Raw genomic sequence first — 57,113 nt, 5'->3', positions numbered from 1 at the left:
CATAGATGGCGTCGAGGTCGTCCGCGTCGGGTGGTTGCAGATGCATGATCGCTGCCAATTTTTTGATCGTCTGGTGCCGGGCAAGCGGGTCGGTCAGGTCTTCGAACCGAAAGTGGAATCGGCGCGCCGGGGCGAAACTTTCGCAAAACGACAGCGTATCCTCATACCGTTTCGCCAGGTCGCGCACTCTTCGACGGTATCTGATTGAGCGGACAATCGGCAGCCGGTCGGGCAGTCGCGGTTTGCCGCGCGCCGCGTGTGAGGCAATCGCCTCTCGCGGATCGCGGGTCAGGTAGATCAGGCCCCAGACGCCGGGCGCGATGGTTTCGTATTGAACCGCTTGAGGTGGGCGGTGCGACTTAAAACCAATGGGCGTCGGATTGCGGATTGTTATATTCCCGGTGCCCTGCGCCGCGACGGTCCGGTGTATCGGCAGGTCCTTATGATTGCCGGGGCTGCCGACGGTTGGTCTGGCGGACATCACCTCGATCAAGGTGCGCAGCAGATGGTTTCCGGACCGCGGGAATGACATCAGATGCCAGCGATCCGGTGTTGCGATCTCAGCCATAGGTCGCCACTGGCGTCCCTGCCAGTGCGGCGATGTTCAGCAATCCGCGTGCCGTGATTGACGGGGTGACGATATGCGCCCGGTTGCCCATGCCCATCAGGATCGGCCCGACCTCCAACCCGCCCGCGCGGATCTTGAGGATGTTGCGCACGCCCGAGGCAGCATCGGTGTTGGCAAAGACCAACGTGTTTGCCGGACCCTCAAATCGGGCATTTGGGAAGATGCGGGCGCGCAGGTCCGCGTCTAGTGCTGCATCGGCATGCATCTCGCCCTCATAGGCAAAATCGCGCGGTTCGGCGTCAAGGATCGCCAGTGCGCCGCGCATCCGCCGCCCGGTGTCGCAGTCAAGATTGCCGAACTGGCTGTGTGAGCACATGGCGATCTTGGGTTCCACACCAAAACGGCGCACATGGCGCGCGGCCCCGATGACGGTCTCGGCGATCTGTTCGGGTGTCGGTTCGGGATGGACCTGCGTGTCAGCCACGAACAACGGCCCTTGTTCCTGGATCATCAGGGACAGCGCGCCGACCGGGTGCAGACCGCCGGTGCCGAGCATCTGGGTGATGTAGTTCAGGTGCCACAGGTACTGCCCAAATGTGCCACAGATCAGCGAATCCGCGTCGCCGCGGTGCACCATGACGGCCCCGATTGCGGTGGTGTTGGTGCGCAGGATTGCGCGGGCCAGATCCGGGGTAACACCCTGACGTTGCAGCATTTCGTGGTATGTCGTCCAATAATCGCGGTAGCGGGGGTCATCTTCCGGGTTCACGATTTCGAATTCGGCATTGGCGTCGATGGTCAGGCCAATCCGGTCGACCCGCGCGGCGATCACCTCGGGGCGGCCAATCAGGATCGGCGCATCGACGGTTTCCTGCAACATCGCATGGGCGGCGCGCAGAACCCGCTCATCCTCGCCCTCGGCAAAGACGATGCGGCGCTGTGCACCGGCGGCGGCCACGAACACCGGGCGCATGATCAGCGCCGAGCGGAAGACGCTTTCGTCCAATTTTTCCTTGTAGGCGTCGATGTCATCCAGCGGCCGGGTGGCAACGCCGGTGTCCATCGCCGCCTTTGCAACGGCTGTCGCGACGACACCCATTAGCCGCGGATCGAAGGGTTTGGGAATCAGATAATCGGGGCCGAAATTCAAAGCCTCGCCCTGATAGGCGGCGGCGGCTTCTGCGCTGGTGGTTTGACGCGCAAGGGCGGCGATGCCGGCAATGCAGGCCAGCTTCATCTCGTCATTGATGTCGGTCGCGCCGACATCCAGCGCGCCGCGAAAGATGAACGGAAAACACAACACGTTGTTGACCTGATTGGGGTAATCAGACCGGCCGGTGGCAATCAACGCCTTGGGGGCAACCTGTCGGGCATCTTCTGGATCGATCTCGGGTTCGGGATTGGCAAGCGCGAAGATGATCGGGCTGTCCGCCATGCGCGCCACCATCTCGGGCTTGAGGATGCCACCACCGCTGAGGCCCAGGAACAGGTCCGCCCCATCGACGACATCGTCCAGCGTGCGCAGATCTGACTTCTGCGCGTATTCCGCCTTTTGGGGCGTCATCTCTTCGGTGCGCCCGTCCCAGACCAGCCCGGCAATGTCGACCAGCCAGACGTTTTCGCGCTTGACGCCAAGTTTCAGCAGCATGTTGAGGCAGGCAATCCCCGCCGCCCCGCCCCCGGTCGAGACGACTTTGATATCCGCAAAATCCTTTCCCGCGACATGCAGCGCATTCGTCGCTGCGGCCCCGACGACGATTGCCGTGCCATGCTGGTCGTCGTGGAAAACCGGAATGTTCATCCGTTCACGGCAAATGCGTTCAACGATAAAGCAATCGGGCGCTTTGATATCTTCCAGATTGATCGCGCCAAAGGTCGGTTCCAGCGCGCAGACGATCTCGGCCAGCTTTTCAGGATCGGACTGATCCACTTCGATATCGAAGCAGTCGATGTTGGCGAATTTCTTGAACAGAACCGCCTTACCCTCCATCACCGGTTTGGAGGCCAGCGCGCCAATATTGCCCAGGCCCAGAACGGCGGTGCCATTGCTGACCACAGCCACCTGATTGGCGCGCCCGGTATACAGACTTGCCGTCGCCGGATCGTTCTTGATCTCGATGCAGGCGGCGGCAACGCCGGGGGAATAGGCAAGACTGAGGTCGCGGCCATTGGCCAGCGGCTTGGTGGCGTTGATCTCAAGCTTTCCGGGGCGCGGAAACTGGTGATAGCCAAGCGCCGCCCGTCGCAGATCTTCTTTTTTCTGGTCGCTCATCTCAGTCCCTTCTGTCGATAGTTCAATGGTAAACTATCCAATTTGCCGCACTATCCTGGCTTGCTTGCACTTGTCATTGCGGTGCCGTCCCGCCACTCTGCCCGAAATTGAACCTTGAGGGCAACAATGACTGAGACGCGCGCCGAAATTCGCATTCCGACACGTGACCTGCGCAAGGACATTCCGTTCTTTACCAAGCTGCTTGGGATGCGGATGGATTCGATCTATCCCGCCGACGATCCGGCGGTGGCGGTGTTTTCCGGGCACGGATTGCGGGTACGGGCCGATGCGGATGCCGGGGGTGAACCTGCAACGCTTCGTATTCTGTGCGTGGCGCCGGATGATTTCGCCAAAGGCCAGCGCAGCCTGACCAGCCCCGGCGGCACGAAGGTCGAGATTGACGACCTGAACCCGCCCGTCATCATGCCCGACACGTAGCACGCTTTCGTGGTACGCCGCCTGGCAGATCAAGCCCCTTGGGTCATCGGGCGCGCAGGAATGCACTACCGCGATCTGATCCCGGATCGTCTGGGCGGGTCGATCATCGCCAGCCACATCCGCATTCCCGACGGCGGCTCGGTGCCGGATGTCGTGCACTATCACACCGTCGGTTTCCAGTTGATCTTCTGTTATCGCGGCTGGGTCGACCTTGTGTACGAAGATCAGGGAGAGCCGTTTCGCCTGATGGCCGGCAACTGCGTCATCCAGCCGCCGAAAATCCGCCACCGGGTGCTGTTCGCATCCGACAATATCGAAGTGATCGAGATTGGCGTCCCGGCCGAGCACATAACCACAATCGACCACGACATGACCCTGCCCAACGGCACCGTGAACCCGGAACGGGAATTTCAGGGCCAGCGGTTTGTCCACCACAAGGCCGACGCGGCCACCTGGTCACCCTTCCGGCTGCCGGGGTATCAGTCGCGCGATACGACTATCGCGGAACACACCGCCGACGTCGCCGGTGTCCACGTCATTCGCCGGGGCGAGGGCGCGCCGGGCTGGACCAACCATGACTGCGACATCCTGTTCACCTTCGTGATGGACGGAACCATGACGCTGGAAGGGGAGGGCAAGGATCCCCACGCACTGGAACCCGGCGACGCCTTCGTCATACCGCCTGGCATGAACACACGCTACGCCGATCCCAGCGACGACCTTGAACTCCTCGAAGTGTCGCTTCCCGGTGTGTTTCAGACCCGGACTTGAGCCGCCCTTCCTTGTCCAGAGTCTGCTGCCAAAGGTTGCGAACCACACCAATTCCCCAGCCGCTTGCAATCAGCGCGCGCCCGCGCCACGCTTGCGGCATGCTTTAATGAAAGGCCAGCAGATGACGCTTTTGGATGCAGCGCGCTTGGTGCGTGACAACGCCCATGCCCCCTATTCGAACTTCAGGGTCGGCGCGGCGATCCGGGCTGCTGACGGCGTTGTTTACACCGGTTGCAACGTGGAAAACGCGGCCTATCCCGAAGGAACCTGCGCCGAGGCGGGTGCGATTGCGGCGATGGTTGCCGCCGGTCAGACGCGCATTCAGGAGGTTGCGGTGATCGCTGATGCACCGCGCCCGGTTCCGCCCTGCGGCGGCTGCCGCCAGAAGCTGGCTGAATTCGCAACCGCCGACGTGACGGTCACGATGGCCACGGCCGGGGGCGCGACACGTCAAACCACCGTCGGCGAACTGCTGCCCGGAGCCTTCGGCGCGGACGATCTGGCATGATCGCGCGCGATGTCATCGCGACGCTGCGCAACGGCGACCGACCAAAGGATGATGACATTGCGGCGTTCGCGGCGGGTCTTGCCGATGGCTCGGTCACTGACGCGCAGGCCGGGGCGTTTGCGATGGCCGTCTGCCTGAACGGGTTGGGCGACGCCGGGCGCGTTGCCCTGACGCGCGCCATGCGCGACAGCGGAGAGGTCTTGCACTGGGACATGCCCGGTCCGGTACTCGACAAGCATTCCACGGGCGGGGTGGGTGATTGTGTTTCGCTGCTGCTGGCCCCGGCACTGGCCGCTTTGGGCGCCTATGTGCCTATGATCTCGGGCCGGGGGCTGGGGCATACCGGCGGCACGTTGGACAAGCTGGAGGCGATACCGGGGCTGACCACTGAACAGCCCGAGGATGCGTTCCGTAGGATCGTCGCCAGCGCCGGGGCCGCAATCGTCGCGGCAAGCGGTGATATCGCTCCGGCTGATCGGCGCCTTTACGCGGTGCGCGATGTGACGTCGACGGTGGATAGTGTTGATCTGATAACCGCCTCGATCCTGTCCAAGAAGCTGGCTGCGGGGCTTGAGGCTTTGGTGCTGGACGTAAAAGTCGGCAGCGGCGCTTTCATGGCCACGACCCAGGACGCAACGGAGCTGGCCGACGCGCTGGTCGGAACAGCGAATGGCGCGGGCTGCGCAACCGCCGCCCTGATCACCGATATGAACCAACCGCTTGCCCCGGCGGTCGGCAATGCGCTTGAGGTGATCGAGGTGATGGAGGCACTGGTGGACGGCGACACGGATTCCGGCCTGTCGCAGATCACCTGTGAACTGGGCGGCACGGTTCTGAAGCTGGCCGGATTGGCAAGCGACAGCGCTGAAGGCGCGGGAATGGTAGCAGGTGCAATCGCATCGGGCGCTGCGCTGGAACGGTTCGGCGCAATGATCACCGCCATGGGTGGCCCGGCGGATTTCACCGACCGCTGGCGCGACCGCCTGCCTGCGGCCCCTGTGGTCATTGACTTACCCGCGCCCGCAACCGGCTATGTCGCGGCGATGGACGCGCGGATGATGGGCGAGGTTGTCGTGCGCCTTGGCGGTGGACGGTTGGTACAGGGGCAGACCATCGACGCCTCGGTCGGGCTGACCGGAATTCGCGCGCTGGGTGATGAGGTTGACGCCCGCGAACCGCTGCTGCAAATCCACGCATCCAGTCGTGAAGCGGGCGAGGCTGCGGCAACCGCGCTGGCCAATGCGATCCGGATCAGCGACACTTTGCCCGACCTCCCACCCCTTGTTCATCTGAGGCTGCCCTGATGCCCCGCGCCATTCTTGTTGTCCTTGATTCCGTTGGGATTGGCGGTGCGCCGGATGCCGAAGCCTTTGGCGACGCCGGATCCAACACGCTGGCCCATATCGCAGAAGACTGCGCCGCCGGGCGGGCCGATGACGGGCGCGCAGGACCATTGCAAATGCCGAACCTGGACGCGCTGGGCCTTGGCGCGGCGGTCCGGCTGGCCTCGGGCATCGAAGCGCCTGGGTTGGAGGCGACGCCGACCGGCCTCTGGGGGGCGGCGACCGAGGTTTCGCCGGGCAAGGACACACCGTCCGGCCATTGGGAACTGGCCGGGGTGCCGGTGCCCTGGGACTGGACCTATTTCCCGGACATGGAACCAGCCTTTCCCGATGACCTGGTGGCCGAGGTGTGCCGGATCGCAGGCACCGAAGGCATCCTTGGCAACCGACACGCTTCGGGCACTGTCGTGATCGCGGATGAGGGCGCGCGACATATCGAAACTGGCTGGCCGATCTGCTATACCTCGGCGGATTCCGTGTTCCAGATTGCCGCGCATGAGGAACACTTCGGCCTCGACCGCCTGCTGGACCTTTGCAAGCAGCTGGCACCAACCCTGCATGCCATGAAGGTCGGTCGGGTTATCGCGCGACCCTATATTGGCGACGCTGAGGGCGGATTCTCCCGAACCAAAAACCGCAAGGATTTCGCCATCGACCCGCCGTCGCCCACGCTGTGCGACTGGGTGCAGGGGGCGGGCCGTCAGGTGATCGCGGTCGGCAAGATCGGCGACATTTTCTCGATGCGGGGCATTGATGAGAACCGCAAAGGCACCGACGCCGAACTGATGGAACACTTGTTGGAGGTCATGGACGCGGCCCCCGACGGATCGTTCACCTTCGCCAATTTCGTCGAATTCGACAGCCTTTATGGCCACCGCCGCGACCCCGCCGGATATGCCCGGCATCTGGAATGGTTTGACTCGCAATTGCCGCGAATGCTGGACCGCCTGTTGCCCGACGACCTGATCCTGTTCACCGCCGACCACGGCAATGACCCGACATGGACTGGCACCGATCACACGCGCGAGCGTGCGCCTGTCATCGCCAAGTTCGGCGGCCCGGACGCGCCCGCCCGCGCGCTTGGCCAGATCGCCTTCGTCGATGTCGCGGCAAGCGTTGCCGCCCACCTCAACATTCCCTCTCAAGGCCCCGGAAAGTCATTTCTATGAGTGTTTCTGACCATCCCAAGATTGAGCTTCATTTGCATCTGGAAGGCGCCGCGCCGCCTGCCTTCATCCGCGGGCTGGCGGCCGAAAAATCGGTGAACCTGGCGGGCGTGTTCGACGATCAGGGCAACTATGCCTTCAAGGATTTCTGGGAATTCCTGAAGGTTTACGAGGCGGCGACCGCCGTGCTGCAAACGCCCGATGACTTCTATCGCCTGACCCGTGCGGTGCTGGAAGAAAGTGCCGCCAGCGGCGTGATCTACACCGAGATGTTCCTGTCGCCCGATTTCTGCGGCGGGCGCGATCTGTCAGCCTGGCGTGACTACCTCGCCGCGATCAAGACCGCGGCCGATGATGCCGAAGCGGCAGACGGTATCGTCACCCGTGGCATTGTCACAGCCGTGCGCCACGAAGGCCCCGATGCGGCGCGCGAAACAGCTCGCTGCGCGGTGGAAACGGCGGGCGGTTTTGTTACGGGCTGGGGCATGGGCGGGGACGAGGCGAAATTCTCCCAAGCTGATTTCGTCTGGTCCTTCGATTGCGCGCGCGAGGCTGGCCTGCGCCTGACCACCCATGCGGGCGAATGGGGCGGGCCGCAGTCGGTACGGGACGCCCTCGACCACCTGCGGGTCGAACGTATCGGCCACGGTGTGCGCTCCATCGAAGACCCGGCACTGGTTGACCAGCTTGCCGAAGACGGCGTCGTGCTCGAGGTTTGCCCCGGCTCCAACGTCGCGCTGGGCCTCTACCCGGATGTCCGGTCCCATCCGATCGACCAGCTTCGCCGCGCTGGTGTGAGATGCACCGTCTCGACCGACGACCCGCCGTTCTTCCACACCACCATGCGCCACGAATTCGACCGCCTGAACGATGCGTTTGACTGGGACGACGGCGAATTCCTGACGCTGAACCGGATTGCACTCGACGCCGCCTTCTGCGACGACGACACCCGCGCGAAACTGGCGAAACGACTGGAGCCGACCACATGAGCGATTACCTGACCATCGTCGATCACCCGCTGGTGCAGCACAAACTTTCGCTGATGCGCGAGGTTGAGACGCCGACCGCCGTGTTCCGCCAGTTGTTGCGCGAAATCAGCATGTTGCTGGCCTATGAGGTGACGCGCGAACTGCCGATGACGACGCATGAAATCGAAACCCCGCTGGAAAAAATGCACGCGCCAACGCTGGACGGGCGCAAGCTGGCGCTGATCTCTATCCTGCGGGCGGGCAACGGGTTGCTGGACGGCGTGTTGGAGTTGATCCCAAGTGCGCGCGTCGGATTTGTCGGCCTCTACCGGGACGAAGAAACGCTGCAGCCGGTGCAATATTATTTCAAGGTGCCGGGCCAGTTGGATGAACGTCTGGTCATCGCGGTCGATCCGATGCTGGCCACAGGCAACAGCTCGGCCGCGGCCATCGACCTGCTGAAAGGGGCGGGGGCCACGAACATCCGGTTCCTCTGCCTGCTGGCCGCCCCCGAAGGCGTCGCCCGCATGAAAGAAGCGCATCCAGATGTGCCGATTGTGACCGCCTCACTCGACAGCCACCTGAATGAACTGGGCTATATCGTGCCGGGTCTTGGCGATGCAGGCGACCGGATGTTCGGCACCAAATAACCAGCACGCGTCCCCCGTCTTTTCGCCAAAAATACTCCGGGGGGTCTGGGCGGGGGGTCTGGGGGGTTGACCCCCCAGCCATCGCCCGCGGCCACGAACCGGCGGATTTTCGATCCGACGGCCCACCCCCCGGATCAGCCACCGCAGATTTCCTGCAACGCGATCCAGTCACTGTCCGAGATCAGGCGCTCGTCCGGGGCCGGGACAATTGCGTCCGCCTCGATCAGTGCCAATGTGGTTTCGCCGGAAATGTCGCGCGCCAGCGCATAGGGGCGTGCGGGAACGCGTGCGGCCTCAAAACGTGCAAGCAGTGTTTCGTCGTCCAGTGACGCGGGCGGGCGGGTCAACATCGCCTCTCCATAGGCCGCCAGCCGTTCAGGGGGTACATTACCGCTGGTCAGCAGGCTGAACGCCACGCTGGGCCCGGCCCAGTCAAGCAGGGCGCGCATCGGGTCTGTTGCCCGGGCGCGGGCATCTTCGGCCAGGATGTATCCGGCGGTTGCTTCGACTTCTTCGACATCCTCGACAGCGGCACGCCCCAGCAAAATCGTCCCGCCGGGCAGGTGCACCGGATCAGCCAGGCCCTGCGGCATCACCCGCACAACACCGGCACCGATGCCGCGCAATCGCTGGTCAAGCGCTGCCAGCGCGTCGTTGCCGCGCGCCCCGGTGCAGGGGGCACCGGCGGATCTGCGGATGTGGGCGAACAGGGCCGACCCGATTTCGGCGCGTTTCGCATCCGGCACGACGCGCGCCGCATGGCGCACCACAGCACCGGGAAGCCAGGCCGCCAGCCCGATGATAGCGGCAATGAACGCGGCAATGACGATGATCCGGCGCAGCCGCCCGGGGTGGGGTTCTTCACGTTCGACTGTGCGGCGCACCTGTTCGATTGCATTGGTCAGGTCATCGCTTTCGATTTCAAGCTCTTCTTCGGCGCCGGCACCGGGGACAAAGCGCGCCGGACGTTCGCCCTTGTTGATCCGTTCAACCGCCGCCAGCGACCAATGCGCCAGCGTCTGGCCCGCGTTCGAGCGGATCACCAATGAACTGTCGCCAACCGAAACGCTGACATTCTGGCGCTGGGACTCTGCGTCCGCACGCCACAGGCCCGGCGCTTCTGACCGGTGGGAGTCGCTGAGATCTGTCATGGCCTGCCCGACGACCCTTTCGCCGCCCTCGTTTGCGCGCACTTTAGCCGAGGGCGCAGGGCGGCTGCAACAATGGCTTGCGCCGGGGTGCGGTCCGGCACCCGGCGATCAAAGTTTTTTGGCGGCCTCTCGCAATTCGAATTTCTGGATCTTTCCGGTCGAGGTTTTGGGCAGTTCGCGAAACACCACCGTTTTCGGCGTCTTGAACCCGGCCAGCCGTTCGCGGGCAAAGGCGGTCAGTTCGGCCGCTTCCAGCACTGCGCCATCTTTCAATTCGACAAAGGCGCAAGGCACCTCGCCCCATGTATCATCCGGTTTGGCCACCACAGCGCACAGCGACACTGCCGGGTGGTTCATCAGCACGCCCTCAACCTCGACCGAGCTGACATTTTCGCCGCCCGAAATGATGATGTCCTTGGCACGATCCGCGATCTGGATATAGCCGTCGGCGTGCTGCACCGCGATGTCGCCGGAATGGAACCAGCCGCCTTCAAAATCTTTCGCGGTGGCTTCGGGGTTCTTGAGGTATCCTTTCATCACCGCGTTGCCCCGGATCATGATTTCGCCCTGCGTCGCACCATCCATCGGAACCTGTGCCATGGTGTCCGGGTCCAGCACGGTGATCGCTTCCATCATCGGCATGGCGACGCCTTGGCGCGCTTTCAGCCCCGCAACCTCGGCCGGTTCTTTCGCGGCCCAGGCGTCATTCCAAGTGCATTCGGTGACGTGGCCATAGGTCTCGGTCAGGCCATAAACATGGGTGACGTTGAAGCCCAGATCCTCAATCTTGGCCAATGTGGCCGGGGCCGGGGGCGCGCCAGCGGTGAAAACCTCGACCGTGTGGTCAAAGCTGCGGCGCTGATCTGCCGGGGCATTGACGATCAGATTCAACACGATGGGTGCGCCGCCGAAATGGGTGACACCTTCGTCGGCAATCGCGTCATAGATCGCGCCTGCCGAGATATCGCGGCAACACACCACCGTACCGCCCAGAACCGGCATCATCCAGCTGTGGTTCCAGCCATTGCAGTGAAACAGCGGCACGATCGCCAGAAAGCGCGGATGCAGCACCATCCGCCACGAAATGACCGTCCCCATGGTCATCAGATAGGCGCCGCGATGGTGATAAACGACGCCTTTGGGCCGCCCGGTGGTGCCACTGGTGTAATTTAGCGCCAGAGACTCCCATTCGTCATCCGGCATGATCCAATCGAACGCCGGGTCGCCGGAATCCAGAAGGTTTTCGTAGGTCTGGTAGCGGCCCGTCGCAGCAAAGCCCGCCGCATCGTCCGCGACCTCGATGATTGTCGGGCCGTCGCCCTCCATCGCCTTCAAAGCCGCTTCGGCCAGTGGCAGGAATTGCGTATCGACCAGCACAACCTTGGCGCCGCCGTGGCTGAAGATATAGGCCACAGTGGCGACATCCAGCCGGATGTTGATGGTATTCAGCACCGCACCACAGGCGGGAACGCCGAAATGGGCTTCGACCTGGGCGGGCAGGTTTGGGATCAGCGTGGCGACCACATCGCCGGGCGCCACGCCCAGCCCGGCCAATCCGCTGGCCAGTTTGCTGACCCGCGCGTGATAGTCATCATAAGTTCGTCGGATATCGCCATAAACCAGCGCCTCGCGGTGCGGGAACACCTTGGCCGCCCGCGTCAGATGGCTCAGCGGGGTCAGCGCGACGTGATTGGCGGCGCATTTACCCAGTCCGGTCTCATCGTTCATCCAGCCCATTGCAACCTCCGCTTGGCGAACCCTCCGCCCCGGAGTATTGCCGAGAGGCAGGGGCGCGCAAGAGGGCAGCGATATGGAAACCGAGGCAACGGCAAAAGCGGCAGGTCTGGTTGTGGCGGGAATGACGCTGATCGGCTTCATGGATACCTATGTTTTCGTCATCGCCGCCGAGGCCGGGCTGGGCCAGTTCCATTTTATCCGCGCCCTGATCGCGATCCCGATGGTCTGGATCGCGGTGCGCCTTGGCGGCCATCGGCTTCGGGTGCGCAATCCACTTCGGGTGGCGATCCGCAGCCTGTTCTTCGCGCTGTCGATGCTGGTCTATTTCGGCGCGCTGGCCTTCTTGCCGGTGGCGAGTGTCGCCGCCGGCCTGTTCACGTCGCCGATCTTCGTGTTGTTGATTTCCGTTCTTTTCCTTCGTGAGCGTGTCGGCTGGCGGCGCGTGGCCGCGGTCGCAATTGGTTTCGCCGGTATCCTTCTGGTCCTGCGTCCCGGCGGGTCAGAGATCGGATTCTGGGTCTACCTTCCTGTGGTCGGCGGGCTCCTCTATGCCATTGCCGCGATCATCACGCGGCGCTGGTGCGCCGATGAATCAACCCAGACAATCCTGGTCGGTTTCTACCTGACGATGATCCTTCTGGGCGGAGCGGGCAGTGCCGCACTCAGCCTTTCGGGTCATGTGGTGCCCGACGGACAGGCCGGTTTCGTCCTGCGTGGCTGGGGGACGCTTGGCGGGGTGGTCTGGTTCTGGATCGTCGCGCAGGCGGTCGGGTCCAGCATCGCGGTTGCGATGATAACGCGCGCCTATCAGACGGCCGAAACATCTTCGGTCGCGATCTTCGAGTATTAGCTGCTGATCACCGCCGCGCTTTGGGGGTTGATCCTGCTTGGCCAGACGCTGGACGCGCTTGCGATAGCCGGGATGGTGATGATCGTCGTGGCCGGTGCGGTGCTGGCGCTGCGCGGCGATCAGCCCGGCCCGCTGAGGACGCCGGCATGATCATTTCGCCGGGGCGGCGTTACATCTTCGTTCATATCCCAAAAACCGGCGGCACCTCGATGGCGCTGGCGCTGGAGGGTCGCGCGATGAAAGACGACATCCTGATCGGGGATACGCCCAAGGCACGACGGCGAAAGCGGCGATTGCAGGGGGTTTCGACCAAGGGGCGCCTTTGGAAACATTCGACGCTGGCGGATGTCGACGGGCTGATAACCGCCGATCAGGCGCGCGACTGGTTTGTCTTCACGCTGGTGCGCAATCCCTGGGACCGGATGGTCAGCTATTATCACTGGCTGCGCGATCGGCGGTTTGACCACCCGTCGGTCACGCTGGCGGCCAAGCTGTCGTTCAACGATTTCGTTCTGCATGATCAAACCCGCGCCGCCATGCGTGCCTGGCCCGCACAGCGTTATCTGACCAGCGCGGCAGGTGTGGATTGCGCCGATGCCTATGTTCGGTTGGAGCATCTGGATGAGGATCTGAACGCGGTCCAGAAGCATCTGGGATTTGCGCTGCAGCTAACCCACGCCAACCCCTCGGACCGGCCCGATGGATATGCCGACGTCTATTCCACCGCCGCGGCGCAGGCTGTGGCCGAGGATTGCGCCCCCGATATCAACGCTTTCCGCTATCGGTTCCGCCTGGATACCAGCTGACCGGCGCATGACGTCAGGCGCGAACCTCTGAATATCATGACAATCATAGGTTGTCACAATTCTGCCCGATTTCCATCATAATTCGTTAACCACTGTGGGGGCGCAGCACACGGGCGAAAGCGGAATTTGCTGACAGATTGGAACAGTCCCGGCCAGATTGATGGCGGCGATGGCGGATTCTGCCCCGGTGCCGGTAATCCGTTGGGTGGAGATGCAAGCGCGCTGGCGTTCAGTACGCGCGTTGCCGGGGCGCTGGGATGGCTCAAGGCGGGCGCTCTGGGTCCGGGCGACAGGATACTGACCTTCGACAATGGATTGCAGCCGGTGACTTCGGTCAAAACCGGATGTCTGTGGGACGGTGACTTGCCGATGCCCGAGCCTTTGCGCCCGCTGGCGGTGCCGCACGGGGCGCTGGGCAATGCCGCCGAACTTCTGTTGCTGCCCGAGCAGATCGTGATGTTGGAATCCGACATTGCCGAGACCCTGTTCGGGGATCCCTTCGCATTGGTCACAGCCGCGCAATTGCATGGTTTTCGCGGCATCCGCCGGGTCAGCCCTGAAGAGGTGATTTCGACCGTGCGCCTGACATTTGACGAGGATCAGCTGGTTTTTGCCGGGCTGGGCGCGGTGTTTTATTGCCCGGCCGCCAGCAAAGCCGGGGATCTGACATTGCACGCGGCGAACTCGCGTTACCGGGTGCTGCGCCGGGATGAGGCTCAGGCGCTGATCCTGCAGATGTCGCGCGACAGCGGCTTTGACGCAGACCCGTCCGATCCGTCGCTTGGCGCGCCGGGTCGCATGCGCGTCGTCACGGGCTGATCAGGCGGCCTGGGCGGCGTTGCCCCCGCCGAAACGGGCGTAGAAGCCGTCACCCGCCTGCGCAATATCGCGCAGCAGGTCGGGGGCGGTAAATCGCGCGCCATGCGCTGCGGTCAGCGTGTCGCATATCCCGACCGCCTGCGCGGCACCGATCATGTCCAGCCAGCTGAACGGTCCGCCAGACCACGGACAGAACCCCCAGCCCAGGATCGCGCCGACGTCGCCTTCGCGGATGTCGGTCAGAACGCCAGCCTCGAATGCGCGCACCGCCTCCAACACCTGCGCCATCAGCAGGCGGTGCTGGACCTCGGTCACCGCTGGCTGGTCCGCGGCATTTGGGTATTTCGGGGCCAGCCCATCCCACATCATGCCGCGCTGGCCTTTGTCGTTGTACTCATAAAAGCCCGCGCCTGCCTTTCGGCCCAGACGCCCAGCCTCGGACATCCATTCGAACATATCGAGCACCATCTGATCGTCAAAGGCTTCGCCCAGGGCCGCTTTCGTCGCTTTGGCGATCCGCAGGCCGAGGTCAATCGAGGTCTCATCCACCAGTTGCAGGGGGCCAAGCGGCAGGCCCAGCAGGCGGGCAGCGTTTTCCACCAGAACCGGGTTCACGCCTTCGGTCACCATGCGCATCCCCTCGTTCAGGTAGGGGATGATGCAGCGGTTGGCATAGAAGAACCGCGCGTCGTTGACGACGATGGGCGTCTTGCGGACTTGGCGCACGAAGTCGAGCGCTTTGGCCACCGCGCGGTCGCCGGTCGCTGCGCCCTTGATGATCTCGACCAGCAGCATTTTGTCGACAGGGCTGAAGAAATGGATGCCGATGAACTGTTCGGGCCGCGCGCTGGCCTTCGCCAGATCGCTGATCGGCAGGGTCGAGGTGTTGGTGGCAAAGATCGCATCCGGTCCGACGATGGCTTCGACCTTCTGCGTGACCTCGGCTTTGATCCTGGGGTCTTCGAACACCGCCTCAACAATCAGATCGCAGCCCTTCAGCGCGGCGAAATCATCCGTCGCGGTGATCCGGTTCAGCACCTGTGCCTTCTGATCCTCGGTGGTTTTCCGAAGCTTGATGCCTTTGTCGAGGATGCCTTCGGAGTAGGATTTCCCCTTGTCAGCCGCCGCCTGCGCCTGATCGACCAATACGACCTCGATCCCCGCATTGGCGGCGACATAGGCGATCCCGGCCCCCATCATGCCTGCGCCAAGGATGCCAACCTTCTTCACCGTCTGATCCGTCACATCGGGACAGTTCGCGCCCTTTTCCAGCGCTTCCTTGTTGATGAACAGCGATCGGATCATCGCTTCCGAACTGGGGTTCATCAGCACGTTGGTGAACCAGCGCGCCTCGATTTTCAGGGCGGTTTCAAAGGGCACCAGCGCGCCTTCATAGGCCGCCGACAGCAGCGCCTTGGCGGCCAGATAGACACCCTGCGTGCGTCCGTTGACCATGGCGCTGGCCCCGACGTAAGTCATGAACCCCGCCGGATGATAGGGCGCGCCGCCCGGCATCTTATATCCCTTCGTATCCCAGGGTTTGACGATACCGGGGTCCGACAGAACCCAGGCCTTGGCCGCGCTCAGCAAGTCTTCGGCTGGCACAACCTCATCCACGATCCCGGCGGCTTTCGCGCCCTTGGGATCCTTCAGCTTCCCCTCCAGCAACAGCGGAGAGGCCGCCATCGCCCCCATCTTCCGGATCAGCCGTGTCGTGCCGCCCGCACCGGGGAACATGCCAAGCTGAATTTCCGGCAGACCGATTTTCGCCTTCGGATTGTCCGCAGCGATGATCCGGTGGCAGGCCAGTGGCAGTTCCAGCCCGATGCCAAGTGCTGTTCCCGGCAAGGCCGCAACGATGGGTTTGCCGCCCTTGTTGGTCTTTGCATCCATACCGGCGCGTTCGATGCGGCGCATGATGCCGTGAATCCGCATCAGCCCATCAAAAAGCCCTTGCGCCGGATTGTCCCCCGCAACGTCCTTCATCTGCGCCAGCACATTCAGATCCATACCACCCGCAAAGGACCCCGGCTTGCCCGAGGTCAGGATCACGCCCTTCACGGCATCATCTGCCAGCGCCTGATCTATCAACGCCTCAAGCGCATCCCAGCCGTCCAGCGACATGACGTTCATCGACTTGCCGGGCGTGTCCCACAGGATGGTGGCAACGCCGTCGGCATCGGTGGTCATGGTGAACGCCGTCATTGCCCGGGCCCCTCTGCGGGAACGCTTGCGTGATCCCATGGCTGCGCTTCTTCGGCAAAGAAAATGCGGTCAGGTGAAATGGCAGCGGGCGCGTCGAGCGCTCCCGCAAGCGCCATCACGATGTCAGGCGCGCGTGTCGTTGTGCCCCAAAGCGGGCTTGCGCAGGTCGCGCAGAAGAATTTGGTGACGGTGCTGCCGCTGTCCGTCTGGCGCGCCCATTCGCCCACCGGACCAGTCGATGAAAACCCGGCGGCGTCATGACAGAACTGCACTGCGTGGCCTGACCCGGACAGATGTTGGCAGGATCGGCATTGACAGATGAAGGCGAATTTCGGCGCGCCTTGCGCTGTGAAATGCACCGCGCCGCAGGCGCATCCTCCGGTCAGATCGCTCATGTTTCCCCCTCGAACGGGGTTCCGTCCTTTTTGGTGAAGGTGTCGCCACGCACGACCATGTCGATGTCAGAGTACCAGCAAACCTCATCCGTGAAATCGGTGCCGATGACCAGAAAGCTGGCTTCGGCGTCCGATCTGTTCACCATGTGATGGCCATTGGCGACCCCCGCCTTCCAGGCTGCGCATTCGCCGGGGCGCATCAGTGTTTCGCCGTCATCTTCGACCAAAACCAACTCACCCGAGACCATGATCAGGAACTCATCCTCCTTCTCGTGCCAGTGCCGTTGAGAGGCGATGCCCCCCGGCGCCAGCATCACCATATTGGCCCCGAACTGAGTCAGCCCGGCGGCTTCTGCCAACCCTTTGAAACTGCGACCCGCCATCGGCGCATCATGCGGCGCGGGGTACGAGGATCCGGTGCGCAGTGGCACGGCAGAGGTATCAATTTTCGGCATCCTAAACCCTTTCAATTATCGTCGCGGCACCCATGCCCGAGGCCACGCAAAGCGTTGCCAACCCGACTTCTTTGTCAGACCGCTCCAATTCTTCCAGCAGCGTCCAAGGATCATTGCACCCGTCGCCCCCAGCGGATGACCCATCGCAATCGCGCCGCCGTTGACGTTCAGCTTGCCATGGTCCACGTCGAAGGCCTGCATGAAGCGCAGCACGACGGACGAGAATGCCTCGTTCACTTCGAACAGGTCGATGTCGCCGATCTTGGCCGTGGCGCGTATTCGCGCGCGGGGTTTCAGGCCGTTGGCCTTGCCAAATTCCGCTGAGCCGATGAGGACCGCCGCCGTCCCATCCACAATTCCGGAAGAGTTGCCCGCGTGGTGGATGTGGTTGATCGCCTCAAGATGCGGGTATTTCATCAGCGCCACCTTGTCGAAGCCGGGCATCACCTCGCCCATGTCCTTGAAACTGGCCTTCAGCGCGCCGAGCGATTGCATGTCGGTGCCGGGGCGCATGTATTCGTCGCGCTCGATGATCAGCAGACCGTTCTGGTCGTGGATCGGCACGACCGAATTGGCGAAATGCCCTGCGTCCCAAGCCGCCGCCGCGCGCCTTTGGCTTTCGACGGCAAAGGCGTCCGCGTCATCGCGGGAAAACCCGTATTCGGTGGCGATGATGTCCGCAGAAATCCCCTGCGGCACGAAATAGGTTCCCATCGCCAGTGTCGGATCCACCGCAATCGCCGCCCCGTCCGAGCCCATGGGAACGCGGCCCATCATCTCGACCCCGCCAGCGACATAGGCGTTCCCCGCGCCACCCTTCACCTGGTTGGCGGCAAGGTTCACGGCCTCTAACCCGCTGGCACAGAACCGGTTGATCGCAAGGCCCGGCACCTGTTGGTCAAAATCGCTGGCAAGGACAGCGGATCGCGCCAGGCACCCGCCCTGTTCCTTGACTTGCGTGACATTGCCCCAGATCACATCCTCGATCGCCGCCGTATCCAGATTATTCCGCGATTTCAGCGTATTCAGGATCTCGGCCGACAGGCGCACGGCCGTCACCTCGTGCAGGAACCATCGGTCCGGCCCTTCCCGCGCGGAGAGCGGATGGCATCAAAGATGAAGGCGTCAGCCATTTGAAAGAACCTCACTATACAAAGAGACAACCCCCAACAGCGCGATCAGGGTCAGCGCGACGGCCACCCAGGCAATGCGCAGTTTATGCCGCGCGATGGCCACCAGACCTGGGCTTGCCGGGGCAAGCCGGCCCAAAAGCATCGGAAAGGCAATCAGGATCACGCCCTGTAGTAGACCGAACACCAGCAGCGCGGACAGCGACAGTGCGACGGCGGCCCCATAGGCAAGGATCGTGGCAAGCGCATCGCCTGCCGGATCAGGCGCATCGCCGGTTGCCCGCACCCGCGCAATCCGCGCCAGCGCCAAAGTCAGCGCGGCGGCGATCAGCCCCAATGGAATTGCTATGATACCGATCATGCGGTGAACCCCCTCGGCATCAGATCATAGGGGTGTTTCAAGCCTGGTGTCGCCGCGATCCGGTCCAGCCAGGCGTCAATTGCCGGATAGTCCGCGCGATCAAAGCTGAACGGTTCCGGCATGTAGAGATACCCGCAGCACGAGATATCGGCGCACGTAATCCCGTCGCCAACCAGCCAGTCACGGGTCGAAAGCTCGGCCTCGAGCACCTTTAACCCCGAGGCCAGTCGCATCGCCAGAAACGCATTCACATCCGCGTTTCGTTTGGCTTCGGGCAGGTAGTTCATGTTGAACCTGAGCGTTCCGGCGGTGCTGGAAATCTTGTGGTTGTCAAACAACACCCAGCGCCAGACCTCGCGCCGCTCAGCCGGGTTTGCGCCGCCCAGCTTGCCGGTCTGTTCGATCACCCAATCCTGAATGATGCCTGACTGGGTCAGAACCAGATCCTCCGCCACCATCACCGGAACTTCGCCCATCGGGTTCAGCGCGCGAAACTTTTCCGTGCGGGTTTCGCCGTTAAAGAAGTCGACGAAGACCGGCTTCCAATCCAATCCGGCCAGTTCCAGCGCAAGTGCCGCCTTATAGGCGTTGCCGCTTTCGGCCATGCAGTGGAGTTTGATCTTCATCAGCCGGTTCCTCGGTTCAATGGGAAGGCCGGGGGTTTCACACCCCCGGACCCCCGTGGAGTATTTTCAAAAAGAAGACGGGTGCAAGTTACGAAAAATTAACCACGAACTCGTAACTTCGATCCTGCGGTACAGGCTGGAGAGCTGATGACCGTAAAAGGAGACGGCACTCCGCAGCAGGCAGCGAAGTCGTTTGCTGCGGGGCGTCGCCGGACCATCTTCTTTTTCCAAATACTCCCGCCGGAGGCATCCCGAACTCTCGACCCGTGCACGGCTCATTTCTTGCGCGCCTCCAACTCGCCCTGGAAAATCCTCAGCCTTGGCGTCAGGCCTTCGGGGTCGGTTATCCCGTCGAGGTTTTCAAACACGAAAGACAGCGCCTCATCCTCGCTCAAGCCTGCGTCGGCCGCAAACCGGCGCAACCGGCGGTACGCGTCTTCGGTCATGGCGGCGCTGAAGCGGCGGGTCAGGCGGAAACGTTTGGGCATTAGGGCCTTTCATTAAGGCGGCTCAGAAATGGTCGGCGTCCAGGGCCATGACAGGGGTGGCACCCGACAGGATGCGCGCCTTGTGCATCGAAACGGCGGGCAGGCGGCGCGCCATGTAGAAGCGCGCTGTCGCCAGTTTCGCCTCATAAAACGCCGGATCGCCGGTGCCATCAGCCAGGGCTTTGGTCGCCACAACAGCCATCCTTGCCCACATATAGCCCAGCCCGACGTGCCCGAACAGATGCATGAAATCATAGGATCCCGACAGCGCCTCGTTCGGGTTCTTCACGCCGTTTTGGACAAAGACTTGCTGGGCCTGTATCGTCATCTCGAACCCCTGATCGGTCAGGAACCCTTTTAGCACCGGCGTCAGAAGCGAGATCATCGCCTCGGCTTCTTCGTCCTGATTTCGGCGCGCCTTGTCGATCATCTGCGCGCCCCTTCGACAAAGCTTTTCTGGTCCAGCAGGTTGCGGCGGATATCCGGATGAACGATCAGCGGGTCGGCCGGGCCATCGGGGTTTTCGTCGCCGGTCACCGCGCGGCCCTGAAGGCGTTCGCGCGCATAATCCAGCGCCGCCTGATAGGCCGGTTCGGCCTGCGCATAGCCCTGCAGACCGACGCCAAGGCGGGCTTCGTTCATCATCGTGAACATCGCCCGCATGCCCTTATGTTCGGCCCCCAGCAGATAGCCAGTGGCCCCGTCATAGTTCATGACGCAAGTGGCATTGCCGTGAATGCCCATCTTCTCTTCAATCTTGCCGCAGGTCACGGCGTTGCGGTTGCCAAGGCTGCCGTCCTCGTTGACGAGGAATTTGGGCACAATGAACAGGCTGACGCCTTTGATCCCTTCGGGGCCGTCGGGAATTTTTGCCAATACCAGGTGGATGATGTTGTCGGTCAGATCATGTTCGCCGGCCGAAATGAAGATCTTCTGGCCCGTGATCGCATAGCTGCCGTCGCCCTGCGGTTCGGCCTTGGTGCGCATCAGGCCCAGATCCGTGCCGCAATGAGGTTCGGTCAGGTTCATGGTGCCGGTCCAGTCGCCCGAAACCATGCGCGGCAGATAGGTCGCCTTTTGCGCGTCGGACCCGTGGGCGTGGATCGCGTTATAGGCACCGTGGGTCAGGCCCAGGTAAATCTGAAACGCCATATTGGCCGAGACGAATATTTCGCCCACCGCGGTGTTGAGGACATAGGGCATCCCCTGACCGCCATAGTCGGGGTCGCAATCCAGACCCGTCCAGCCGCCCGCCTTCATTTGCGCATAGGCGTCCGCGAACCCGTCAGGCGTGCGCACCACGCCATTTTCCAGCTGGCATCCCTGCTGGTCACCGACCGGGTTCAGCGGCGCCAGCACATCGCGCGCCAGCTTGCCCGCCTCATCCAGGATCGCCCGCGTCAGGTCCGGTTCAAGCGCGTCATAGCCTTCGATCCCGGCATGTTCGACGTCGAGAACTTCGTGCAGAACGAATTCCAGATCGCGAACCGGGGCGTTGAAGTCGGGCATTCAGGCCTCCGGCTGTATCAGGCGCTTTTATCTTTGTCGTTGATCTGTGCCAGCAGTTGCTCGCCCCATTTCAACTGTTCCTTGAGGTCCGAGATTACGTCATTCAACTCGTCCCGGCGCGCTTCCAGATCAGCCAGATGTTTCTGCGCGATTTCATAGGTACGCATGTACTGCGTGGTCTGGCCGTCGCCCAGATTGTAAAGGTCCAGCAGCTGACGGATCTCTTCCAGCGAGAATCCGAACCGCTTGCCGCGCAGGATCAGCTTGAGGCGCCCGCGATCCTTGCGCGTGTAAAGGCGTTTCTGCCCTTCGCGGATCGGCGCAATCAGCTCTTTTTGTTCATAAAAACGCAATGTGCGCGCCGTCACATCGAAGGCGTCGCACATCTCTCTAATCGTCATCAACTGGTCAGTCATCGTATATCCCAAACTGTGGCATGCCGTGGAGATGGAGGGCGGCAGGCGGTTTCGCAAGTAAAATTGACGTTTACGTAAGCCGACGTTGCGTCATTTCAGTTTTCGGCATCATTGTTGCTGTCAGGTGGCTTTTCGGGCCGTTATATTACTCGAGTGTTGCGGCGCTTTCGGTGCGCAGTCTTTTCAGATCCCGTATCGAATCGTCCAGTTCGCGGCGCTGATCTTCCAGGGCCTGTATTTGTCGATCTGCTGCGTCAAGCCAGGCTTCGGTCTGGGCGCGGGTGCCCTGTTCTTCGCGCAATGACAGCCATTGGCGAATTTCTTCAAGCGAGAATCCAAAGCGGCGACCGCGCAGGATCAGGATCATTCGCGCAACCTCACGCGGGCCATAGATCCTGTTGCGTCCTTCACGGGCTGGTTGCAGCAGCTCGATATATTCGTAATACCTGAGCGTGCGCGGTGTCACTTCGAACTTCGCGCACATTTGTTTGAAGCTCAGCGTATCGTCCTTCATTGGCCGTCCCGCTCCCGCTGTGGGTTACCGTAGGGTAAATTGCCGAAAAGGGCAACTTTGCAGTGATTAATGCGCGGGCCCAAAGCGGTGCGACTGTTTGGAAACGACGCTCAAGCGCCAAAAAGGGAACGATATGTCTGACCAAAGGGCCCGGTTGGCACGCCAGTTTATCGAGGCGATCCCCCACTCGCGCGCGTTGGGGATGGCTTTGGTTGATATCGACGATGGCAAGGCTGCGATCGAAATGCCCTACGACGCGCGGTTCGTCGGCGATCCTGCGACAGGGGTCATCGCGGGCGGGGCGGTTTCGGCGCTGATGGATACCTGTGGCGGGGCGGCCGTGATGAGCCATCCGCGTGCCCCGATGGGAACGGCGACGATTGATCTGCGCATTGATTATATGCGCCCCGCAACGCCGGGGCAGCGTATCCGGGCCGAGGCGACCTGCTATCACATCACCCGGTCGGTCGCGTTTGTGCGCGCTGTGGCCCTGGACGAGGATGCCGACCGTCCGGTCGCCACCGCCACGGGCACCTTCACGGTTGAGGGCGCGTAATGGCACGTACCTCAAAACGCCCCGAACCGGTACAGGTGGTCAAGCAGCGGCGTGACGAGGCGCTGCGAACGCTGGTCTCGGGCATCCCCTATATGACCTGGCTTGGCATCGCGTTTGAACGGCGCGGGGATGAGCTGACGGCGATCCTGCCCTATGATGAAAAGCTGATCGGCAATCCGATGATCCCGGCCCTGCATGGCGGCGTCACGGCGGCATTCCTTGAATCCGACGCTTTGATCGAGCTTGGCTGGTCGATGATCTGGCCCGCGATGGAAAGCGGAGCAGAGGCCCCGGTCAGCCTTCCGAACCTGCCCAAGACCATCGACTTTACTGTCGATTACCTGCGTTCCGGCCTGCCGCGTGATGCCTATGCAAGGGCGCGGATCAACCGTTCTGGCCGGCGCTATGCCTCGGTGCATGTCGAAGCCTGGCAGGACAACAGGTCGCGCCTTTTTGCGCAGGCGACCGGGCATTTCCTGATGCCCGACGCCGCCGAGCAACCCTGATGAGTGACACTTCGGCGGATCTGCCGCTGACGCACCGGCGTGTGCTGGCGATTGCCGCGCCGATTGTTTTGTCCAATGCGACCGTTCCGATCCTGGGGGCGGTTGATACTGGCGTCATCGGTCAGATGGGGCAGGCGGCACCGATCGGCGCTGTCGGGATCGGTGCAATTGTGCTGGCGACGAACTATTGGGTGTTCGGATTCCTGCGCATGGGAACCACCGGGCTGGTCGCGCAGGCGCGCGGCGCGGGCGAGACGGCGGAAACCGGCGCGTTGTTGATGCGCGCATTGATGATCGGTGTCGCCGGAGGGGTGCTGTTCATCCTGTTGCAGGTCCTGCTGTTTGCCGGGGCTTTCGCGCTTGCGCCCGCCTCGCCCGAGGTTGAGGGGCTGGCCCGCGATTACCTGACGATCCGCATCTGGGGCGCGCCAGCCACCATCGCCCTGTTCGCCGTCACCGGCTGGCTGATCGCGATGGAGCGCACCAAGGGCGTGCTGGTTCTGCAACTGTGGATGAACGGGCTGAACATCGGCCTGGATCTGTGGTTCGTCCTGGGCCTCGGCTGGGGGGTCGAGGGGGTGGCGATCGCCACGCTGATCGCTGAATGGACCGGGCTGGCGCTGGGCCTTTGGCTGTGTCGGGCGGCATTTCAGGGGGACCAATGGCGTAACTGGGCGCGGGTTTTTGACCCGGTGCGCCTGCGCCGGATGCTGTCGGTGAATGCCGATATCATGATCCGGTCCGTCCTGCTGACGGTTTCCTTCACCAGCTTTCTGTTCCTGGCGGCCGATCTGGGGGATGTCACATTGGCCGCCAATCAGGTGCTGCTGCAATTCCTGGAAATCACCGCCTTTGCGTTGGACGGGTTTGCCTTTTCGGCAGAGGCGCTGGTCGGGGCCTCGGTCGGCGCACGGTCACGCAGCCGCGTCCGGCGTGCCGCGATTCTGACCTCGCAATGGGGGGTTGGCGGGGCGTTTCTGCTGGGTGGGTTCTTCCTGCTGACCGGGCCTTGGCTGATCGACCTGATGACCACCTCGCCCGAGGTGCGGGCCGAGGCGCGCATCTATCTGCTGTGGGCCGCCGCCGCCCCGGTCCTTGGCATCGCCAGCTGGATGTTTGACGGCATCTATTTCGGCGCAACCTGGACGGCCGAGATGCGCCGCGCGATGATCCTTTCGGTGGCGATCTATGTGGGCGCGCTGATCCTGCTGGTGCCAAGCATGGGCAACCACGGGATGTGGCTGTCGCTGATGATCCTGAACATCGCGCGCGGCGTGACCCTGGGCTGGGGTTACCCCAGTCTGGAAGCGCGGATTGGGGGCTGAGGCGGGCCGAATGCGTGTTGCTGCGATTGGTTTTGGCCTTGGGCGGATGCTGGCGGATTATCCCCGCGCCCGGTGCGCGCCGCAAGGCGCAGGGCGCGCGCCGGACCGGTCCCGCCGGTCAGGCGCTGGTCTGAACTTGGCGCGTCCAAGCGAAGTAATGACCAAACCTGAACCATAAATCATGCAAACTCTATGGCGCAGCGCCAGCCCACCGGTCCGGCACGCGCCCTGCTTGCGATGATTTGGTGAACGCCCGCTCGCGGCCAAACCAACTACGTTGTACCTGGGCCTCAAAACGGCTCGATCAGCTCCGGCCCCTGCGCCCGGTTCGAATTCACCGCCGGGTCGACGCGGTGCCAATTCAGCACGCCTTCAGCCGGGGGCTGCATCAGTGTCGCGGCCGCTTTGCATGCCTCACCCAGCCAAAGCGGCCAGTCGTCCGGTTCCAGGATCACCGGAACCCGGTGGTGAATGTCCGTCATCGCGCCGGTCGCGCCTGTTGTCAGCATGGCACAGGTGTCGATCGGTTCATCGCTGCCCCAGGTCTGCCAGATCGCGGCAAATACGATCGGGGCACCGTCACTGCGGTGAATGGACCAGGGCAGGCGGTTGCCATCGGCGTCCTTGGTCCATTCGTAAAACCCGGTCGCCGGGATCAGGCAGCGGCGTTCGCGCACGGCTTTGCGGAACGCAGGCTTCTCGGCCACGGTTTCGGCGCGGGCGTTTATCAGCAACGGCCCTCCGGCGGGCTTTTCGTACCAAACCGGAATAAAGCCCCAACGCATCGACACCAGCCTGCGATCATTGTCGCCCGCGCGGATCACATGGACTTGCGTTGTCGGACAGACGTTATAGCGCGGAACCTCGGGCAGATCATTCGCGGGCAGCGCGCCAAACAGTTGCGCCATCGCGTCAGAGGGCAGGGTGATGGCAAAGCGTCCGCACATCAACCGAGTTTGGGGGCGCAGCGCGATGCAATCAACCCTGCATCGAAGCATCATGGCTCTGCCCTGTGCCGCGCCCCCTGCCTTGACTGGACTTGCCGCGCCTGCGGCGACCTTGCCATTCAGTTCACGCCGAGGCGCGCGACCGTCCCGGCATCGGCGCAGGAATGCAGCGCACGCCCGTCAACACCGCCAGCGCGTCGGCGCCCATCAGGCCAAGCAAGGGGCCCGAATTGCATCGCAGCCCGCCGGTATAGGTGCCGTATGCGGGCATGATGATGCGGTGGGCGTCGATCAGGAAGCAGGGTTTTGTAACACCGCCGATCCGTGCTTTGGGATGATAGTGGCCGGACACCTCAGCCACCGCATTCGCATCCGCGATGTGGCGAAATGTCAGCCCGCCGCGCGAGACTTCGTGCCGATAGCTGCCCCCCAAACCAAGCGCGCCCGGATCGTGGTTGCCTTCGACCCAGATCCATTCACGCCCCGCCTGAAGCCGGGCGATCCAGCCGTGCGTGTCTTCATCCAGCTCTGCACTGGCGGCAGGGTCGTCGAAACTGTCGCCAAGGCAGATGACCAGGCCCGCGCCGGTGGACTCGATGTCCCGCCCGAGCCGCATCAAGGTGTCAGAGGTTTCATACGGCGGCAGCATCAGCCCGCCGACGCGCGCAATGCGACCCGACTTTCCAAGATGCAGGTCAGAGACAATCAATGCCGATTGATCCGCCCACCAAAGTGCGCCTGATGGCATCGCGCTTAGGGCTGCACCGGCGAATTTGAAACCGAATTCGTTCACGGCTTGTTCTTAGCGGTTCTGCCGAACAATGCGCAAGTACCCTCAGCAGGTCAGCTGCGACAATGCTCTGGCTGGCTTGGAAGGTTTTTTGGGGGGCTGCTTGTCAGTTCGAACCGGAGGTCGCGACAATCAGCAACACAAACACACCAATCTCCAGAACGGGCATTGGCACATGAAACGGTTTGATACATTTAATCTTCATCATGACCACATACTTACCATGACGGACCGGAAATCCCACCTGTCCATTTGGACAAGACATGCGTCTGGAAGGTGAACAAATCGTTTCTGAATTCTTTAAACTTACGTTGGGTAACTCTGCCTATGCGTGTAAACCAGGCTGACACTTTTGCATGGTCAGCCTGATTATCTTCACGATATCATCAAGTTAAGCAGATTTCGCCAGATCGCGCAGCACATAGTGCAACACACCGCCGTGTTCGATGTATTCTTTTTCGATCGCGGTATCGATTCGGCACTTGAGACTGATAGTCTCAATTTTTCCATCTGCGCGCTTAATCTCACAGGGGACGATGGCGCCGGGCTGCAGGTCACCTTCCAGGTCGGTGATGGTGACGACCTCATCCCCTTTCAGGCTTAGCGACTTGCGCGACACGCCGTCAGTGAACTCGAACGGGATCACGCCCATGCCGACAAGGTTCGAGCGGTGGATACGCTCGAAAGTTTCTGCGATCACGGCTTTCACACCCAGCAGGGCGGTGCCCTTCGCGGCCCAGTCGCGTGACGATCCAGCGCCGTATTGCTCTCCGGCGAAGACGACCAGCGGGACGCCCTGGTCCTGCCAAGCCATCGCGGCGTCGTAGATCGAGGCCTGCTGCCCGTCCGGTCCCAGGGTATAGCCACCCTCGACCCCGTCCAGCATCTCGTTCTTGATGCGGATGTTGGCGAAGGTGCCGCGCATCATCACCTGATGGTTGCCCCGACGTGACCCGTAAGAGTTGAACTCGCGCGGGGCGACCTGATGGTCCATCAGAAAGCGGCCCGCAGGGGTGCTGTCTTTGAACGAACCGGCCGGGCTGATGTGATCGGTCGTCACCATGTCGCCAAGAATTGCCAGAACGCGCGCGTCTTTGACGTTACTGATCACGCCGGGTTCAGCGCTCATGCCCTGAAAATACGGCGGGTTCTGAACATAGGTCGACGTGGCCGGCCAGTCGTAGGTCAGGCTGTCGGTTGTTTCGACGCCCTGCCATTTTTCGTCGCCGGTGAAGACCTCGGCGTATTTGGACTGGAACGCTTCGCGCGTGACGGTCTTTTCGACCAGCTCGGCAATCTCGGCCTGGGTTGGCCAGATGTCTTTCAGGAAGACGTCGTTACCATCCTGGTCCTGGCCCAGCGGTTCGCTGGTCAGATCGATGTTCATGTCCCCGGCCAGCGCATAGGCCACAACCAGTGGCGGGCTGGCCAGATAGTTGGCGCGCACATCCGGGCTGATCCGCCCTTCGAAGTTGCGGTTGCCCGACAGGACGCTGGTGGCGACCAGATCGCCGTCGTGAATGGCCGCCGAAATCTCGGGCTGAAGCGGGCCAGAGTTGCCGATGCAGGTGGTGCAGCCATAGCCGACCAGATTGAAGCCGATGGCGTCCAGATCTTCCTGCAGGTCTGCGGCTTCCAGATAGGCCGATACCACCTGCGATCCGGGCGCTAACGAGGTTTTCACCCAGGGCTTCCGATTCAGCCCCAGCGCGCGCGCTTTGCGCGCCACCAGACCTGCACCGATCATCACATAGGGGTTCGAGGTGTTGGTGCAGGACGTGATCGACGCGATCACCACCTTGCCCGACGACATGGTGTAATCTTCGCCCTCAACCGGGAACGTCTTGTCCATTGGGCGCTTGAATGTCTCTTCCATTTCCCGGGCGAATGCCGCCTTGGAACCGGTCAGGGCCACGAAATCCTGCGGGCGCTTGGGCCCGGAAATCGCCGGAACGATGGTTCCCATGTCGAGGCTGAGTGTATCCGTATAGATCGGGTCGTAATCTGCGCCACGCCACATGCCGTTGGCCTTGGCGTAGGCTTCGACCAGGGCAATCGTCTCATCCGCGCGTCCTGTGGTGCGCAGGTAACGCAGGGTCTCACCGTCAATCGGGAAGAAGCCGCAGGTGGCGCCGTATTCCGGGGCCATGTTGCCGATGGTGGCCCGATCTGCCAGCGGCAGGCGGTCCAGCCCTTCGCCGTAGAATTCGACGAATTTGCCGACGACGCCTTTTTCGCGCAGCATCTGCACGACTTTCAGCACCAGGTCGGTGGCGGTTGTGCCCTCGACCATTTCACCGGTCAGTTTGAAGCCGATGACCTCGGGGATCAGCATCGAGATCGGCTGGCCCAGCATCGCGGCTTCGGCCTCGATTCCGCCGACGCCCCAACCAAGGACCGCCGCGCCATTGACCATTGTGGTGTGGCTATCGGTGCCGACCAGCGTATCGGGATAGGCAACCAGATCGCCGTTCTGATCCTTGTCGGACCAGACAGTCTTGGACAAATATTCCAGGTTCACCTGATGGCAGATGCCGGTGCCCGGCGGCACGACCTTGAAGTTGTCAAAGGCGGACTGACCCCATTTCAGGAAGGTATAGCGCTCCATATTGCGCTCATACTCGCGGTCGACATTCATCTGAAAGGCGCGCGGATTGCCGAATTCGTCGATCATGACCGAGTGGTCGATGACCAGATCAACCGGGGCAAGCGGGTTGATCTTTTCGGCATCGCCGCCGAGTGCCACAAGGCCGTCACGCATTGCTGCCAAATCCACAACTGCCGGAACACCGGTGAAATCCTGCATCAGAACCCGCGCCGGGCGATAGGCGATTTCGCGTGGATTCTTACCGCCCTTGGCTGCCCAGTCCGAAAATGCCTTGATGTCATCTGGGCTGACGGTCTTGCCGTCTTCGAACCGCAGCATGTTTTCCAGCACCACCTTCAGCGCCGCAGGAAGCCGTGAAAATTCGCCAAGGCCTGCCTTTTCGGCAGCATCCAGCGAATAATAAGCATAGGATTTACCATTCACTTCAAGAGTTTGACGGGTTTTGGCGCTGTCGTGGCCGACTTGAACAGGCATGTGCTGCCCTCCTGTTGAATCAGATGTAGGCGGATTTGATCCCGATGTGCCGCATGGGCGCGGGCTGGGCAAGTAGATGAAACATAATTTGTATACCGTGGTGTACTGTCGTCGAAAACCGCTGCACTGGCAGAGTTGCATTGCAACAACGCCGACACAATCAATCTCAAAACCTTGATTGGCGTTGAACGGGAACGCCCCTTAGGTAGGACAGGCAATCCACCGAAAGGCCCTGCCTCATGTTCCGTCTTGCTGCGGCTGCCGCCGCCCTGGTCCTCAGCCTGACGTCCGCCCCGGCCCATGCCGCCGACCCTGTCGTCGTGGTCGAATTATACACAAGCCAGGGCTGCAGTTCCTGCCCGCCGGCAGATAAATTGCTGGGCGAGCTGGCCGGTCGCAAGGACGTCCTGCCGCTGGCGCTGCATGTGGATTACTGGGATTATATCGGCTGGGCCGACAAATTCGCCAATCCCGCCCATACCAAGCGTCAACGCGCCTATGCGCGGGTTGCGGGCAGCCGCTCGATCTATACGCCGCAGATGATCGTTGGCGGCAAAGACCACGTGATCGGCTATAAGCCGATGGCGGTTGCGGATGCAATCCAGGCCAACCGGAAATTGGTCCCGATCGAGATCGGGATGGTCCGCAGCGGCAACTCCATCGTGATTTCCGCCCAACCACAGGGCAGGCTGCCGTCGGACATGCAGATCCAGTTGGTGCGCTATGCGCCGCGTCAAAGCGTCAAGATCGAACGCGGAGAGAATGCCGGAAAGACCATCAAATACCACAACATCGTTCTGGACTGGTCCGTCGTCGGCAAATGGGATGGCCGCGCGCCTTACCGGGCCGAGGTCAGCGCGCCGGCCGACGGCAAATATGCGGTGATCATTCAGCGCCGCGGTCCGGGCCCGGTGATTGCGGCGGCGCGGTTGAACTAACCCGCGTTTTCCCCGGCCTTGCTGGCGTTCCAGACGTCCAGCGGTATCCGCTTCCAGCGTTTGTGCAGATAAAACCATTGTTCGGGCCGTGCGCGGATGCGCGCCTCTAGCCCGTCGTTGAGCGCCTGCATCATTTCCTCAGGGGTGGAATGGGGGATCGGGGCGTCGATCTCGGCCATGAAAGCAAGACCATCGTCCTGGCGGGTGCCATAAAACGGAACCAGCAACGCATCATGGCGCAGGGCGAGCTCCGCCGGTGACAATGACGTCATCGTAGGCCGATCAAAGAACGTCAGCATCGCCCCTTTTGAGACATGCAGGTCAAACAGCACCATGATCGGTTTGCCGCCCTTCAGGTGGCGCACCAACCCGGCCAGCCCGCGTTGATTGCGCGGAAACAGATGCCCGCCGACAGCGGCCAGCGCGGTGACGTAATGCCGGTGCAGGTGTTTGTTGGAAGGTTCACGGTACAGAGCCGCAAGTTCGAACCCATTGGCGACCACGGCGGCCCGTGCGGCGTTGTAATTGCCGAAATGGCCGTCGCAAACACCATTGGTCGCCCGGCATCGCGCGCGGCGGTGATCGCCGCGACCCCCGGTCCGGTAAGGGGCAGTGCACGGGCTGCATCCAGAAAATCGTCGCCCGAATACATCTCGATCAAGGAACGCCCCGAATGGTTCGAGATTGTGTTCGCGGTTCGGTCAATCTGCGCGTCGGGCATGTCCGGGAACATGCGCTTTAAGGCGCGGCGATACGCCTTGGGCACGCCGATAAGCGGCCCGATCAAACGCGCCGACGCCCAGCCGAAAAAACGGACCCGGGCCCCATAGGGCAGGCGTCGCGCCAGCCAGGTCAGCGACCGGATAAAGGCATCCGCGACATAGTTTCGGATGCGACCGGACGTCGTATCGCGGGACCGCAACTTGCGGCGCCCGCCCGAGGGGGTCTGCCGGGGGTCGGGATCAGACATTGCGCCGCGCCATCTTCCAGCGACGGTGCATAAAGCTCCACTGCGCGGCGTGATCTTCCAGGTGCCGCTCCAGACTGTTGTTCAGCGCCTGCATCATCTCTTCTGGGGTAGTGTGTTCGATGGGGGCGTCAATCACCACGCGAAAATCGAGGCCATTGTCGCAGCGGATACCATAGAAAGGGACCAGCAGCGCGTCATGGCGCAACGCCATGTCTGCGGCTGCAAGCGAGGTCATCGCCGGTTTGCCCAGAAACGACAGCACCGCGCCGCGCGTCACGTGCAGGTCAAACAGGATCAGCAACGGTTTGCCGGACTTCAGATGCCGCACCATCTGCGCCATACCCTTGCGGTCACGCGAAAACAGCGTGCCACCGACCGCCGCCAGCATCCGGGTGTAATGCGGCGCAAATTTCGGGTTCGACGGCGCACGATAGAGCGAGCCGATATCGAAACCCTTCGCCAGCAGCGCCGCCCGCGCCGCGTTGTAATTCCCGAAATGCGCGGTTGCGACAATGATTGGCCGCCCGGCGTCCCGTGCCGCCTCCAACGCTTCGACGCCCGCGCCCTCCAGCGGCAGGGCGCGCGCGCGTTTCAGGAATTCATCGCCCGAATACATCTCGATCATCGACCGGCCCGCATTGTCGGGTGCACCGCGCAGAATGCGCCGCGCCTGCTTTGGGTCCATATCGGGGGCGACCAGTGCCAGATTGTTCCGGATCCGGCTGCGCCAGCCTGCGATAGGCGCGATGATCCGGGCCGAGGCCCAGCCGAAGAACGGCACCCGCCACCGGTACGGCAACAGACGGGCCGCCCCGATCAACCCGCGCAGGGCTGCATCGTTGAGCGTGTCAATGGTTCGATTGCGCCGATAGCGGGCCATTGCTGTCCTTCGTCTGATGCCCAACCGGGATACGCGCCGTTGTGCAGGCCGATCCGGCATGGCTTCATTTCTTAGTTCCGCCGCCGCACGACCACAAGACATCAGGCGATGTCATCGTCTGGTTCCTCCAGGTCGGATCGTTGGCCATGTCGTCAATGCGAGGTTGTCATTCCCCGCAATCTTTCGCCTAATCCCGTAAGAAAAGGGAACGAGGGATCGCATGGCACGACAGACCGCAAACACATCAGGATTTCGCGCCCGGATGCTGGCCGGAGAGGTTCTGGTAGGCACGTTCCTGAAAACGCCAGCCTATGAGTTGATCGAGGTGCTGGCGCAATCCGGCCTCGATTTCCTATGCCTTGACGGCGAACACGCGCCCTTTGACCGGGCGCGGATGGATCAGTGCCTGGCAATGGCGCGGGCGCTGGATTTTCCCACACTTGTACGGGTCGGCGCGGGCACGGCCGAGAATGTGCTGCAGGCGCTCGATTCGGGGGCGGTTGGTATTGTCGTTCCCCATGTCGACAGTGCTGCCCGCGCGGCCGAGGTTGCACAGATGGCGCGGTTTGGCGCGGGCGGGCGCGGCTATGCCGGATCGACGCGCTGGGCCGATTTTGCGACCCGTGGCATGCCCGAATTGCTGGAGAAATCGCGCGACGAAACGGTGGTGATTGCGCAGATCGAGGACCCCTCGGGCGTAGACGCGGCGCCTGCGATTGCCGGGACCGTGGGAATTGACGGGCTGTTCCTTGGTCCGGCGGACCTGTCGGTGGCCTATGGCCACGACCACCAGACATCGCAGGACCTTGAGGACGCGTTTGCCAAAGTGGGCGCAGCGGCCAAAGACGCGGGCGTCGCCTATATGACCTTCGTGGCCGGAGCCGCGAAGGCCGAGGCGGTCAGCAAGCACGGCGTGACGATGTTCTATGTCGCGTTTGGAGGGTCCCCCTCGTGATGTAAAATCCCACGGGTTCTGGCCGCGAGCGGTGGCGGGGGGCTGGCCCCCAGACATGAGACAGCTGGGGGCCAGCCCCCAGACCCTCGGGATATTTTTGGGTCAATGATGGGCAAGAGGGGTTCGTTCTTAGCTGGCGTCAGTGATGGTTTTGAAACAGGTGCAGGGTGGCGTTAACGAAATCGCTGCGGACATTTGGTACTTCCATCAGCAACTCGTGCTGTGCATCCTCGTAGATCAGCAGGTCGCCATCAGGCCAGTTCTTCATCATCGCGCGCGGTGCTGCGACATCAACGATGCTGTCGGCGGTTCCGATGCCCGTCAGCGTCGGGCGGTTTCGTGGCGGGCCGAGGGCGCGCAGGGCGCGGGTTTCGCGCAGGGCTTCGTCAAACCAGCGGACACTCGGGCCGCCAAGGGCCAGCCCCTCATCCGCTTGCACCTGTGCGACCATATAGGCCCAGTGGTTGCGATCATTGGTCAGTCCGTTGTCGTCGAACGCGGGGTTTTCGCGCATCGTTGTTCCGCTGCGCCCCGGCACAAAGGCCAGCCCGCGACCGGCGCTGCGCATGGCATAGCTGATCCAGCGTGCGAATGGACGCACGGCGATGGCCACGTTGATCTTCCACATCGGCGAACAAAATGCGGTTGCGTTGACCGACAGCCCCTGATGCAGCGCGCGCAGGCCAATCGCCCCGCCAATGGAATGCGCCAGCAAAAAGCGCGGAGCGGGAACGGGCAGGATCTCGGCCAGCGCAAGCAGCGCTGCGACGTCGTTCTGGTAATCGGCGAAAGCCTCGACATGGCCAATCCTGGGGTCCGGGTGCAGCCGGTCCGACAGGCCCTGACCGCGCCAGTCTATGCTTAAAACATGGTAGCCTGCTGCCACCAGATCGGCGGCAACGCGCCCGTATTTTTCGACATATTCCGTGCGGCCCGGGAACAGAAGAACCGTGCCAACAGTGCCGCCGGGCCAATGTGCCGCGCGCAGTCGCACACCGTCGCTTGTGCGGATCCAATATGCGCGCCCACCGGCTGGTCCTTCGGCTGTGACGACATTCAGCGGCGCATCTTCCATGTGGTCAGCCTAATACGGCCCCCAGTTTCATGGCCAGCCCCATATCGCCGTCAACACTCAGGCGGCCGGTCATGAAGGCGCTGGTCGGGCTGAGGCTGCCGTCGAGGATTTCGGCGAATGTTTCCGCGTCCGCCGACAAGGTCACTTCGGCGTCTTCGTCTGCCGCGCGCGCGCCGTTTTCATCGACCATGATGGCCCCTTCGCCTTCGATGGCAAACTTGGCTACGCCGTCGAATTCGCCCGCTATCCGGTCATTCAGTTTGGCCACGGCGGCCGTGACGACAGCGCTTTGATCGGTGCTCATTTCTTGGATCGCTCCTGAATTTGTGACGCCTTGCGACGCTCAAAAGGGTCGACGCAGGCAGATTTGATGCTACCTTTGTTATATGGAACGCCTGTCCCGCATACTCAAATCTGCCGTTGCGGCATGTCTTATCTTCTTCTCCAGCGCCGCATGGGCCGACGTTGAGAGTGAGGTTCTTGACCAATTGTTCGCGGACCTCAAGGCGGCGGATGCGGCGAGTTCGGAAAAGATCGAGGCAAAAATCTGGGAGGAGTGGTCGAAATCCGGATCCTCGGCGATGGACCTGTTGCTGCATCGGGGCCGGGTTGCCATGTCAGCGGGCGACAATGAGGCGGCGATTGCGCATTTTTCGGCGCTGATCGACCACGCGCCGGAATTTGCCGAAGCTTACAATGCGCGGGCGACGGCGTTTTATCAGGCCGATCTTTACGGCCCGTCGTTGCAGGACATCCGGACCACACTGGCGATGAACCCGCGCCATTTCGGTGCGCTCAGCGGGTTGGCGCTGATCCTTGAGGAATTGGGCGAACTGGAACAGGCGCTGGAGGCTTACCGCGCGATCGAGGCTATACATCCCAACCGCGAAAACCTACAAGACGCCATTGAACGACTTGAAAAGGCGGTCGGGGGCGTGGAACTTTAACGCCCCTCTCCAAGGGATGTATATGGCCGAGCAATCGCGGATTACCGCCGTCCTTGGCCCGACCAACACCGGCAAAACCCACTATGCAATCGAACGGATGCTGGCGCATCGCACCGGCATCATCGGCCTGCCGCTGCGCCTGCTGGCGCGCGAGGTTTACGACCGGATTGTCGCGATCCGGGGGCCGTCGGTGGTGGCGCTGGTCACTGGCGAAGAACGCATCGTACCGGAACGCGCCACCTATTGGGTCTGCACGGTCGAGGCGATGCCAGACGGCATGGGTGCGGATTTCCTTGCCATAGACGAGGTTCAGCTGTGCGCCGACCCGGAACGCGGCCATGTGTTCACAGATCGCCTTTTGCGGGCACGCGGGTTGCACGAAACCCTGTTTCTCGGGTCTGACACCATGCGCCCGGCCATTGCGGCGCTGGTCCCGAAGGCGCAGTTCATGCGGCGCGAACGGTATTCGGATCTGAGTTACGCGGGCGCGAAAAAGGTCAGCCGGATGCCGGCACGGTCAGCCATTGTCGGGTTCTCGGTCGAAAACGTCTATGCGCTGGCAGAGCTGCTGCGCCGTCAGAAGGGCGGCGCGGCGGTTGTCATGGGGGCGCTGTCGCCCCGCACGCGCAACGCCCAGGTCGAGATGTATCAGAACGGCGATGTCGATTACCTGGTGGCCACCGACGCGATCGGCATGGGCCTCAACCTGGATATCGGGCATGTGGCGTTTTCCGCCTTGGCCAAGTTTGACGGGCGGCGGATGCGGGGCCTGGCCCCGAACGAGCTTGCCCAGATCGCCGGACGCGCGGGCCGCTATAAAGAGGACGGGACCTTTGGTGTGACTGGCGAAGCGCGCCCGCTGGACGATGAGGTGGTTCAGGCCATCGAAAGCCACAGCTTTACCCCGATCAAGAAACTGCAATGGCGCAACTCTGATCTGACCTATGGCACGCCCGAGGCGCTGATTGCGTCGCTGGAGACTTCGCCAAATGACGAACGACTGGCGCGGGGGCGAGAGGCGGATGATCTGCGCGCCCTGAAGGCGTTGACCGCGATGGACGATGTGCGGATGCGCTGTTCGGGCGGCAACGATGTCAAACTGCTGTGGGATGTGTGCCGGATCCCCGATTTCCGCGGCATCTCGCCGGGGCAGCATGCGGGCCTGCTTGAGAAGATTTTCGGCTATCTTCACGAATTCGGGCGGGTCCCGGATGACTGGCTGGCAGCCCAGATCGGGCGCATTGATCGGGTGGACGGCGACATCGACGCGCTGTCGAAACGACTGGCGTTTATCCGCACATGGACCTACGTGGCACAGCGCAAAGGCTGGGTTGATGACGAAACGCATTGGCGGGGCGCGACTCGCGCTGTAGAAGATCGCCTGTCAGATGCGCTCCACGCTGCGCTGACGCAAAGATTTGTCGATCGGCGGACTTCTGTTCTGCTCCGCCGGTTGAAGCAAAAGGAGAGCCTGTTGGCTGAGGTAAACGACAAAGGTGAAGTGACGGTCGAAGGCGAATTCGTCGGTCGGCTGGAAGGGTTCCGGTTCCGGATGGTCAAGGCCGAGGGCGCGGATGAGGCCAAGACCCTGCGCGCCGCGTCAATGGCCGCGCTTGCGCCGCAGTTCCACCTGCTGGCGGACCGGTTCTATAACGCCCCGGATACCGAGATCGACTTTACCGAACAGGGCGGCCTCATGTGGGGCGAGCACGCGGTCGGCAAACTGGTCGCCGGGCCTGAGGCGTTGAAGCCCGCTGTGCAGGCTTTTGTCGAAGATGACGTGGCCGAGGATGTGCGCGAAAAAGTCGCCCGCCGCCTGCAGCATTTCATCGATCGCAAGGTTGCGCTGTTGTTTGAACCGCTGCTGGCGCTCGGCAAGGACGAGGCGCTCGAAGGCCTCGCCAAAGGGTTTGCGTTTCGTATGGTCGAAGCGCTGGGCGTTATCCCACGAGAGGCTGTGGCCGCTGACGTCAAGGCGCTGGATCAGGACGCGCGTGGCGCATTGCGCAAGCACGGCATCCGCTTTGATCAGTTCACCATCTTCATGCCCTTGCTGCTGAAACCCGCCCCGACGCGGTTGCGGCTGGTGCTGTGGTCGCTGGCGGGTAATTTGCAGGAATTCCCTGAAAGCCCGCCGCCGGGGCTGGTCACCGTGTCTGCGGCCAAGGACGCGCCGCAGGGGTATTTCGCGATGTCCGGCTACCGCGAAGCGGGTGAGCGGGCGATCCGGATCGACATGCTGGAACGGCTGGCGGATATGCTGCGCGGCGAAAACAGCCGGGCGGGGTTTGAAGGCAACGCCGATATGCTGTCGATCACCGGTTTGTCGCTGGAACAGTTTGCCGGGCTGATGCAGGGGCTGGGCTACAAGGCCGAACGGGGCGAACGCCCCAAGGTCAAACCGGTGGACAAGGTCGTGCCGGGGGCGGATTCGCCGACGACCGACGATGTGACTCCGGGTGAAGACGTGCCGGTGATGGACCGGGCTGCCGACGCCCCGGCAGGGACAAGCACCGATCCCGATGCCGTGCCGTCCCCCGCGGACGTACCGGATGGCACCGGGCAGATTGCGGACGAAGGTGTCGCTCCGGTTCTGGCTGAACCGGCCGAGGATCCGGTGGTGGACGAAGGCGCACCCGCGCCCGTGGCAGAAAATGAAGGACCGATCGGCACCGCGCCCGATGCAGCCATTGCCGGACCCGAGGTCGAGGTATTCTATACCTTCACCTGGGGCGGATTCACCGCGCGGCGTGATGGCAACCGCCCCGGCGGCAAGCCCGGCGGTAGAGATGGGGCAAAACCCGGCGGCAAAGGCAAGCCCAAGGGCGCGCGCCGCGATGGCGGCAAACCGGGGCAGGGCGGCAAGGCGCAAAGCTTCCAGGCCCGCCCGCCCAAGCAGAAAGACCGCATCGACCCCGACAACCCATTCGCGCAGGCGCTGATGGGGTTGAAGGACAAGGATTAGGGTGGGCAACCCGGATTGACCGAACCCCGCCCAACTGTTCGCCTCGACAAATGGCTGTGGCACGCCCGGTTCTTCAAGACCCGCAGTCTGGCCGCAAAAACCGTTCGCGCGGGCCATGTGCGCGTCAATGGCACCCATGCGGGCAAGCCTGCGCAAATGATCGGCCCCGGCGATACGCTGACGTTTCCGCAGGCCAAAATCGTGCGTGTTGTGACACTCCTCGACATTGGCACGCGGCGCGGGCCCGCGCCCGAGGCGCAAGCGCTCTATGATGATCTGACACCGCCGCCACCGCCGAAGACCCATGTTCCGCCTGCGCCACGATACGAAGGAAAGGGGCGTCCGACCAAGAAGGATCGCCGCAACTTGATCCCGAAAGGCGGTGACCTGCTTGATTGATTGGTCGGGCTGGACTACCTAGCGGCTCGGACTACGAAAGCACCCCGCATGACCTATGTCGTTATCGAAAACTGCATCGCCTGCAAGCACACGGACTGCGTGGAAGTCTGCCCCGTGGATTGCTTCTATGAAGGTGAAAACATGCTGGTCATCCACCCGGATGAATGCATCGACTGCGGCGTTTGCGAACCGGAATGCCCGGTGGACGCGATCCGCCCGGATACCGGACCGGACATGGAAAAATGGGTCGAGTTCAACCGCAAGTATTCCGAAGAATGGCCTGTCATCATTACCAAAAAAGATCCATTGCCCGATGCCGAAACGCTGGATGGCGTCGCAGGCAAGATGGAGACGCATTTTTCGCCCAAGGCGGGCGAAGGCGGCTGAACCGAATCGCCGTTTCGCCTTGACGCGCTGGTAATGCTGCATTGCAGCGCAAGCGCTTGATTTCCATGGATTTCGCCACTTGCGGCGCGGCGCTTTCGCAATACGCGAAATTATGCTATGATGTCTCTGTAAATACAGTCGAATTGGCCTGCGAAGACGCGGCGGAAATCCCGCCAGCAGCGGCAATCCGGCCCTAGCCATCACCGCGTCGGGGGCAATGCTTTGCACCCGCCGTTTTTTTCTGGCCCGAACAGGGTCGTTACCAAGGACACCGAACCCAGATGAGCAAATCCAGCAAACCAGATTTACGCCCCAATGATTTTGTCGTCTATCCCGCCCATGGGGTCGGCAAGATCGTCACGGTCGAAGAACAGGAAATCGCCGGCGTGAATCTGGAACTGTTCGTGATCGCGTTCGAAAAGGACAAGATGACGCTGCGGGTGCCGACCAACAAGGCGACCGCCGTTGGCATGCGCCCGCTGGCGAACCCAGATGTCGTTGCGCACGCGATGAAAACGCTGAAGGGCAAGGCGCGGGTCAAGCGGGCGATGTGGTCGCGCCGGGCGCAGGAATATGAACAGAAGATCAACTCGGGCGATCTGATCGCCATTGCCGAGGTTGTGCGCGACCTGCACCGCACCGATGATCAGCGCGAACAGAGCTATTCCGAGCGTCAGCTTTATGAGGCCGCATTGGAACGTCTGACGCGCGAGATTGCCGCCGTTTCCGGCGCTGAAGAGGCGGACGCCCAGGCCGAGATCAATGACGTCCTGATGTCACGCGCCAAGGCCGCCTGATCCAAACATGAAAATCCAAGAAAGGCCCGGCCATCGCGCCGGGTCTTTTCGTTTTTGATCAGCCCGTTGTGCTGACAAGCATCAGCAGCACGGCACCCTCGCAAATCTGTTGAGTGGCGCCCAGAGTGTCCCCGGTCTGCCCGCCGATCTTCCCGCGTGAGATCTGGATCGCGCCGGCCAAGACCGTGGCTGTAACCAGCGCGATTGCGAATGCTGCCAACCCTGTGAGGATCAACGCGACCGCGCCCGCCAACCCCACGGCGACCAGGGTTGTTGCCCGATCCGGTCGGCCCGTTCCGTGCGACAACCCGTCGTTGCGGGCGTTGGCAAGAAGATGCATCGCCACCACCATCGCCGCGCGCGAGGCAGTCCCGCCAACCAGCAGCGGTATCCAGATCCATCCCGCTTCAACCAGCACACTCAACGCCGCCCAGCGGATCAACACGCTGAACACCAGCGCCAGCACCCCGTAGGTTCCGATCCGGCTATCGCGCATGATCTCTAAGCGCCGCGCGCGCGTTTGGCCGCCCCAAAAGCCATCTGCCGTATCGGCCAGACCATCTTCGTGCATTGCACCGGTGACCACCACGCCGACGCCCAACGCCACGCCCGCCGCCAAAGGCGCCGACAGCCCCAATGCCAGTGCCATCACCGCCCCAAGCGCCGCAAGTGCCCCGGTCAGCAGACCCACCAGCGGCCACGCCCAGGCCGAGCGTGACAGATCCCGCACGCCGTCCTGCATCGGCATCGGTATGCGCGTCAGCAGCGTGCAGGCCAGCGCAAGCTCGCCGAAAAAATCATGGGTTTCGGAAATTCTTGCCATCACGTCGCCTCCGGCCCCTTTTCGGCCCACGCGAAACGGTTAAAGAGGACGCTCAGGATTATCAACGGATTGCCCGATATGGCCACCCCCCGATTTCGCAGCCTTGACGACATTCACCTGTGCCTGGCCGACCTTCCAGCCGCAGATTCCGAAGTGCTTGCAGCGGCCGAGGCACGCAACGGTTCCCTGACCAAACCGCCAGGCGCGCTGGGACGGTTGGAGGATTTGGCGATCTGGTACGCAAGCTGGCGGCGCGATCCACGCCCGTCGCTGACGCGCCCGCAGATTGTCGTATTCGCGGGCAATCACGGCGTCGCGGCGCGCGGCGTTTCGGCCTTCCCGTCCGAGGTCACGGCGCAGATGGTGGCAAATTTTCAAGCCGGTGGGGCGGCGATCAATCAACTGGCGGCGACCTTTGGTGCCTCGATGGAGGTCGTGTCGATGGACCTCAAGCACCCGACGCAGGATTTCACCAGCGCCCCAGCGATGACAACGTCCGAGTTCTGCAAGGCGGTCAGCAAGGGTTGGCGATCGGTCAACCCGGCGGCGGATCTGTTCGTTGCGGGGGAAATGGGCATCGCCAACACAACCAGCGCCGCTGCGGTCGCAGCCGCCTTGTTCGGCGGCGGGGCCGAAGGCTGGGTCGGGCGCGGCACCGGTGTCGATGACGCCGGGCTGGTGCGCAAACGGGATGTGGTCGATGCAGGGTTGGCGGCGCATGCTGCGCGCCTTTCCGATCCGTTGGACGCGCTGCGCTGCCTTGGTGGGCGCGAAATGGCCGCCATTGCCGGGGCCATCCTGCGCGCCCGAATGGAACGGATTCCGGTCATCCTCGACGGGTTTATCACCACCGCGTCTGCGGCAGCGCTGGAATGTGCGGCGCCGCACGCACTGGATCACACAATCGCCGGGCATTTGTCCGAAGAAGGGGCGCATGGGCGCTTGCTGAGCGATCTTGGCAAGGAACCGCTGTTGTCCATGGGCCTGCGTCTGGGCGAAGGGTCAGGTGCCGCACTGGCCATTGGCGTTCTGAAGGCCGCTGTTGCCTGCCATTCCGGCATGGCGAGTTTTGCGGAGGCTAGGGTCAGCGACGGCTGAGGCACGAAAAAAAGAAGAATGCCTCCGGCGGGGATATTTTTGGGTCAATGATGGCCGGGGTTTGGAGTTACCGAAAGGGGCGGCGGTTGAGGCGCGCTTTAAAGCGTTTCGGCTTGAACCTGAATCGCGAGGGATTCCCTTGAGACCTGATCTGTGATTCATCCTGTTTGGGAGGATGGATCATGTCAGCACCTTTGCCATCTGCGCTTCGGATACGGTTTCAGAGATACATTGAAGAAGGGTTGAGCGGGCGCGCGGCGGCGTTGCGGTTGAAGCTGTCGCCTGCCACAGGCGCGCGGTGGGCGCGTCAGGTGAGGATGAAGGGTCATGCGGAACCTGCCCGGCAGGGACCGCCGCGCGGCAAGGGAAAGCTGGCTCCGCATCGGGAATTCTTTGAGGAGTTGATCGCACAAGACCCTGACATCACGCTCTTTGAGTTGCGTAATGCGCTGGCCGATGCAGAGGGTGTGCGGGTGCATCACTCCTCCATCGCCAACCTTCTGTCCCGGCTCGGCTTCACGTACAAAAAAAGTCGCTGGTCGCAACCGAGCGCCGCCGCGCCAAGGTAAGGCAGCAACGGGCCGACTGGTTCAGATACCGCTCGCCAGCCATTGCGACCTTTCCTGAGCGCGTTGTCTTTATTGACGAAACCGCAGTGAAGACAAACCTCACGCGCCTACGCGGCAGAGCCAAGCGCGGTAAGCGCCTGACGATGGATGCGCCCTTCGGAAGCTGGGGAACCCAAACCTTGATCGCGGGCCTGACCCAAGGCGCGCTGATCGCACCTTGGGTCATCAAGGGAGCGATAGATGGCCCCGCCTTCGCGGCCTACATCCGCGAAGTGCTGGTCCCCGAGATCAACCCCGGCACTGTCGTCATTCTCGACAACCTGGCAACCCACCGGAATAAGGAGGCGACGCAGGCTTTACGCAATCACGGCTGCTGGTTCCTTTACCTGCCACCGTACTCGCCCGACCTGAATCCCATCGAGCAGGCCTTCTCTAAACTGAAAGCCCATTTGCGACGGATCGGGGCCAGGTCCTTTACCCAGGTCTTCGAAGCAATCGGAGCAATCTGCGATCTCTACGACCCAGTAGAATGCTGGAACTACTTTAAGGCCGCCGGATATGTCTCAGGTTAATGTCGAAACGCTTTAGGTTGACAATATGCCGCAGTCAGCCGATTGCATTGTCCGGACAAATCACGAGAGGAGGCCAGAATAGCCATGAAACCCATCAAGCTTCTTGCGAGCGCATCGGCGCTCATGCTGTCAGGCGCGATCAGCGCTCAGGGGCAGGAATTGTTGTTCCTTGCCGAAGACGTTCCGGCAGGTTTGAACTACGATGGCCCTGCGGCGGCGATCCCGACAAGTCAGACGGGTATGGTCAACGTTATGGAGCCGCTGTTCGGCTATGCGACCAATGCGCCCAACGAAAGCGGCGTGATAACGCCCGATTTCGGAACTTTCGAAGGGCGTCTGGTTGAGTCGTGGAGTTTTGACGAAGCCTCGCTGACCTGGACGCTCAACCTGCGTCAGGGCGTCAAGGGGTGTGACGGCGCGACATTCACTGCCGAAGATGTGGTTTACACTTTCGCACGCGGCAAATCAGTGTCCGGCGCAGCGCCGATTGGCTGGTTCCTGTCCAACGTTGCCTCAATCGCGAATTTTACAGCCGACGTTTTCGGAAATGAGGACGCCCGCGCGATTGTCGACGAGGTTGTGGCGGTCGACGATTATACCGTGACTATCCGTCAGTCCGAACCCAACGCCTTGTTCTTACCGGTGCTGACGATCTTTGGTCTTTACATGTTCGACAAGGAACTGATGGACGCCAATGCGACAGACGACGACCCTTGGGCGCATGAATACACCAACAACGTCAACGTGCCCTCATACGGTGCCTATTGCGTCGAAAGCTGGACCAAGGATGACGAGATTATCCTGACTGCCAACGAAGACTACTATCGCGGTGCCCCGGCGATCAAACGCGTTGTAATGAAGAAGGTGCCCCAATCATCCAACCGCGTGGTCGTCCTGCGCACCGGACAGGCGCAACTTGTGCAGGGCCTGACCCCGCGTGAATATGACAGCCTGCGCGGCACTGACGGAATCTCGGTCGGGTCGGTCTCGGGTAACGAGAACCTGTTTGTGCATATGAACTTTGACGTAGCACCCTTTGACAATCCGCTGATCCGCCAAGCCGTCGCGCATTCGATCCCGACGCAGCAGATCATCGACAACGCCTATTTCGGACAGGCGACCGCCTGGAAGGGCCACGTGCCGTCCAGCTATCCTGGCTATCACGAAAGTGCGTCGCAATATGACTTCAACCCGGACGGCGCAAAGGCCTTGTTGGCAGAAGCGGGCTATCCCGACGGCGCCGGGCTGGATGCATTCGGAGACGCTTTCCAGCTGACTTATGTGTCCGAGAAAGAGACGACGTTGGGCCCGATCGTGAATGCGATTTCAACCGCGATGCGCGAAATCGGATTCCCTGTTACGTTGAATCCGATCCCGCAGACCCAGTATGGCGACCGCCAGCTGGTCAAGCGTGACCTGCCCTTTGCAATCAACGATCAGGAAAAGCCGATTGGCGTGGATGCAGGCTATGCGACACAGTTGTTTTTTGTGTCCCCGGAAAGCGGTGGTCTGAACAACATGGTGAACTATCGCAATGCCGACATGGATGCGATCTGGGCCAAGGCACGGGTTGAATCAGACACCGCAGCGCGCGACGCCATGCTGGCCGAGATTCAGGACACGCTGATGGGCGGATTGTGTTGAAAAACTCCGTTTTAGGGCCTGAACGATGATTTTTCTTTCCATGCAGCCCGATCCTAAATTTTTGGCGCGGGGGTCGGCCCAAATCGCCTACATGCGCTCACGCGCAGCCATGCGCTGTCTCGTGGTCAAAGCTTTCCGACTATTTCGCTTCATAGGTTTTCGCAAGAAATCCGCGACGCTCTGATTTCGGAGTTTTTCAACACAATCGGCGATGTGGTTTGGGGACCGGTTGTGGAATACAACAGCCAGTGGGCCTATTCGGACAGCCTGAAAGGCCTGCAGTGGCACGCCAACAACTCGATCCGCTTTTTCGATCTTAGCCTCGAGTGATCGACTATTCGGGCCGCGGCGCTTTTGGGCGGCGCGGCCCATTTCTAATCGCTGAGAGCGAGCAAACTCCTTCATGCTGACGCGCTATGTCATTCGTCGGATCGGGATCGGATTTATCCAGCTCTTGTGTCTGGTTATTGCCGTGTTCTTCCTGATCCGGCTTTTGCCTGCAGACCCTGTGTCGCGCTTTGTCGGGTTGAATTCCAGCGCAGAGGCCTATGCCCAGGCCGAAGCGAACCTTGGCCTCGACAGGCCAGTTTTCGTGCAATTGGGTCACTATCTGGGGTTGTTGCCCGACGAAGGTCCGGGCCTGTTGCAAGGCAGTCTTGGAACCTCCTGGGTCACCGGATCCGCGGTATCTGCCGAGATTGGACAGAAGCTGCCCATCACATTGGAACTTTTGACCCTGGCGTTCTTTTTCGCGCTGATTGTATCAGTGCCGGTGGGGATGCTGGCCGCGCTCAACCCCGGTGGAATGGCCGATAAGGGTGTGTTCGTCTATTCCCTGTTCGCCGGATTGCAGCCAGAATTCTGGTGGGGTTTGCTATTCGTCTATCTGTTCTTTTTTACCCTTGGCATTGCGCCAGCACCCTTGGGCATCCTATCGCCGTTGACCTCTGCGCCGCCTGCTGTGACGGGTTTTATTCTGATCGACAGCTTGCTTGCGGGGCGCCCCAAAGTATTTGTCGAGGCCGCACACCACTATGTCTTGCCAGTCTCGACAATGGTGTTCATCCTGTCCGGCCCGATCATCAAAATGGTGCGTCAGAATATGGTCCGTGCGCTTGGCAGTGACTTCGTGCTTTATGCCCGCTGCACCGGATTACCGCGTTGGCGGGTGGCGCTTTACGCCCTGCGTGCGGCGATTGCGCCGTCGATGACGTTGATCGGCATCCTGTACGGTTTCATGTTGGGCGGCGCGGTCCTGATCGAAAGCGTATTCTCACTTGGAGGTCTGGGGCAATATGCGATCCGGTCGATCCTGGCATTTGACTATCCGGCGATCCAGGGCGTGATCCTGGTGATTACGGCGATTTCGCTGATGGTGTATCTGGCGCTGGACCTGATCCACGCGGTCGTCGATCCTCGGGTGACGTTCTGATGCGTGGCGAGGCAGAATTTGAAGAGAAAAAGGGCCGGGACTGGCTGTTTTGGGTCGGTGTCACAATCGTCGCCGTGGTTGTGTTTCTGGCCGCCTTCGGGCCCAATATTGCGCCTTATGATCCGACGCTTGCAACAATGCGTGTCGTGGTTCCTCCGCCGAGTTTCACCGAATGGCCCGGCTTGTTTTGGGGCAGTGTGACCGGGCAACTGGACCAGCCGCCCCATTGGTTTGGTACCGATGCGACAGGCTTTGACATCTTCTCTCGCGTGATCTCGGCTCCGCGCGTCGACCTGACAATCGCGCTTGCCGCCAATGGGCTGTCGCTGTGCCTCGGCGTGTTTCTGGGGCTGATTGCCGGGTACTTCCGGAATTTCCTGACCGAGGGGGTGATGCGCATCTCGGACGTGTTGCAGTCTTTCCCGGTGTTCATTTCAGCGATGATCCTTGTCGCGCTTGCCGGGCGGTCGACCGGTAATATCGTGATCGCGCTGGCGCTGCTTTATACGCCGATCTACATCCGCCTGACCCGGTCCGAAGTTCTCAGCCAGCGGGTGCGCGGTTACGTCGAAGCGGCCCGCGCGCTTGGCAACCCCGAGATTGTGGTGGCCCTGCGCCATGTGCTGCCGAACTCGCTTGCCCCGGCGCTGATCCAATCATCGGTGACCATCGGGTTTGCCATTTTGTTGACTGCCGGCCTCAGCTTTGTCGGTGCGGGCGTGCGTCCACCGGCGCCGGAATGGGGGCTGATGATCTCTTCCGGGGCGAACCAGATTATTCTTGGTGAATGGTGGCCTTCGGTCTTTCCGGGCATTGCCATATCGTTGACCGTGTTCGGGTTTGCCGTGTTGGGCACCGCGTTAGAGCGGCGCTACGATGCCTGAGGCGCCAAGCCAGCAGCCCGTTGTGCTTGCGGTGCGCGGCCTCAGCGTTGTCTACCGTACCGCTGACGGATTTGTCCGCCCGATCAAAGACCTTTCGCTAACTATTCACGAACGCGAAGTTGTCGGGCTGGTCGGCGATGCAGCATCGGGCAAATCAACCGCTGCCCTGGCCCTGATGGGCATTGTCCGTCCGCCGGGGCGGATTGAAACAGGTGAAGTTGTATTTGCCGGGCAAGACCTGCTGAGCATGGATGAAGATGCCCTGCGCGCCATCCGTGGCAAAGACATCGGCATCATCGTCCAGAACCCGCGCGGGGCGCTGAACCCGATGCTGCGGGTCGGCGCGCAGATCGGCAACGTGTACCGCGCGCATAATGACGTCACGCGCAAGGCATCGGCGCATCACGCAGTCGATATGCTGCGCAAAGTCGGGATCAACGATCCCGAGCGGCGTGTCGAGGCCTTTGCCCACGAGCTGTCGGGCGGCATGGCGCAGCGGGCGCTGATCGCGATGTCACTGTCATCAAGCCCACGCCTGCTGATTGCCGATGAACCAACCTCGGGTCTGGATGTGACGATTCAGGCGCAGTTTCTGGATGAGATGTGGGCGACGGTGCAGGCCACCGGTTCGGCCATTGTGCTCGTGACGCAGGATCTTGGAGTTATCGCAAACTACTGCGACCGCGTGGTTGTGCTTCATGATGGCGCGATTGTTGAGAATAAACCCGTCCCCGAATTTTTCGCCAATCCCGAACATCCCTACAGCCAAAAGGTCATGTCGCTTCAGCGCGCAGTGGTGTCGGACGACGCTTTGCCTGATCGCAATATGAAAGCGGTCGGGACAGCGCGGCAGAGTGCCAATCTTCTATCGGTGTCGGCGCTGACCAAGCACTTCCCGATACGGGGATCCAAAAAGGTCGTGCAGGCCGTGCAGGCCGTCGACTTTGACATTCATGAGGGTGAGACGCTGGGCCTTGTCGGGGAGTCCGGGTCAGGAAAAACCACCGTGGGCCGCTGTTTGCTGCGGCTCGAGGAACCGACAGCCGGTGCAATCTCATATCGTGGCGAGAATATCAGCGGCATCAGCAAGCGCGACCTCAGATCCTATCGCTCGCGGATGCAGATCGTGTTTCAGGATCCGTTCGACAGCCTGAATCCGCGCTGGACGGTCGGGCGCATCCTGCGCGAAACACTGGATCTGCATACTGCGCTGGATGCCAAGGAAAAAACAGCGCGGTCGCGCGAATTGCTGGAAATGGTCGGGCTGTCGCCGGACATTCTGGATCGTCGTCCCAAGGGAATGGGCGCAGGTGCGATGCAACGGCTGAACATCGCCCGCGCACTGGCCTCGGGCCCAGAATTCATTGTTCTGGACGAGCCGACGTCGGTCTTATCGCCCTCGGCGATCAGTGAACTGATCACGTTGCTCCGGCGGCTGCAGGATGAATTGGGGCTGAGCTATCTTTTCATCAGCCACGATCTGACCACGGTGAAATTCCTCTGCCACCGGGTGGCGGTCATGTATCTGGGACAAGTGGTCGAGGTTGGCACCGTTGACCAGATTTTCAACTATCCGCGCCACCCCTATGCGAGGGCGTTGTTGGCGTCTCATCTGTTTCCCGATCCGGGCGACCGGCGGGTGGATCGCCAAGAACTCAGCGCCCTGTCGGGCGAAATTCCGTCGCCCGTGGACTTGCCCAAAGGCTGTTACCTTGCCGGGCGCTGCCCGCATGCGCTGGATCAATGCCACGCCGAACCGCAGAAACTGGTTGCATTGGATGATGGCCGGATGAGCCGGTGTTGGCGCGTCGCCGCCGGTGACCCTGAGGTGGCGCAATGAGTGTTGAGACGGATGTCGTGATCGTCGGCGCCGGGGCAAGCGGGGCGGCCGTGGCCTGGCGTCTGGCGCGGGCCGGGATCGCGGTAACATGCCTCGAACGCGGCGGCTGGATGAACTACGACGATGCCCCTTCGCACACCACTGATTGGGAGCTTGCGCGCCAGACCACGCATCACCCGAACCCCAATATCCGCGCCAATGCCTGGGACTATCCGATTGACGACGCGGACGCGGCGATTAAGCCGATGATGTACAACGCAGTCGGCGGCAGCACGCTGCATTGGGGCGCGCATTTCCCGCGCTTTCGCCCTTCGGATTTCAAAGTCAGAACGCTGGACGGCGTCGCCGACGACTGGCCTATTTCCTACGATGATCTCGCGCCGTACTATGCTGAGAATGACGCAATCATGGGCGTGTCTGGAATAGTTGGCGATCCAGGAAATCCGCCGCGTGAACCGCGCCAGATGCCGCCGCTGCCCATCGGTCGCGGTGCTGAACGGATGGCGCAGGCGTTTGACAAGCTCGGCTGGCACTGGTGGGTATCTGATGCGGCGATCAACACTGAAAAATACGGTGACGGACGCGGGGTTTGCAACAATTGCGGCCCGTGTGATCTGGGTTGCTCGGTGCGGGCACGGTCCTCAACTGACGTTACCTATTGGCCGTTGGCCCTGAAAGCGGGCGCGCGACTGATCACCTGCGCGCGGGTGTTCGAGGTTGACACGGATGCGACGGGTCGCGCCACCGGCGTTGCTTATTTTGATGAGGAAAACCGGGCGCGCCGCATTCGCGCCTCGGTCGTGGTTCTGGCGGGCAACGGGGTTGGCACGGCGCGGTTGATGTTGCTGTCGCGCGGTGGCGCACATCCCGCAGGCCTCGGGAATGGCAACGACCTTGTCGGACGGCACTTGATGCACCACCCGACGGGCATGGTTACCGGCGTGTTCGACGAACCGATTGACGGTTTTAAGGGACCGTTCGCGACCTCGATCCTGTGTCAGGAATTTTACGAGACCGACGCCGCGCGCGACTTTGTGCGCGGTTTCCAGATGCAATTGGTCCGCTCGGACGCACCGCTGGGCACCGCCGTTGGTGTCTATCTGCCCCGCGTGCCCTGGGGCGCACATCATCACCGCCGCTTCCTTGAAGTCTTTGGCAGAACCGCCAGTCTGACCGTGACAACTGAGGATTTGCCAAACCCCGAAAACCGCGTGACCTTGTCCGACCAGATGATTGATGCCGACGGTCTGCCTGCGCCGAAAATGACCTATCGCGTTGATGAAAACGCACGCAGGATGATCCGATTTGGCATCCAGCGCGCGACCGAGGCGTTCCAGACCGCTGGCGCGGTCGAGACCTTGCCCCAGGATTTGTTGACCGGTGCCGGTTTCCATCTGTTGGGCACGGCGCGGATGGGATCCGACCCCGATACCTCGGTTGTGAATGCAGATTGTCGGGTGCACAGCGCGCCAAATGTTCTGGTTGTGGATGGCAGCGTTTTTGTGACGGCGGCGGCGCTGAACCCGACGCCGACGATTCAAGCGATTGCGCTGAAGGCAGCAGATGCTTTGATCCGCGACCGCGCCGGTATCGAGGTTGCCACATGAAGCAAGTGTTGGAAGCAGTACTTGATACGATGTTGCCGGGCGGGGACGGGTTTCCCGGCGGCGCTGGATCGGCGGACTGGCTGATGGCGCAGGCCCGATTTGGGCCCGTGTTACGGGCGCTTGTCGCGCCGCTGCCCGGCGGGTTCGTGGCGCTGTCCCCGGACGCGCGGACCCAGGCGCTGAAAGCGGCCGAAGCGGACATCCCCGAAGTATTCGACGCCGCAACCATAGCATTTTACAGCGCCTATTATACCCGCCCCGATGTGCTGGCCGCGATCGAGGCTGCGCGCGGTTACAAGGCTGTTCCACCCCAACCCGGTGGCTACGAGCTGCCCGCATTCGACCCCGATATTCTGGCCGTTCCAATGGCGCGCGACGCCCTGTGGCGCGACCCTAACGCAAAGGCATCGCGATGACCGGCATTCACAGCGGAAAAACCGCCATCATCACCGGCGGTGCCAGTGGGATCGGCGAAGGAATCGTGCGCAGGCTGGCGGCTGAGGGTGCCAAAATCGTTGTTGCCGATCTTAACGGTGCGCTTGCCAAGGACGTCGCGCAAAGCCTGGATGCAGACGCGATAGCGGTCACGCTGGATATGACAGACGAGGCGGCTGTGGACGGGCTGATCGACCAAACTACAGCCCGGTTTGGCGGGCTGGACATCATGGTCAACAACGCCGGGATCATCCAGATCGCGCCGGTCGCGGACACCAGCTATGCCGACTGGAAGCGGATCATGGACGTCAATGTAGACGGCGTGTTCCTGGGCTGTCGCGCGGCGGCGCGGGCGATGGTGGCGCAAGGGCGTGGTGGAACAATCGTCAATGCCTCATCCGGGGCCGGGCGGCGTGGGGTGCCAAATATCTCGGGCTACTGCGCCTCGAAGGCGGCGATCATCATGCTGACCCAATCGCTTGCGGTTGAACTTGCGCCCCACAAGATTACCGTCAACTGTTATGCACCGGGGCACATCAAAACGCCGTTCTGGACCAGTATTGCCGAGGGGTTCTCAAAAGTGCTCAACAAGTCCCCTGATGAGGTGGTCGAGATGTTTCGCGCTACCGTTCCCATGGGCCGGTTTGGCACGCCCGACGATGTAGCCGCGACTGTGTCCTGGCTGGCATCGCCCGATGCGGCCTATGTCAGTGGTCAAGCGATCGCGATGAACGGCGCGGAGTTTCCGTTCTGATGGACGCCGCAGCGGGCACATACGACTTTATCGTCGTGGGCGCAGGCTCTGCCGGGTGTGTCCTTGCCAATCGGCTGAGCGAGGACGGCCAGCACCGTGTCTTGTTGATAGAAGCGGGCGGGCGTGATTGGAACCCGGTTCTGAAGATTCCGCTGACTGCGGGGCTGGCCTATTTCTGGAAAAGCCTGAATTGGAACTACACAATTGCCCCACAAGATCACATGGATGGCCGCACCTTCCCCTGGCCGCGAGGCAAGGTTCTGGGCGGATCATCGTCGATCAACGGCATGATGTATATGCGCGGCAATCAGGCGGATTACGACGGCTGGCGTCGGGGCGGATTGGCCGGCTGGGGTTATGCCGATGTGCTGCCCTATTTCATACGCAGCGAAGGGCACGCTGATCGCGATGACGCCTATCACGGCTCTGACGGGCCGTTTCGCGTGGTCACGGCCAAAGCCGAGAATGAGCTGTATGATGCCTTTTTGAAGTCCGCCGACGCATGCGGCCATCCTCGCAACGCCGATCACAACGGCGCTGTGCAAGAGGGTCTTGGTCCTTACGATTTCAACATCCGCGACGGGCGGCGCGAGTCAACGGCCACAGCCTTCCTGCGCCCGGCCAAAGGACGTGCGAACCTGTCGGTCTGGACCAAAACCCAAGCGCTGAGGGTGATCCTGAAAGATGGCCGCGCCACCGGGCTGAGGGTGCGGCGCGGCGGGTCCGAACAGGTAGTCAATGCGCACCGAGAGGTTGTGCTGGCTGCCGGCGCGCTCGGGTCGCCGCAGATCCTAGAACTTTCGGGCATCGGCGATCCGGATGTTCTGAGCGCTGCAGGGGTCACACCTGTACACAACCTGCCCGAAGTCGGTAGAAACCTGCACGACCACCTGGGCGTCTATCTGACCTATTCGTGCAACAAACCGGTGACACTTTACGGTTTTTTCCGCCCCGACCGGGCTGCGTTGGCCGGGTTGCAGGCGTTATTTTTGCGGCGGGGTCCAGCGACGTCAGTGCCGCTGGAAGTGGGCGGGTTCGTCAAGACGCGGTCCGTGTTGGACATTCCGGACATCCACATCACCTTCGTACCCGGGTTGAACCTGGAAACGACCCGGCGCGGACAGGGCCAGCACGGGTATCTGATCAACTTATATCAGCTGCGTCCCCTGTCGCGCGGAACCACGCATATTCGCACGTCGCGCGCCCAGGATGCGCCACTGATCAACCCGAACTACCTAAAAGATCCATCCGACCAGCGCTGCTTGCGCGATGGTGTGCGATTGGCGCGCGGCATCGGCCAAGCGGCGCCTATGGCAGACTATAACGCGGGCGAGATTTCACCGAAACTGTCCGTTGAAACCGATGCGCAGATTGATGCCTGGGTGCGTTCCTCGGCCAATACGATTTTTCACCCGGTTGGCACCTGTCGCATGGGCGCGGACGATGGCTCGGTCGTAGACGGAGCCTTGAAAGTGCGCGGGATTGACGGGCTGCGGGTCACGGACGCATCGGTCATGCCATCAATCATCGGTGGCAATACGTCGGCCCCGACGATCATGATTGCCGAAAAATGTGCCGATATGATGCTGGGCCGCCCGACCTTGCCGCCCGCCGATCTGGCCAGAGCCGAACAAGGAGCGATGTAAGATGACTGGAAGACTCAGCTGGCCGGATGGAAAGTCGCTTGCCCTGTCCATCGTCGTGAATGTCGAAGAAGGGTCCGAGATGACCATCGCAGACGGCGACAAAAAGCCCGAGCCGGTGGACGAACTTGGTGTCGCGCTGAATATCCCGATCCGCAATTTCGGAAACGAAAGCAACTATCGCTATGGCATCAAAGCGGGCGGCCCGCGGGTGTTTCGGCTGCTGGGCCAATATGCCATTCCGGCGACGATTACGGCTGCCGCGCTTTCACTGGAACGCGCGCCAGAATTGACGAAGATCATGCTGGATCAGGGGCACGAAATCTGTTCGCACGGATGGCGCTGGACCCATACGTTTTCGATGAAGGAAGACCGCGAACGTGACACGATTGCACGCGCCGTGGACAGCTTTGTGCAGACCACGGGTCAGGCCCCGGCAGGCTGGCTAAGCCGGTATCTGCATACCGAAAACACCCGACGCCTGCTGGCCGAGGCCGGGTTCCTCTATCACATGGACGATTATTCCGACGACGTCCCGTTTTGGGAGCCTGTGACGATGACAGATGGCTCGGTCCATCCGATGATTTGCCTTCCATATGCGATTGACAGCAACGACATGAAGATGTGGGTGGCACCGTCATTGACCCCGCAGGATTGGCTGGATTACGCCTGCCAGACATTCGACTGGATGCGTGCGGAGGCGGCAGAACAGGTCCCTCGGATGATGTCATTGGGGTTGCATCTGCGGATCATCGGGCGGCCTGGCCGGATTTGGGCGCTGAAGGCGTTTCTGGATCATGCGAGTGGCCATGATGACGTCTGGATCACGACGCGGAAGTCGATTGCAGACCGGTTTGCCGAAACATGCCCGTGGCAAGTCGGATGAGCCACGCGCCCCGCATAAGCGCGGCTAATTGGCTGGCCCGCCTGCCAGGCATTGCCGCCGAGGCAAGCGCGCTGGATGACACTGAGGCTGCGTTTTCGGTCCTAACCCGCTCTGTGGTCGAGACACTGGGCGACGGGCTGGCCGGCACCCGCGACGGGGCGCTGTTGCCGGGTGAGCGCGACTACCGCGTGTCCGGCGTGTTCCTGATCGCGCCGGATCGCCGCCACAACGTGCTGGTCGCCAATCAAGGTTTCCCGGCCGAGCAACGCCGCCTGTCAATCCCTATTGCGTGGAACAACCCCGGGCAGGTGGTGGCGCACGAACGTTTCATGCTTCTGGAAAACACAGACCAGCATGGAGAGTTTCGCCAGTTTTTGAAGACCAGCAAGATGGGCTCGTCAATCTACATGCCGATCTTTGCAGGTGGTGCAATGATCGGCCAGATCGTCGCCGCCTCGCAGGCCCGGTGGACTTATTCGGCCCAGGATATCGCCCCGATGGCAATGCTTGCCGCATTGGCCGGTCTGGCTTGGGATAAAACTGACGGTGCAAATTGGTGGGCGGCGGATCATCCGGCCGCCGATGCCTGGTACGCAGAGGAGCAATCGTTATGAGCATGGAAACAACAGACCGGATCGTAGCGCATGTTGCCGGGGCCTCGTTATCAGATCTTGCGCCGACCGACATCGAAAAGGCGAAGGTATTCCTGCTGGATACGCTGGGCGTCGGCATCGCGGGGTCCAGCGGCGCTATCGTCGCCGAACTTTTGGCGACGGTTCAGGACTGGGGGCAAGGGGATGAGGCGACTGTCTGGGTCACGGGCCAACGCGTGACAGCGCAAGCCGCGGCGATGGTCAACGCCTATCAGATCCACTGTCTGGAGTATGACTGTGTCCACGAAGGGGCTGTTGTGCACCCTATGGCAACTGTGCTCAGCACGATGATGGCCTATGCCGAGCGGCGTTCGGCGCGGGGTCGGCCTGTGGCGGGTTCTGAATTTCTGATGGCGATGGTTCTTGGCGTGGATGTTGCGGCCTATTTAGGCATGGCAGCGACTGGCCCGGTGCGGTTTTTCCGCCCGGCCACCGCGGGCGGTCTGGGCGCAACAGCCGCGATTGCCCGGCTGGAGGGCTTGGATGCCGACGGCATCAATAGCGCGATGGGGAACATGTACGGCCAGACCTGCGGCACGCTTCAGCCGCATGTTGAAGGGTCTCCGCTATTGGGGCTACAGATCGGGTTTAATGCGCGCGGCGCTTTGTCGGCGCTTGATCTGGCAGCTGCCGGGTTTCGCGGTCCGTTTGATATGATTGATGGACAATACGGCTATTTGCCGATGTTCGAGGCCGGTCAGTATGACTTGGATATTGTCTGGCGCGATCTTGGGCGAGTTTGGCAGATATCCGAACTTGCCCACAAACCTTTCCCAAGCGGGCGGCTGACTCACGGCGTTATTGATGCTTTGATGCAGGTCACCGCACGTCTGAACATCTCAGCGGACGACATCGTCAAGATCACAGGTTATGTGCCGCCGCTGGTCTACCGGCTGGTCGGGCGCCCGTTGATGGCCAAGCCCGAGGCGAATTATGCCAAGCTTTGCCTGCGCTATGTGGCCGGGGCCTGGATGGCGCGCGGTCAGGTGGATGTGGCCGAATTCCGTGGCGCAGACACGTTGACAGACCCGGCGATCCACGCTCATGCCGCCAAGGTCGACATGATCCTGGACGACAACCCGGATGAAAACGCTCTGGATCCGCAGCGGTTCGTCTTCGAGCTGACCGACGGGCGTGTCGAAGACATCACCTTGGCGCATGTCTATGGCCATCCACGCGCCGCGCTGACACCCGAAGAAAACCGCGCCAAGTTTGACCGTTGTGTGACCTATGGCAGCCGCAAATTGCCGGCCGCGCAAGCGTCGGCCTTGGCCGAAACTGTTCAGAGCATTGAAGCGATTGAAGACGTTGCTGATCTGGCCCGCATGACGGTCGGATAATGAAATAGCCGGGGCATTATCGCGCACTCACCAGCGCGGCGCGGCCCCGGCGTCACCAATGACCGCCCGGGCGGAATGACCGGATAATCAGGGAGAATTGCCAATGGCCGGATATGTCGAAAAGGTCGCAGAGTACCGATACCGAGAACGCTTTGGTCGCTATTACGAAGAGTTCGAGCCCGGTGACATCTACGAGCACCGCCCGAATCGCACGCTGAGCGAAACCGACAACACCTGGTTCACACTGCTGACCATGAACACTCATCCGCTCCACTTCGATGCCGAATACGCCAAACACAGCGAGTTTGGTCGCTGCATCATCTGTTCGCCATTGACCGTGTCGGTTCTGGTCGGGATGAGTGTCTCGGACGTCAGCCAGAAGGCCATCGCCAATATGGGCTGGACGGATATCAAGATGACCCATCCGCTGTACGCGGGCGACACGCTTTCGGGCGAAACCGAGGTGATATCAAAACGCGAAAGCAAATCGCGCCCAAATGCGGGTCTCGTCACCGTCAAGACCCGTGGATTCAATCAGGACGGCACAATGGTGTGCGAATTTATGCGCACCGTATTGATCGCCAAACGCGGGTTTGAGACTGAAGAAAACGCCGGATATTGAACGGCCCGATCAGGAAATACGACCATGAATAACCACGCCCTCGACCAATCAGACGCCCTGGAACAGGAACGGATGATCCTGGACGCAATTGCCAAATGGCTTGACCGGGATGTGAAGCCACATGTGCTGAAATTCGACCATGCCGACGAATACCCTCATGAGATGGTTGAGCAGATGAAGGCGCTGGGCCTGTTCGGCGCAACAATCCCCGAGGAATTCGGCGGTCTGGGTCTGTCGGCCACAACCTATGCCAAAATCGTCGAGCAGATAACGACAGTCTGGATGTCGCTGACCGGGATATTTAACAGCCACCTTATTATGGCCGCCTGTGTGGCGCGCACCGGCACGGACGCGCAAAAAGCCGACCTGCTGCCCCGGTTCGCCAGCGGTGAACTGCGTGGCGGACTGGCGCTGACCGAACCGGACGCCGGCACCGACCTTCAGGCGATCCGTACCCGCGCGATACGCGATGGCGACGACTATGTTGTTAATGGCACGAAGACCTGGATCTCGAACGGGATTGAGGGCAGTTGCTTTGCGCTGTTGGTCAAAACCGATCCCGATGCGGACCCGCGCCACAAGGGCATGTCGATGTTCATCGCCGAAAAGGGCGAAGGGTTCACCGTCTCCAAACGCCTTGAAAAGA

General features: G+C 61.8%; 53 protein-coding genes and 4 pseudogenes (2 of these 57 cut by a window edge). 34 read left to right on the top strand and 23 right to left on the bottom strand.

The features are described 5' to 3' along the window. Positions 1–568: the 5' portion of a hypothetical protein gene (locus tag GKR99_00840; GenBank protein NKB26177.1), read on the bottom strand. The gene continues 140 nt to the left of window position 1, outside the view; the window shows 568 of its 708 coding nt (coding positions 1–568); its start codon is at positions 566–568; its stop codon lies off the left edge, out of view. After that, positions 561–2,840: an NADP-dependent malic enzyme gene (locus tag GKR99_00835; protein NKB26176.1), complete on the bottom strand. Its 2,280-nt coding sequence runs from the start codon at positions 2,838–2,840 to the stop codon at positions 561–563. The genes GKR99_00840 and GKR99_00835 overlap by 8 nt, the downstream gene beginning before the upstream one ends. Positions 2,841–2,966: 126 nt before the next feature. On the opposite strand from GKR99_00835, the pseudogene GKR99_00830 reads away from it, so the two are divergent. The 6 genes and pseudogenes from GKR99_00830 (at position 2,967) to GKR99_00805 (ending at position 8,684) form a co-directional block, all read left to right on the top strand. Next, positions 2,967–4,049 (top strand): annotated as a pseudogene (locus tag GKR99_00830) (cupin domain-containing protein). A 25-nt stretch (positions 4,050–4,074) separates the two neighbouring features. After that, entirely contained in the window at positions 4,075–4,557 is a 483-nt protein-coding gene (locus tag GKR99_00825) for a cytidine deaminase (GenBank protein NKB26175.1), read from the top strand. Continuing rightward, positions 4,554–5,861 (top strand): thymidine phosphorylase, encoded by a 1,308-nt coding sequence (locus tag GKR99_00820; GenBank protein NKB26174.1) that lies wholly within the window; start codon positions 4,554–4,556, stop codon positions 5,859–5,861. Before GKR99_00825 ends, GKR99_00820 begins: the two co-directional genes overlap by 4 nt. Further along, positions 5,861–7,069 carry a phosphopentomutase gene (locus tag GKR99_00815; protein ID NKB26173.1) on the top strand — a complete coding sequence of 403 codons (1,209 nt, stop codon included), beginning with the start codon at positions 5,861–5,863 and terminating at the stop codon, positions 7,067–7,069. Before GKR99_00820 ends, GKR99_00815 begins: the two co-directional genes overlap by 1 nt. After that, on the top strand, positions 7,066–8,055 hold the full coding sequence (locus tag GKR99_00810; protein ID NKB26172.1) for an adenosine deaminase: 990 nt from the start codon (positions 7,066–7,068) through the stop codon (positions 8,053–8,055). Before GKR99_00815 ends, GKR99_00810 begins: the two co-directional genes overlap by 4 nt. Further along, the gene (locus GKR99_00805) at positions 8,052–8,684 is read left to right on the top strand and encodes a uracil phosphoribosyltransferase (protein ID NKB26171.1); all 633 of its coding nucleotides are present in this window, start codon (positions 8,052–8,054) and stop codon (positions 8,682–8,684) included. The genes GKR99_00810 and GKR99_00805 overlap by 4 nt, the downstream gene beginning before the upstream one ends. 134 nt (positions 8,685–8,818) lie before the next feature. On the opposite strand, the gene GKR99_00800 is transcribed toward GKR99_00805, so the two are convergent. Together GKR99_00800 and GKR99_00795 are read right to left on the bottom strand one after the other, a co-directional pair. Next, positions 8,819–9,835 (bottom strand): hypothetical protein, encoded by a 1,017-nt coding sequence (locus GKR99_00800; GenBank protein ID NKB26170.1) that lies wholly within the window; start codon positions 9,833–9,835, stop codon positions 8,819–8,821. 108 nt (positions 9,836–9,943) lie between these two features. Continuing rightward, entirely contained in the window at positions 9,944–11,572 is a 1,629-nt protein-coding gene (locus tag GKR99_00795) for an AMP-binding protein (protein NKB26169.1), read from the bottom strand. A gap of 73 nt (positions 11,573–11,645) precedes the next feature. Here GKR99_00795 and GKR99_00790 point away from each other — a divergent pair, with 73 nt between their 5' ends. The 3 genes from GKR99_00790 (at position 11,646) to GKR99_00780 (ending at position 14,047) form a co-directional block, all read left to right on the top strand. After that, complete coding sequence (locus GKR99_00790; protein NKB26168.1) at positions 11,646–12,422, top strand: EamA family transporter; 777 nt, start codon at positions 11,646–11,648, stop codon at positions 12,420–12,422. Positions 12,423–12,568: 146 nt separating this feature from the next. Beyond that, a complete protein-coding gene (locus tag GKR99_00785; GenBank protein ID NKB26167.1) occupies positions 12,569–13,228 on the top strand; it encodes a Type II secretory pathway, pullulanase PulA in 660 nt (219 codons plus the stop codon). A gap of 126 nt (positions 13,229–13,354) precedes the next feature. Continuing rightward, positions 13,355–14,047, top strand: a complete 693-nt coding sequence (locus tag GKR99_00780) for a hypothetical protein (protein NKB26166.1) — start codon at positions 13,355–13,357, stop codon at positions 14,045–14,047. On the opposite strand, the gene GKR99_00775 is transcribed toward GKR99_00780, so the two are convergent. The 10 genes and pseudogenes from GKR99_00775 to GKR99_00730 form a co-directional block, all read right to left on the bottom strand. Then, positions 14,048–16,252, bottom strand: coding sequence for a 3-hydroxyacyl-CoA dehydrogenase (locus GKR99_00775; protein ID NKB26165.1), 2,205 nt, complete (start codon positions 16,250–16,252; stop codon positions 14,048–14,050). It lies immediately after the preceding gene. Further along, on the bottom strand, positions 16,249–16,647 hold the full coding sequence (locus tag GKR99_00770; GenBank protein ID NKB26164.1) for a GFA family protein: 399 nt from the start codon (positions 16,645–16,647) through the stop codon (positions 16,249–16,251). Before GKR99_00770 ends, GKR99_00775 begins: the two co-directional genes overlap by 4 nt. Next, a complete protein-coding gene (locus GKR99_00765) occupies positions 16,644–17,102 on the bottom strand; it encodes a cupin domain-containing protein (GenBank protein ID NKB26163.1) in 459 nt (152 codons plus the stop codon). The genes GKR99_00770 and GKR99_00765 overlap by 4 nt, the downstream gene beginning before the upstream one ends. A 1-nt stretch (position 17,103) precedes the next feature. Beyond that, positions 17,104–18,235: pseudogene (locus GKR99_00760) on the bottom strand (acetyl-CoA C-acyltransferase). Then, on the bottom strand, positions 18,228–18,593 hold the full coding sequence (locus GKR99_00755) for a hypothetical protein (protein NKB26162.1): 366 nt from the start codon (positions 18,591–18,593) through the stop codon (positions 18,228–18,230). Before GKR99_00755 ends, GKR99_00760 begins: the two are co-directional and overlap by 8 nt. Continuing rightward, entirely contained in the window at positions 18,590–19,219 is a 630-nt protein-coding gene (locus tag GKR99_00750; GenBank protein NKB26161.1) for a glutathione S-transferase, read from the bottom strand. Before GKR99_00750 ends, GKR99_00755 begins: the two co-directional genes overlap by 4 nt. A gap of 275 nt (positions 19,220–19,494) precedes the next feature. Then, positions 19,495–19,707, bottom strand: a complete 213-nt coding sequence (locus tag GKR99_00745) for a hypothetical protein (protein NKB26160.1) — start codon at positions 19,705–19,707, stop codon at positions 19,495–19,497. 22 nt (positions 19,708–19,729) lie between these two features. Further along, positions 19,730–21,216, bottom strand: a pseudogene (locus GKR99_00740) (acyl-CoA dehydrogenase). A 17-nt stretch (positions 21,217–21,233) separates the two neighbouring features. Next, complete coding sequence (locus GKR99_00735) at positions 21,234–21,632, bottom strand: MerR family DNA-binding protein (GenBank protein ID NKB26159.1); 399 nt, start codon at positions 21,630–21,632, stop codon at positions 21,234–21,236. A gap of 145 nt (positions 21,633–21,777) precedes the next feature. Then, the gene (locus GKR99_00730; protein NKB26158.1) at positions 21,778–22,146 is read right to left on the bottom strand and encodes a MerR family DNA-binding protein; all 369 of its coding nucleotides are present in this window, start codon (positions 22,144–22,146) and stop codon (positions 21,778–21,780) included. 133 nt (positions 22,147–22,279) lie between these two features. Between GKR99_00730 and GKR99_00725 the strand changes: the two genes are divergently transcribed. The 3 genes from GKR99_00725 to GKR99_00715 are packed head-to-tail and all read left to right on the top strand — an operon-like array spanning position 22,280 to position 24,533. Further along, entirely contained in the window at positions 22,280–22,702 is a 423-nt protein-coding gene (locus GKR99_00725) for a hotdog fold thioesterase (protein NKB26157.1), read from the top strand. Next, positions 22,702–23,208: a PaaI family thioesterase gene (locus GKR99_00720; protein NKB26156.1), complete on the top strand. Its 507-nt coding sequence runs from the start codon at positions 22,702–22,704 to the stop codon at positions 23,206–23,208. The genes GKR99_00725 and GKR99_00720 overlap by 1 nt, the downstream gene beginning before the upstream one ends. Continuing rightward, positions 23,208–24,533, top strand: coding sequence for an MATE family efflux transporter (locus GKR99_00715; GenBank protein NKB26155.1), 1,326 nt, complete (start codon positions 23,208–23,210; stop codon positions 24,531–24,533). Before GKR99_00720 ends, GKR99_00715 begins: the two co-directional genes overlap by 1 nt. Positions 24,534–24,823: 290 nt before the next feature. On the opposite strand, the gene GKR99_00710 is transcribed toward GKR99_00715, so the two are convergent. The 3 genes from GKR99_00710 to acnA form a co-directional block, all read right to left on the bottom strand. After that, positions 24,824–25,480: an SOS response-associated peptidase gene (locus GKR99_00710; protein NKB26154.1), complete on the bottom strand. Its 657-nt coding sequence runs from the start codon at positions 25,478–25,480 to the stop codon at positions 24,824–24,826. Positions 25,481–25,604: 124 nt separating this feature from the next. Beyond that, complete coding sequence (gene pdeM / locus GKR99_00705) at positions 25,605–26,273, bottom strand: ligase-associated DNA damage response endonuclease PdeM (protein NKB26153.1); 669 nt, start codon at positions 26,271–26,273, stop codon at positions 25,605–25,607. Between the two features lie 388 nt (positions 26,274–26,661). Next, on the bottom strand, positions 26,662–29,352 hold the full coding sequence (gene acnA / locus GKR99_00700; protein ID NKB26152.1) for an aconitate hydratase AcnA: 2,691 nt from the start codon (positions 29,350–29,352) through the stop codon (positions 26,662–26,664). A gap of 239 nt (positions 29,353–29,591) precedes the next feature. Here acnA and GKR99_00695 point away from each other — a divergent pair, with 239 nt between their 5' ends. After that, complete coding sequence (locus GKR99_00695) at positions 29,592–30,290, top strand: DUF1223 domain-containing protein (protein NKB26151.1); 699 nt, start codon at positions 29,592–29,594, stop codon at positions 30,288–30,290. Here the strand turns inward: GKR99_00695 and GKR99_00690 are convergent. Together GKR99_00690 and GKR99_00685 are read right to left on the bottom strand one after the other, a co-directional pair. After that, positions 30,287–30,793: a hypothetical protein gene (locus GKR99_00690; protein ID NKB26150.1), complete on the bottom strand. Its 507-nt coding sequence runs from the start codon at positions 30,791–30,793 to the stop codon at positions 30,287–30,289. The two genes, GKR99_00695 and GKR99_00690, sit on opposite strands and share 4 nt — an antisense overlap. A 459-nt stretch (positions 30,794–31,252) precedes the next feature. Beyond that, the gene (locus GKR99_00685; GenBank protein NKB26149.1) at positions 31,253–32,140 is read right to left on the bottom strand and encodes a lauroyl acyltransferase; all 888 of its coding nucleotides are present in this window, start codon (positions 32,138–32,140) and stop codon (positions 31,253–31,255) included. 220 nt (positions 32,141–32,360) lie between these two features. Between GKR99_00685 and GKR99_00680 the strand changes: the two genes are divergently transcribed. Next, positions 32,361–33,095 carry an aldolase gene (locus GKR99_00680; protein ID NKB26148.1) on the top strand — a complete coding sequence of 245 codons (735 nt, stop codon included), beginning with the start codon at positions 32,361–32,363 and terminating at the stop codon, positions 33,093–33,095. Between the two features lie 139 nt (positions 33,096–33,234). Here GKR99_00680 and GKR99_00675 read toward each other — a convergent pair whose 3' ends face one another. Both GKR99_00675 and GKR99_00670 read right to left on the bottom strand, forming a co-directional pair. Then, the gene (locus GKR99_00675) at positions 33,235–34,170 is read right to left on the bottom strand and encodes an alpha/beta fold hydrolase (GenBank protein NKB26147.1); all 936 of its coding nucleotides are present in this window, start codon (positions 34,168–34,170) and stop codon (positions 33,235–33,237) included. Between the two features lie 4 nt (positions 34,171–34,174). Beyond that, positions 34,175–34,474, bottom strand: a complete 300-nt coding sequence (locus tag GKR99_00670) for a sterol carrier family protein (protein NKB26146.1) — start codon at positions 34,472–34,474, stop codon at positions 34,175–34,177. A gap of 82 nt (positions 34,475–34,556) precedes the next feature. On the opposite strand from GKR99_00670, the gene GKR99_00665 reads away from it, so the two are divergent. From GKR99_00665 to GKR99_00645, 5 genes are all read left to right on the top strand, one after another. Further along, positions 34,557–35,117, top strand: coding sequence for a tetratricopeptide repeat protein (locus GKR99_00665; GenBank protein NKB26145.1), 561 nt, complete (start codon positions 34,557–34,559; stop codon positions 35,115–35,117). 22 nt (positions 35,118–35,139) lie between these two features. Then, positions 35,140–38,082 (top strand): disulfide oxidoreductase, encoded by a 2,943-nt coding sequence (locus GKR99_00660; GenBank protein ID NKB26144.1) that lies wholly within the window; start codon positions 35,140–35,142, stop codon positions 38,080–38,082. A gap of 15 nt (positions 38,083–38,097) precedes the next feature. Further along, on the top strand, positions 38,098–38,481 hold the full coding sequence (locus tag GKR99_00655; GenBank protein NKB26143.1) for an RNA-binding S4 domain-containing protein: 384 nt from the start codon (positions 38,098–38,100) through the stop codon (positions 38,479–38,481). A gap of 48 nt (positions 38,482–38,529) precedes the next feature. Next, positions 38,530–38,868, top strand: coding sequence for a DUF3470 domain-containing protein (locus GKR99_00650; GenBank protein ID NKB26142.1), 339 nt, complete (start codon positions 38,530–38,532; stop codon positions 38,866–38,868). A 281-nt stretch (positions 38,869–39,149) separates the two neighbouring features. Continuing rightward, positions 39,150–39,665 (top strand): CarD family transcriptional regulator, encoded by a 516-nt coding sequence (locus GKR99_00645; GenBank protein NKB26141.1) that lies wholly within the window; start codon positions 39,150–39,152, stop codon positions 39,663–39,665. A gap of 58 nt (positions 39,666–39,723) precedes the next feature. On the opposite strand, the gene cobS is transcribed toward GKR99_00645, so the two are convergent. Continuing rightward, positions 39,724–40,488, bottom strand: a complete 765-nt coding sequence (gene cobS, locus GKR99_00640; GenBank protein NKB26140.1) for an adenosylcobinamide-GDP ribazoletransferase — start codon at positions 40,486–40,488, stop codon at positions 39,724–39,726. Positions 40,489–40,566: 78 nt separating this feature from the next. On the opposite strand from cobS, the gene cobT reads away from it, so the two are divergent. The 3 genes and pseudogenes from cobT (at position 40,567) to GKR99_00625 (ending at position 44,371) form a co-directional block, all read left to right on the top strand. Continuing rightward, positions 40,567–41,586 carry a nicotinate-nucleotide--dimethylbenzimidazole phosphoribosyltransferase gene (gene cobT, locus GKR99_00635; GenBank protein ID NKB26139.1) on the top strand — a complete coding sequence of 340 codons (1,020 nt, stop codon included), beginning with the start codon at positions 40,567–40,569 and terminating at the stop codon, positions 41,584–41,586. A 182-nt stretch (positions 41,587–41,768) separates the two neighbouring features. Continuing rightward, positions 41,769–42,727: pseudogene (locus GKR99_00630) on the top strand (IS630 family transposase). An 84-nt stretch (positions 42,728–42,811) separates the two neighbouring features. Further along, positions 42,812–44,371: a hypothetical protein gene (locus GKR99_00625; protein ID NKB26138.1), complete on the top strand. Its 1,560-nt coding sequence runs from the start codon at positions 42,812–42,814 to the stop codon at positions 44,369–44,371. A gap of 87 nt (positions 44,372–44,458) precedes the next feature. Here the strand turns inward: GKR99_00625 and GKR99_00620 are convergent, their stop codons facing one another. Next, the gene (locus GKR99_00620) at positions 44,459–44,659 is read right to left on the bottom strand and encodes a hypothetical protein (GenBank protein ID NKB26137.1); all 201 of its coding nucleotides are present in this window, start codon (positions 44,657–44,659) and stop codon (positions 44,459–44,461) included. Positions 44,660–44,774: 115 nt separating this feature from the next. On the opposite strand from GKR99_00620, the gene GKR99_00615 reads away from it, so the two are divergent. The 12 genes from GKR99_00615 to GKR99_00560 form a co-directional block, all read left to right on the top strand. Then, a complete protein-coding gene (locus GKR99_00615; protein ID NKB26136.1) occupies positions 44,775–45,803 on the top strand; it encodes an ABC transporter permease subunit in 1,029 nt (342 codons plus the stop codon). Beyond that, entirely contained in the window at positions 45,803–46,687 is an 885-nt protein-coding gene (locus GKR99_00610; GenBank protein ID NKB26135.1) for an ABC transporter permease subunit, read from the top strand. Before GKR99_00615 ends, GKR99_00610 begins: the two co-directional genes overlap by 1 nt. Continuing rightward, the gene (locus GKR99_00605) at positions 46,680–48,527 is read left to right on the top strand and encodes a dipeptide ABC transporter ATP-binding protein (GenBank protein ID NKB26134.1); all 1,848 of its coding nucleotides are present in this window, start codon (positions 46,680–46,682) and stop codon (positions 48,525–48,527) included. Before GKR99_00610 ends, GKR99_00605 begins: the two co-directional genes overlap by 8 nt. Next, complete coding sequence (locus GKR99_00600) at positions 48,524–50,134, top strand: NAD(P)-binding protein (protein NKB26133.1); 1,611 nt, start codon at positions 48,524–48,526, stop codon at positions 50,132–50,134. The genes GKR99_00605 and GKR99_00600 overlap by 4 nt, the downstream gene beginning before the upstream one ends. An 8-nt stretch (positions 50,135–50,142) precedes the next feature. After that, positions 50,143–50,550 (top strand): hypothetical protein, encoded by a 408-nt coding sequence (locus GKR99_00595; protein ID NKB26132.1) that lies wholly within the window; start codon positions 50,143–50,145, stop codon positions 50,548–50,550. Next, positions 50,547–51,323 carry a glucose 1-dehydrogenase gene (locus GKR99_00590; protein NKB26131.1) on the top strand — a complete coding sequence of 259 codons (777 nt, stop codon included), beginning with the start codon at positions 50,547–50,549 and terminating at the stop codon, positions 51,321–51,323. The genes GKR99_00595 and GKR99_00590 overlap by 4 nt, the downstream gene beginning before the upstream one ends. Then, positions 51,323–52,969, top strand: a complete 1,647-nt coding sequence (locus GKR99_00585) for a choline dehydrogenase (protein NKB26130.1) — start codon at positions 51,323–51,325, stop codon at positions 52,967–52,969. The genes GKR99_00590 and GKR99_00585 overlap by 1 nt, the downstream gene beginning before the upstream one ends. Position 52,970: 1 nt before the next feature. Beyond that, positions 52,971–53,852, top strand: a complete 882-nt coding sequence (locus GKR99_00580) for a polysaccharide deacetylase family protein (GenBank protein ID NKB26129.1) — start codon at positions 52,971–52,973, stop codon at positions 53,850–53,852. Beyond that, positions 53,831–54,466 (top strand): GAF domain-containing protein, encoded by a 636-nt coding sequence (locus tag GKR99_00575; GenBank protein NKB26128.1) that lies wholly within the window; start codon positions 53,831–53,833, stop codon positions 54,464–54,466. The genes GKR99_00580 and GKR99_00575 overlap by 22 nt, the downstream gene beginning before the upstream one ends. Beyond that, entirely contained in the window at positions 54,463–55,845 is a 1,383-nt protein-coding gene (locus tag GKR99_00570) for an MmgE/PrpD family protein (GenBank protein NKB26127.1), read from the top strand. Before GKR99_00575 ends, GKR99_00570 begins: the two co-directional genes overlap by 4 nt. A gap of 103 nt (positions 55,846–55,948) precedes the next feature. After that, positions 55,949–56,467 carry a MaoC family dehydratase gene (locus tag GKR99_00565; protein NKB26126.1) on the top strand — a complete coding sequence of 173 codons (519 nt, stop codon included), beginning with the start codon at positions 55,949–55,951 and terminating at the stop codon, positions 56,465–56,467. A gap of 24 nt (positions 56,468–56,491) precedes the next feature. After that, positions 56,492–57,113, top strand: the 5' portion of a protein-coding gene (locus tag GKR99_00560) for an acyl-CoA dehydrogenase (GenBank protein ID NKB26125.1). Its footprint extends 551 nt past the window's final position; the window shows 622 of its 1,173 coding nt (coding positions 1–622); it begins with the start codon at positions 56,492–56,494; its stop codon lies off the right edge, out of view.

Source organism: Paracoccaceae bacterium, from assembly GCA_012103375.1.
In the GTDB taxonomy this organism is placed as follows: Bacteria; Pseudomonadota; Alphaproteobacteria; order Rhodobacterales; family Rhodobacteraceae; genus WLWX01.
The sequence above is the reverse complement of the archived record's forward strand: the minus strand, read 5'-3'. Positions and strand labels throughout refer to the sequence as shown.

What these genes read in the sequence shown, in the direction of transcription:
- GKR99_00835 (NKB26176.1), bottom strand. Translation starts at nt 2,840, where the DNA reads ATGAGCGACCAGAAAAAAGAAGATCTGCGACGGGCGGCGCTTGGCTAT.
- GKR99_00820 (NKB26174.1), top strand. Translation starts at nt 4,554, where the DNA reads ATGATCGCGCGCGATGTCATCGCGACGCTGCGCAACGGCGACCGACCA.
- GKR99_00815 (NKB26173.1), top strand. Translation starts at nt 5,861, where the DNA reads ATGCCCCGCGCCATTCTTGTTGTCCTTGATTCCGTTGGGATTGGCGGT.
- GKR99_00810 (NKB26172.1), top strand. Translation starts at nt 7,066, where the DNA reads ATGAGTGTTTCTGACCATCCCAAGATTGAGCTTCATTTGCATCTGGAA.
- GKR99_00805 (NKB26171.1), top strand. Translation starts at nt 8,052, where the DNA reads ATGAGCGATTACCTGACCATCGTCGATCACCCGCTGGTGCAGCACAAA.
- GKR99_00800 (NKB26170.1), bottom strand. Translation starts at nt 9,835, where the DNA reads ATGACAGATCTCAGCGACTCCCACCGGTCAGAAGCGCCGGGCCTGTGG.
- GKR99_00795 (NKB26169.1), bottom strand. Translation starts at nt 11,572, where the DNA reads ATGGGCTGGATGAACGATGAGACCGGACTGGGTAAATGCGCCGCCAAT.
- GKR99_00790 (NKB26168.1), top strand. Translation starts at nt 11,646, where the DNA reads ATGGAAACCGAGGCAACGGCAAAAGCGGCAGGTCTGGTTGTGGCGGGA.
- GKR99_00785 (NKB26167.1), top strand. Translation starts at nt 12,569, where the DNA reads ATGATCATTTCGCCGGGGCGGCGTTACATCTTCGTTCATATCCCAAAA.
- GKR99_00775 (NKB26165.1), bottom strand. Translation starts at nt 16,252, where the DNA reads ATGACGGCGTTCACCATGACCACCGATGCCGACGGCGTTGCCACCATC.
- GKR99_00770 (NKB26164.1), bottom strand. Translation starts at nt 16,647, where the DNA reads ATGAGCGATCTGACCGGAGGATGCGCCTGCGGCGCGGTGCATTTCACA.
- GKR99_00765 (NKB26163.1), bottom strand. Translation starts at nt 17,102, where the DNA reads ATGCCGAAAATTGATACCTCTGCCGTGCCACTGCGCACCGGATCCTCG.
- GKR99_00755 (NKB26162.1), bottom strand. Translation starts at nt 18,593, where the DNA reads ATGATCGGTATCATAGCAATTCCATTGGGGCTGATCGCCGCCGCGCTG.
- GKR99_00750 (NKB26161.1), bottom strand. Translation starts at nt 19,219, where the DNA reads ATGAAGATCAAACTCCACTGCATGGCCGAAAGCGGCAACGCCTATAAG.
- GKR99_00745 (NKB26160.1), bottom strand. Translation starts at nt 19,707, where the DNA reads ATGCCCAAACGTTTCCGCCTGACCCGCCGCTTCAGCGCCGCCATGACC.
- GKR99_00735 (NKB26159.1), bottom strand. Translation starts at nt 21,632, where the DNA reads ATGACTGACCAGTTGATGACGATTAGAGAGATGTGCGACGCCTTCGAT.
- GKR99_00730 (NKB26158.1), bottom strand. Translation starts at nt 22,146, where the DNA reads ATGAAGGACGATACGCTGAGCTTCAAACAAATGTGCGCGAAGTTCGAA.
- GKR99_00725 (NKB26157.1), top strand. Translation starts at nt 22,280, where the DNA reads ATGTCTGACCAAAGGGCCCGGTTGGCACGCCAGTTTATCGAGGCGATC.
- GKR99_00720 (NKB26156.1), top strand. Translation starts at nt 22,702, where the DNA reads ATGGCACGTACCTCAAAACGCCCCGAACCGGTACAGGTGGTCAAGCAG.
- GKR99_00715 (NKB26155.1), top strand. Translation starts at nt 23,208, where the DNA reads ATGAGTGACACTTCGGCGGATCTGCCGCTGACGCACCGGCGTGTGCTG.
- GKR99_00710 (NKB26154.1), bottom strand. Translation starts at nt 25,480, where the DNA reads ATGTGCGGACGCTTTGCCATCACCCTGCCCTCTGACGCGATGGCGCAA.
- acnA (NKB26152.1), bottom strand. Translation starts at nt 29,352, where the DNA reads ATGCCTGTTCAAGTCGGCCACGACAGCGCCAAAACCCGTCAAACTCTT.
- GKR99_00695 (NKB26151.1), top strand. Translation starts at nt 29,592, where the DNA reads ATGTTCCGTCTTGCTGCGGCTGCCGCCGCCCTGGTCCTCAGCCTGACG.
- GKR99_00685 (NKB26149.1), bottom strand. Translation starts at nt 32,140, where the DNA reads ATGGCCCGCTATCGGCGCAATCGAACCATTGACACGCTCAACGATGCA.
- GKR99_00680 (NKB26148.1), top strand. Translation starts at nt 32,361, where the DNA reads ATGGCACGACAGACCGCAAACACATCAGGATTTCGCGCCCGGATGCTG.
- GKR99_00675 (NKB26147.1), bottom strand. Translation starts at nt 34,170, where the DNA reads ATGGAAGATGCGCCGCTGAATGTCGTCACAGCCGAAGGACCAGCCGGT.
- GKR99_00670 (NKB26146.1), bottom strand. Translation starts at nt 34,474, where the DNA reads ATGAGCACCGATCAAAGCGCTGTCGTCACGGCCGCCGTGGCCAAACTG.
- GKR99_00665 (NKB26145.1), top strand. Translation starts at nt 34,557, where the DNA reads ATGGAACGCCTGTCCCGCATACTCAAATCTGCCGTTGCGGCATGTCTT.
- GKR99_00660 (NKB26144.1), top strand. Translation starts at nt 35,140, where the DNA reads ATGGCCGAGCAATCGCGGATTACCGCCGTCCTTGGCCCGACCAACACC.
- GKR99_00650 (NKB26142.1), top strand. Translation starts at nt 38,530, where the DNA reads ATGACCTATGTCGTTATCGAAAACTGCATCGCCTGCAAGCACACGGAC.
- GKR99_00645 (NKB26141.1), top strand. Translation starts at nt 39,150, where the DNA reads ATGAGCAAATCCAGCAAACCAGATTTACGCCCCAATGATTTTGTCGTC.
- cobS (NKB26140.1), bottom strand. Translation starts at nt 40,488, where the DNA reads ATGGCAAGAATTTCCGAAACCCATGATTTTTTCGGCGAGCTTGCGCTG.
- cobT (NKB26139.1), top strand. Translation starts at nt 40,567, where the DNA reads ATGGCCACCCCCCGATTTCGCAGCCTTGACGACATTCACCTGTGCCTG.
- GKR99_00625 (NKB26138.1), top strand. Translation starts at nt 42,812, where the DNA reads ATGAAACCCATCAAGCTTCTTGCGAGCGCATCGGCGCTCATGCTGTCA.
- GKR99_00615 (NKB26136.1), top strand. Translation starts at nt 44,775, where the DNA reads ATGCTGACGCGCTATGTCATTCGTCGGATCGGGATCGGATTTATCCAG.
- GKR99_00610 (NKB26135.1), top strand. Translation starts at nt 45,803, where the DNA reads ATGCGTGGCGAGGCAGAATTTGAAGAGAAAAAGGGCCGGGACTGGCTG.
- GKR99_00605 (NKB26134.1), top strand. Translation starts at nt 46,680, where the DNA reads ATGCCTGAGGCGCCAAGCCAGCAGCCCGTTGTGCTTGCGGTGCGCGGC.
- GKR99_00600 (NKB26133.1), top strand. Translation starts at nt 48,524, where the DNA reads ATGAGTGTTGAGACGGATGTCGTGATCGTCGGCGCCGGGGCAAGCGGG.
- GKR99_00590 (NKB26131.1), top strand. Translation starts at nt 50,547, where the DNA reads ATGACCGGCATTCACAGCGGAAAAACCGCCATCATCACCGGCGGTGCC.
- GKR99_00585 (NKB26130.1), top strand. Translation starts at nt 51,323, where the DNA reads ATGGACGCCGCAGCGGGCACATACGACTTTATCGTCGTGGGCGCAGGC.
- GKR99_00580 (NKB26129.1), top strand. Translation starts at nt 52,971, where the DNA reads ATGACTGGAAGACTCAGCTGGCCGGATGGAAAGTCGCTTGCCCTGTCC.
- GKR99_00575 (NKB26128.1), top strand. Translation starts at nt 53,831, where the DNA reads ATGCCCGTGGCAAGTCGGATGAGCCACGCGCCCCGCATAAGCGCGGCT.
- GKR99_00570 (NKB26127.1), top strand. Translation starts at nt 54,463, where the DNA reads ATGAGCATGGAAACAACAGACCGGATCGTAGCGCATGTTGCCGGGGCC.
- GKR99_00565 (NKB26126.1), top strand. Translation starts at nt 55,949, where the DNA reads ATGGCCGGATATGTCGAAAAGGTCGCAGAGTACCGATACCGAGAACGC.